Origin of the sequence: Phaeobacter sp. B1627 (assembly GCF_006265095.1) — a bacterium.
Lineage (GTDB): Bacteria > Pseudomonadota > Alphaproteobacteria > Rhodobacterales > Rhodobacteraceae > Epibacterium.
This window is the reverse complement of the sequence record NZ_VCNK01000012.1, coordinates 1-57671: the sequence shown is the minus strand read 5'-3', so window position 1 is coordinate 57671 and position 57671 is coordinate 1. Positions and strand designations below refer to the sequence as shown.

The 57671-nt window shown below is 62.1% G+C and carries 51 protein-coding genes (1 of these 51 running past the window's edge); 29 read left to right on the top strand and 22 right to left on the bottom strand.

The features are described 5' to 3' along the window. From FGE21_RS07265 to FGE21_RS07225, 9 genes are all read left to right on the top strand, one after another. On the top strand, positions 1-460 hold the 3' portion of the coding sequence (locus FGE21_RS07265) for an RNA polymerase factor sigma-32 (RefSeq protein ID WP_139662634.1). It extends 419 nt beyond the left edge of the window; 460 of the gene's 879 nt are visible here — the last part of the coding sequence; the start codon falls outside the window, past its left edge; it ends in the stop codon at positions 458-460. Continuing rightward, complete coding sequence (locus FGE21_RS07260; RefSeq protein WP_139662633.1) at positions 457-1308, top strand: ChaN family lipoprotein; 852 nt, start codon at positions 457-459, stop codon at positions 1306-1308. The genes FGE21_RS07265 and FGE21_RS07260 overlap by 4 nt, the downstream gene beginning before the upstream one ends. A 75-nt stretch (positions 1309-1383) precedes the next feature. Then, positions 1384-2580: a bifunctional phosphopantothenoylcysteine decarboxylase/phosphopantothenate--cysteine ligase CoaBC gene (gene coaBC, locus FGE21_RS07255; protein WP_139662632.1), complete on the top strand. Its 1197-nt coding sequence runs from the start codon at positions 1384-1386 to the stop codon at positions 2578-2580. A 368-nt stretch (positions 2581-2948) separates the two neighbouring features. Beyond that, positions 2949-3284, top strand: coding sequence for a hypothetical protein (locus FGE21_RS07250; protein WP_255731413.1), 336 nt, complete (start codon positions 2949-2951; stop codon positions 3282-3284). Positions 3285-3607: 323 nt separating this feature from the next. Continuing rightward, the gene (gene dut, locus FGE21_RS07245) at positions 3608-4096 is read left to right on the top strand and encodes a dUTP diphosphatase (protein WP_139662631.1); all 489 of its coding nucleotides are present in this window, start codon (positions 3608-3610) and stop codon (positions 4094-4096) included. Then, complete coding sequence (locus FGE21_RS07240) at positions 4093-5172, top strand: molybdopterin-synthase adenylyltransferase MoeB (protein ID WP_139662630.1); 1080 nt, start codon at positions 4093-4095, stop codon at positions 5170-5172. The genes dut and FGE21_RS07240 overlap by 4 nt, the downstream gene beginning before the upstream one ends. 2 nt (positions 5173-5174) lie before the next feature. Beyond that, positions 5175-5963: a transporter substrate-binding domain-containing protein gene (locus tag FGE21_RS07235; RefSeq protein WP_139662629.1), complete on the top strand. Its 789-nt coding sequence runs from the start codon at positions 5175-5177 to the stop codon at positions 5961-5963. 69 nt (positions 5964-6032) lie between these two features. Beyond that, entirely contained in the window at positions 6033-6839 is an 807-nt protein-coding gene (locus tag FGE21_RS07230; protein WP_139662628.1) for an amino acid ABC transporter permease, read from the top strand. Between the two features lie 177 nt (positions 6840-7016). Next, on the top strand, positions 7017-9032 hold the full coding sequence (locus FGE21_RS07225; protein ID WP_139662627.1) for a M3 family metallopeptidase: 2016 nt from the start codon (positions 7017-7019) through the stop codon (positions 9030-9032). A 125-nt stretch (positions 9033-9157) separates the two neighbouring features. Here the strand turns inward: FGE21_RS07225 and FGE21_RS07220 are convergent, their stop codons facing one another. The 8 genes from FGE21_RS07220 to FGE21_RS07185 form a co-directional block, all read right to left on the bottom strand. Continuing rightward, positions 9158-10084, bottom strand: coding sequence for a glyoxylate/hydroxypyruvate reductase A (locus FGE21_RS07220; RefSeq protein ID WP_139662626.1), 927 nt, complete (start codon positions 10082-10084; stop codon positions 9158-9160). Beyond that, positions 10081-10491, bottom strand: coding sequence for a VOC family protein (locus FGE21_RS07215; protein ID WP_139662625.1), 411 nt, complete (start codon positions 10489-10491; stop codon positions 10081-10083). The genes FGE21_RS07220 and FGE21_RS07215 overlap by 4 nt, the downstream gene beginning before the upstream one ends. A gap of 51 nt (positions 10492-10542) precedes the next feature. Continuing rightward, the gene (gene rodA / locus FGE21_RS07210; protein WP_139662624.1) at positions 10543-11682 is read right to left on the bottom strand and encodes a rod shape-determining protein RodA; all 1140 of its coding nucleotides are present in this window, start codon (positions 11680-11682) and stop codon (positions 10543-10545) included. Then, on the bottom strand, positions 11679-13625 hold the full coding sequence (gene mrdA, locus FGE21_RS07205; protein WP_139662623.1) for a penicillin-binding protein 2: 1947 nt from the start codon (positions 13623-13625) through the stop codon (positions 11679-11681). Before mrdA ends, rodA begins: the two co-directional genes overlap by 4 nt. Next, entirely contained in the window at positions 13622-14161 is a 540-nt protein-coding gene (locus FGE21_RS07200; protein WP_139662622.1) for a rod shape-determining protein MreD, read from the bottom strand. The genes mrdA and FGE21_RS07200 overlap by 4 nt, the downstream gene beginning before the upstream one ends. Beyond that, complete coding sequence (gene mreC / locus FGE21_RS07195; RefSeq protein WP_139662621.1) at positions 14154-15101, bottom strand: rod shape-determining protein MreC; 948 nt, start codon at positions 15099-15101, stop codon at positions 14154-14156. The genes FGE21_RS07200 and mreC overlap by 8 nt, the downstream gene beginning before the upstream one ends. Positions 15102-15160: 59 nt before the next feature. Beyond that, positions 15161-16207 (bottom strand): rod shape-determining protein, encoded by a 1047-nt coding sequence (locus tag FGE21_RS07190; protein ID WP_139662620.1) that lies wholly within the window; start codon positions 16205-16207, stop codon positions 15161-15163. A 234-nt stretch (positions 16208-16441) separates the two neighbouring features. Then, complete coding sequence (locus tag FGE21_RS07185; protein ID WP_139662619.1) at positions 16442-17263, bottom strand: hypothetical protein; 822 nt, start codon at positions 17261-17263, stop codon at positions 16442-16444. Positions 17264-17373: 110 nt separating this feature from the next. Here FGE21_RS07185 and FGE21_RS07180 point away from each other — a divergent pair, with 110 nt between their 5' ends. Then, positions 17374-18156: a 23S rRNA (adenine(2030)-N(6))-methyltransferase RlmJ gene (locus tag FGE21_RS07180; protein WP_139662618.1), complete on the top strand. Its 783-nt coding sequence runs from the start codon at positions 17374-17376 to the stop codon at positions 18154-18156. Between the two features lie 152 nt (positions 18157-18308). On the opposite strand, the gene FGE21_RS07175 is transcribed toward FGE21_RS07180, so the two are convergent. From FGE21_RS07175 to FGE21_RS07165, 3 genes are all read right to left on the bottom strand, one after another. Further along, entirely contained in the window at positions 18309-19877 is a 1569-nt protein-coding gene (locus FGE21_RS07175; protein WP_139662617.1) for a 2-isopropylmalate synthase, read from the bottom strand. A 494-nt stretch (positions 19878-20371) separates the two neighbouring features. Next, positions 20372-21409 carry a hypothetical protein gene (locus FGE21_RS07170; RefSeq protein ID WP_139662616.1) on the bottom strand — a complete coding sequence of 346 codons (1038 nt, stop codon included), beginning with the start codon at positions 21407-21409 and terminating at the stop codon, positions 20372-20374. Between the two features lie 16 nt (positions 21410-21425). Beyond that, positions 21426-22889, bottom strand: a complete 1464-nt coding sequence (locus FGE21_RS07165; RefSeq protein ID WP_139662615.1) for an MORN repeat-containing protein — start codon at positions 22887-22889, stop codon at positions 21426-21428. A 171-nt stretch (positions 22890-23060) separates the two neighbouring features. Here FGE21_RS07165 and FGE21_RS07160 point away from each other — a divergent pair, with 171 nt between their 5' ends. Both FGE21_RS07160 and FGE21_RS07155 read left to right on the top strand, forming a co-directional pair. Then, positions 23061-24719 carry an NAD+ synthase gene (locus FGE21_RS07160; RefSeq protein WP_139662614.1) on the top strand — a complete coding sequence of 553 codons (1659 nt, stop codon included), beginning with the start codon at positions 23061-23063 and terminating at the stop codon, positions 24717-24719. A gap of 133 nt (positions 24720-24852) precedes the next feature. Then, entirely contained in the window at positions 24853-26148 is a 1296-nt protein-coding gene (locus tag FGE21_RS07155; protein ID WP_139662613.1) for an FAD-binding oxidoreductase, read from the top strand. A 115-nt stretch (positions 26149-26263) separates the two neighbouring features. Here the strand turns inward: FGE21_RS07155 and FGE21_RS07150 are convergent, their stop codons facing one another. Further along, the gene (locus FGE21_RS07150; RefSeq protein WP_139662612.1) at positions 26264-27202 is read right to left on the bottom strand and encodes an MBL fold metallo-hydrolase; all 939 of its coding nucleotides are present in this window, start codon (positions 27200-27202) and stop codon (positions 26264-26266) included. Positions 27203-27418: 216 nt separating this feature from the next. Between FGE21_RS07150 and gltX the strand changes: the two genes are divergently transcribed. Next, entirely contained in the window at positions 27419-28744 is a 1326-nt protein-coding gene (gene gltX / locus FGE21_RS07145; protein WP_139662611.1) for a glutamate--tRNA ligase, read from the top strand. 114 nt (positions 28745-28858) lie between these two features. Here gltX and FGE21_RS07140 read toward each other — a convergent pair whose 3' ends face one another. Together FGE21_RS07140 and FGE21_RS07135 are read right to left on the bottom strand one after the other, a co-directional pair. Further along, positions 28859-30037 carry a DUF2254 domain-containing protein gene (locus FGE21_RS07140; protein WP_139662610.1) on the bottom strand — a complete coding sequence of 393 codons (1179 nt, stop codon included), beginning with the start codon at positions 30035-30037 and terminating at the stop codon, positions 28859-28861. After that, the gene (locus FGE21_RS07135) at positions 30034-30603 is read right to left on the bottom strand and encodes a gamma-glutamylcyclotransferase family protein (protein ID WP_139662609.1); all 570 of its coding nucleotides are present in this window, start codon (positions 30601-30603) and stop codon (positions 30034-30036) included. Before FGE21_RS07135 ends, FGE21_RS07140 begins: the two co-directional genes overlap by 4 nt. 101 nt (positions 30604-30704) lie before the next feature. Here FGE21_RS07135 and FGE21_RS07130 point away from each other — a divergent pair, with 101 nt between their 5' ends. Next, entirely contained in the window at positions 30705-31217 is a 513-nt protein-coding gene (locus FGE21_RS07130) for an Rrf2 family transcriptional regulator (RefSeq protein WP_139662608.1), read from the top strand. Here FGE21_RS07130 and FGE21_RS07125 read toward each other — a convergent pair. Beyond that, positions 31214-33757 carry an ABC transporter permease gene (locus FGE21_RS07125; protein WP_255731412.1) on the bottom strand — a complete coding sequence of 848 codons (2544 nt, stop codon included), beginning with the start codon at positions 33755-33757 and terminating at the stop codon, positions 31214-31216. The two genes, FGE21_RS07130 and FGE21_RS07125, sit on opposite strands and share 4 nt — an antisense overlap. Continuing rightward, entirely contained in the window at positions 33754-34458 is a 705-nt protein-coding gene (locus tag FGE21_RS07120; protein WP_139662607.1) for an ABC transporter ATP-binding protein, read from the bottom strand. The genes FGE21_RS07125 and FGE21_RS07120 overlap by 4 nt, the downstream gene beginning before the upstream one ends. 52 nt (positions 34459-34510) lie before the next feature. Here FGE21_RS07120 and FGE21_RS07115 point away from each other — a divergent pair, with 52 nt between their 5' ends. Next, positions 34511-35242: an arylesterase gene (locus FGE21_RS07115; RefSeq protein ID WP_139662606.1), complete on the top strand. Its 732-nt coding sequence runs from the start codon at positions 34511-34513 to the stop codon at positions 35240-35242. Positions 35243-35705: 463 nt separating this feature from the next. On the opposite strand, the gene FGE21_RS07105 is transcribed toward FGE21_RS07115, so the two are convergent. Further along, positions 35706-35918, bottom strand: coding sequence for a hypothetical protein (locus FGE21_RS07105; RefSeq protein ID WP_139662604.1), 213 nt, complete (start codon positions 35916-35918; stop codon positions 35706-35708). Between the two features lie 220 nt (positions 35919-36138). Here FGE21_RS07105 and ettA point away from each other — a divergent pair, with 220 nt between their 5' ends. From ettA to FGE21_RS07070, 7 genes are all read left to right on the top strand, one after another. Next, positions 36139-37806 (top strand): energy-dependent translational throttle protein EttA, encoded by a 1668-nt coding sequence (gene ettA, locus FGE21_RS07100; RefSeq protein ID WP_139662603.1) that lies wholly within the window; start codon positions 36139-36141, stop codon positions 37804-37806. A 179-nt stretch (positions 37807-37985) separates the two neighbouring features. Then, positions 37986-38486, top strand: coding sequence for a hypothetical protein (locus FGE21_RS07095; protein WP_139662602.1), 501 nt, complete (start codon positions 37986-37988; stop codon positions 38484-38486). Positions 38487-38583: 97 nt separating this feature from the next. Then, positions 38584-39186, top strand: coding sequence for a nicotinate-nucleotide adenylyltransferase (locus FGE21_RS07090; RefSeq protein WP_139662601.1), 603 nt, complete (start codon positions 38584-38586; stop codon positions 39184-39186). 102 nt (positions 39187-39288) lie between these two features. After that, on the top strand, positions 39289-40773 hold the full coding sequence (gene dacB, locus FGE21_RS07085) for a D-alanyl-D-alanine carboxypeptidase/D-alanyl-D-alanine-endopeptidase (RefSeq protein WP_139662665.1): 1485 nt from the start codon (positions 39289-39291) through the stop codon (positions 40771-40773). A gap of 300 nt (positions 40774-41073) precedes the next feature. Continuing rightward, positions 41074-42066, top strand: coding sequence for an ABC transporter substrate-binding protein (locus FGE21_RS07080; RefSeq protein ID WP_139662600.1), 993 nt, complete (start codon positions 41074-41076; stop codon positions 42064-42066). An 83-nt stretch (positions 42067-42149) separates the two neighbouring features. After that, complete coding sequence (locus tag FGE21_RS07075) at positions 42150-42956, top strand: ABC transporter ATP-binding protein (protein WP_139662599.1); 807 nt, start codon at positions 42150-42152, stop codon at positions 42954-42956. Then, positions 42953-44215 (top strand): ABC transporter permease, encoded by a 1263-nt coding sequence (locus FGE21_RS07070; protein ID WP_139662598.1) that lies wholly within the window; start codon positions 42953-42955, stop codon positions 44213-44215. The genes FGE21_RS07075 and FGE21_RS07070 overlap by 4 nt, the downstream gene beginning before the upstream one ends. A 235-nt stretch (positions 44216-44450) precedes the next feature. On the opposite strand, the gene FGE21_RS07065 is transcribed toward FGE21_RS07070, so the two are convergent. After that, positions 44451-44873 (bottom strand): tellurite resistance TerB family protein, encoded by a 423-nt coding sequence (locus FGE21_RS07065; protein WP_139662597.1) that lies wholly within the window; start codon positions 44871-44873, stop codon positions 44451-44453. Between the two features lie 219 nt (positions 44874-45092). Between FGE21_RS07065 and FGE21_RS07060 the strand changes: the two genes are divergently transcribed. From FGE21_RS07060 to FGE21_RS07045, 4 genes are all read left to right on the top strand, one after another. Next, entirely contained in the window at positions 45093-46748 is a 1656-nt protein-coding gene (locus FGE21_RS07060; protein WP_139662596.1) for a lysine--tRNA ligase, read from the top strand. Positions 46749-46910: 162 nt separating this feature from the next. Next, positions 46911-47213: a PAAR domain-containing protein gene (locus FGE21_RS07055; protein ID WP_139662595.1), complete on the top strand. Its 303-nt coding sequence runs from the start codon at positions 46911-46913 to the stop codon at positions 47211-47213. A gap of 11 nt (positions 47214-47224) precedes the next feature. Further along, on the top strand, positions 47225-48376 hold the full coding sequence (locus FGE21_RS07050) for a hypothetical protein (RefSeq protein ID WP_139662594.1): 1152 nt from the start codon (positions 47225-47227) through the stop codon (positions 48374-48376). Between the two features lie 191 nt (positions 48377-48567). Beyond that, on the top strand, positions 48568-50853 hold the full coding sequence (locus tag FGE21_RS07045; RefSeq protein WP_139662593.1) for a glycosyl hydrolase family 28-related protein: 2286 nt from the start codon (positions 48568-48570) through the stop codon (positions 50851-50853). Between the two features lie 130 nt (positions 50854-50983). Here the strand turns inward: FGE21_RS07045 and FGE21_RS07040 are convergent, their stop codons facing one another. Then, the gene (locus FGE21_RS07040) at positions 50984-51667 is read right to left on the bottom strand and encodes a hypothetical protein (RefSeq protein ID WP_255731410.1); all 684 of its coding nucleotides are present in this window, start codon (positions 51665-51667) and stop codon (positions 50984-50986) included. A 108-nt stretch (positions 51668-51775) separates the two neighbouring features. Here FGE21_RS07040 and FGE21_RS07035 point away from each other — a divergent pair, with 108 nt between their 5' ends. Beyond that, positions 51776-52096, top strand: a complete 321-nt coding sequence (locus FGE21_RS07035) for an antibiotic biosynthesis monooxygenase (RefSeq protein ID WP_139662592.1) — start codon at positions 51776-51778, stop codon at positions 52094-52096. 186 nt (positions 52097-52282) lie between these two features. On the opposite strand, the gene FGE21_RS07030 is transcribed toward FGE21_RS07035, so the two are convergent. The 3 genes from FGE21_RS07030 to uvrB form a co-directional block, all read right to left on the bottom strand. Next, positions 52283-52924, bottom strand: coding sequence for a hypothetical protein (locus FGE21_RS07030; RefSeq protein ID WP_139662591.1), 642 nt, complete (start codon positions 52922-52924; stop codon positions 52283-52285). 55 nt (positions 52925-52979) lie between these two features. Next, positions 52980-53372: a hypothetical protein gene (locus tag FGE21_RS07025; RefSeq protein WP_139662590.1), complete on the bottom strand. Its 393-nt coding sequence runs from the start codon at positions 53370-53372 to the stop codon at positions 52980-52982. Between the two features lie 174 nt (positions 53373-53546). After that, a complete protein-coding gene (gene uvrB, locus FGE21_RS07020) occupies positions 53547-55739 on the bottom strand; it encodes an excinuclease ABC subunit UvrB (RefSeq protein ID WP_139662589.1) in 2193 nt (730 codons plus the stop codon). A gap of 195 nt (positions 55740-55934) precedes the next feature. On the opposite strand from uvrB, the gene FGE21_RS07015 reads away from it, so the two are divergent. Further along, on the top strand, positions 55935-56246 hold the full coding sequence (locus FGE21_RS07015; RefSeq protein WP_139662588.1) for an ETC complex I subunit: 312 nt from the start codon (positions 55935-55937) through the stop codon (positions 56244-56246). 506 nt (positions 56247-56752) lie between these two features. Beyond that, positions 56753-57001, top strand: coding sequence for a hypothetical protein (locus FGE21_RS20035; protein ID WP_176695379.1), 249 nt, complete (start codon positions 56753-56755; stop codon positions 56999-57001). Positions 57002-57671: the final 670 nt, after the last annotated feature.

Here is a 57671-nt window from a genome sequence, read left to right as displayed (position 1 = left end):
CGAAGCGCAGAGCGAAGGTGTCGAGCTGGATCGTCACAAACTGCAGCAAATGATTTCCGAGGAGATCGGCGTTCCCCTGCGCGACGTGGAGATGATGGATGGCCGTTTGGCAGGGGCCGATTTTTCCTTGAATGCGGTGCAATCGGCGGATGAGGACGGCCGCGAGTGGATCGACGCGCTGGAGGATGACAGCGAGCAGGCCGCCGAGCTGGTCGAGGCAGATCACGACACGCGCCAGCTGCGGGAATGGCTGATTACCGCGCTCAATGGGTTGAACGACCGCGAACGGTTTATCGTGCGGGAACGCAAACTTCGGGAACAGCCGCGTACGTTGGAAAGCCTTGGCAGCGAGCTTGGTCTCTCCAAGGAACGCGTCCGTCAGTTGGAAGCCGCTGCATTCCAGAAAATGCGAAAATCTCTTGAAGGCCAGTCGCGTGAGGTGCAGAACTTCCTCCTATGAGGATACCATTCAGGCGCCATGCCGTTTCATTCATCGCCCGCGCCGCTGTCAGCTCTGTCGGATCTGCAATATTTGGCTTGGGTGGTGCCTACGCTCAGTCAGAAACGGTAGAACAGGCGGCAGAAATCCTATCCGCCGCAGACATCGTCATTCTGGGTGAAACCCATGACAATCCTGAGCACCATCGCATTCAGGCGCGCCTGATCTCGGAACTCGATCCCACGGCGGTCGTATGGGAGATGCTGACGCCCTCCCAAGCTGCGCTTCTGACGCCTGCGGAACTGGAAAGCCCTGAAACCCTTGGCGATTTGCTGGACTGGTCCGCCTCGGGATGGCCTGAGTTTGCCCTGTACCAACCCGTGTTTGAGGCCGCACGTGCGGCGCGCCACCTCGGGGCCATGGTCCCACGCGACAAGGCGCGGGCCTCTATGCAATCCGGGATCGTTGCGTCATTCGGAACGCGGGATGCCGAGGTCTTTGGTCTCGACCAGCCTTTGGCCGAAGCGGAGCAGATGCGCCGCGAAGCCGACCAGCTTTCGGCTCATTGTGATGCGCTGCCTCAGGATCTGTTGCCTGCGATGGTCGACATTCAACGCCTGCGGGATGCCAGTCTGGCGCGCGCGGCGTTGCAGGCCTGGAATGAGGTGGGCGGGCCGGTGGTCATCGTGACCGGAAACGGGCACGCCCGTCTGGATCGTGGCGTGCCGGTGTATCTGGCACAGGCCGCGCCGCATGTCTCGGTTCGGGTGCTTGGGCAGGCCGAAGGAAGCCGCATCGACGGGACGTTTGACGTGGTCCTTTCGGCGGATCCGGTCGACCGTCCCGATCCCTGCGCCGCCTTCCGGTAGCTTCTGCGCAAAAGCATTTCCCTCTCTCCCATGGGCACGGTAGCATTGTGAAAAGACAAGGGATGAGGGCGCATCATGCTGGCAGGTAAACACATTCTCCTGATCATCGGGGGCGGAATAGCGGCCTATAAGGCGCTGGATCTGATCCGACGCCTGCAGGATCAGGGGGGGCGGGTCACTCCGGTTCTCACCAAGGCGGGCGAAGAGTTTGTGACACCTCTTTCGGTCTCGGCCCTTGCCGGCTGTGCCGTGCATCGCGACCTGTTTGATCTGACGGCAGAAGCTGACATGGGGCATATCCAACTGTCACGCAGCGCCGATCTGGTGGTGGTTGCGCCGGCGACTGCGGATCTGATGGCCAAGATGGCGCAGGGGCTGGCGAACGATCTGGCATCAACGCTTTTGCTGGCGACGGACACGCCGGTGCTTCTCGCTCCGGCGATGAACGTCCGGATGTGGGAACACCCGGCAACGCAGCGCAATTTGGCGCGGCTCATTGACGATGGCATTGAGGTGGTCGGACCAAACCAAGGCGGCATGGCCTGCGGTGAGTTCGGTCCCGGACGGCTGTCTGAACCGGAGGAAATCGTTGCCGCAGTCGCCGCCAGATTCGAGAAGGGACCTTTGGCGGGAAAGCGCATAATCGTGACCTCCGGTCCGACGCATGAGCCAATTGATCCGGTACGTTATATCGCCAACCGGTCCTCGGGCGCGCAAGGGACGGCGGTGGCCCGTGCTCTGCGGGCATTGGGTGCGGAGGTGGTCTTCATCACGGGCCCGGCAACGGTGCGCCCGCCCGAGGGCGTAGAGGTCGTACCGGTGCAAACCGCGCGCGAAATGGAGGCCGCGGTCCTGGCGGCCCTGCCGGCGGATGCGGGCGTCTTTGCCGCAGCTGTTGCGGATTGGCGCGTTGTATCGGCCGCAAGCCAAAAAATGAAGAAAACCAAAGAGGGGCTGCCGGTTCTGGAGTTTGCCGAGAACCCGGATATTCTGAAACGCGTATCGACAATGAAGACCAATCGTCCGGCGCTGGTTGTGGGGTTTGCCGCGGAAACAAATAACGTTCTGGAATATGCGAGCGAGAAACGTCTCCGGAAAGGGTGCGACTGGATCGTTGCCAATGATGTGTCCCCGGGGACGGGCATAATGGGCGGCGGCGAAAACGCGGTGACGCTTATCAGTGAGGACGGCGCGGAAACCTGGCCTCGTATGGCAAAAGAGGCGGTTGCAGAGCGACTGGCAAAGCGTATCGCATCTGCTCTGGACTGTTAATACGGGCAGGGTTGCAGGCGGAGACGCACACAGCCAAGACCTCGGAGTCTATGTGTCAGAAGCCTGGCAGGCAGGGCCCTCTCCAAATGTTCTGCGTTCGTTTTTTTACGGACGGTAGTTGGCCGGTTAACTTTTTTGGGTCTAAATTGACGAGGGGCGCGTCGCTGTAATTTTGCGACTCGGGCTTTGTATTTCGCTATGTGTCTGTATTGAAGGAAATATTGATATCGGCGCGAGTTGGAGGTTGAGTTTTAAATGATTGATACGCTTGGAAAGAATTGGAATGGACGCATTCCCGGTGTCATCTGTGTGATCTATTTTGGCTCAATGGTGCTCGAGTGAGACATCATCAGATTGAGATCCTTGTATTGGAAGACGATGCCCTGCTCGGTCAGCTTTTGTGCAACATGATCCTGATGAACCGTATTGGGACGCCTCAATTGGCCACCAGTGAAATCGATGCCTGCCAGATGTTGCAAAGCCAGCGCTTTGATTTGTGTGTCGTGGATTTGACGGTACGGGGAAAAGATTGCCACCGTGCCGTGGCTGCGGCAAATGCGAAATCCATACCGATCTTGCTGCTGACCGAAAGGGAGAATGTGGCCGAGCTGCAATCCCGGCCGGTGCGGGGGCGGATTGTGCAAAAGCCTGCGTCCGAAGAAGATATCCAACTGGCCCTCTTGGACCTGCTGCCCACTGGCTGAGGACGGTCGCAGCGGACAAAGCCCAAAGATACATGGGAGGGCGATCCGTCGCCAAAACCGTCGTGACCCGCCGTTTTCACCAAGGTCAGACAACCCCACGGTCCCGCAGTTTTCCCGGCGCACAGGCACAACTGCCCGAAATTTGCCCGGGGGTGATCCCGCATCCCGGAACAGGAAGCATCGGATCGCGACGAGTCGCAGGGACAGGAACCGTGACCACCATTTGACCGGTGGCGTTTCTGGTGTGTTCCGGGGCATAACCGCAACATGACCACTGCCAGCCCAAGAACGGGTCGGCAGAAGAAGAGCATGAGGATGGCGAGATGCAGCACGGGGGCTTTGCGGTGGAACTGAAAATTATTGATCCGCGCATCCGGGAATGGGGGCTGCCCACCTATCAGACCACCGGAGCGGCGGCGGTCGATTTATATGCCTGCATCGACGCCGAACTTGCCCTGGAGCCGCAGGCCGCCGCCGTTTTGATCCCATCCGGTCTGGCACTGCACATGCAGGATATGCAATGCGCGGCGCTGGTTTTGCCACGGTCCGGGCTGGGCCACAAAAAAGGTCTGGTGATGGGCAATGGTGTCGGTCTGATCGACGCGGATTACACGGGACAGGTCTTTATCAGCGCGTGGAACCGAAACCCGGCCGACAATGCTCCGATTGTCATTCAGCCCGGCGAAAGGATTGCTCAGCTGATGTTTGTCCCGATCTTGCGCCCGGTTTTGGAGGTCGTGGAGGATTTTTCGCAGCAGACGGATCGTGGTGCCGGAGGGTTTGGGTCCACCGGTTCTGGAGGTGCCGCGTGATTGTTGTGCTTGGCCTGGCGGCGATGATCTGGTGGGGCGGGCGTCTCATGCAGGTGACGCGCCCTGTCCGAATTTCACTGCTGACGGTGCTTTTTTCCGCAGTCGTCATCCTGCAGCTGACGCTGCCCGACGGCGCCCCCCTGCGTGAGGCGACCGGAGGGTCGGCCAGCCTGTGGTTCATTCTGGCGGGAGCCGGGGGGCTGGTCGCGGTCTACACCATGGGGCTGCAGCACCTGCGGGCGCGGGCAGAGCGGGCGGAGGGGGCGCAGGCCGCATCCGGTGCCGAGGCGCCGCCATTTAGCGAGGTCGAACTCAATCGCTATGCCCGCCATATTGTGCTGCGAGAGGTGGGGGGGCTTGGCCAGAAACGGTTGAAGGATGCAAGTGTCCTGGTGATCGGGGCAGGGGGGCTCGGGGCGCCTGCGCTGCAATATCTGGCGGCGGCGGGGGTTGGAACAGTCGGCGTGATCGATGACGATGTCGTCGAAAATGCCAACCTCCAGCGGCAGGTGATTCACCGGGATCGCGATATTGGCACCGCCAAGGTGTTTTCTGCACAGGCCGCGATGGAGGCGCAGAACCCGTTTATCACCGTACGCCCCTATAACAGGCGGTTGAGCGATGATATCGCGGCGGATCTGTTTTCCGACTTTGACCTCATTCTCGACGGATCCGATAATTTTGCCACCCGCTATCTTGCCAATCGGGTGGCGGTTGCGCAGGAAAAACCATTGATTTCTGGTGCGTTGAGCCAATGGGAAGGTCAGATTTCCGTATTTGACCCGGCGCGAGGCGGACCTTGCTATCAGTGCATATTCCCCGAAGCACCGGCGCCGGGCCTCGCACCCAGCTGCGCCGAGGCGGGAGTGATCGGCCCCTTGCCCGGCGTTTTGGGGGCGATGATGGCGATGGAGGCCGTGAAGCAGATCTCGGGTGCCGGAGAGGTGTTGCGCGCGCAGATGTTGATCTACGATGGCCTTTATGGTGAAACCCGCCGGATCACCCTAAGTGCGCGCGCCGACTGCCCCATCTGTGGACAGTCCCGGATCGTACCGGCCTCGACAGGAGAAAACTGACCATGACCCGTATTCTTGCTTTGGCCGCTGCGGCGGCTGTTCTTGCCACTGGTGTATCTGCCGCCGATCTGCCGGATCTCGGCGGGCGCGAAGTGGTGGTGGTGACCGAAAACACATACCCGCCGCTGCAATTCGTCGATCCCGCCTCCGGTTCGGCAATCGGCTGGGAATATGACGCGGTTGCCGAAATCGCCAAGCGTATCAACATCACCGTCGTTTATGAAAACTCCAGCTGGGACGCGATGATCCCGGCCATCGGGGCGGGCCAGTACGACATGGCGATGAATGGGATTACCATTCGCGATGACCGCCGGGAAAAAGTCGACTTTTCGGACACATATCTGACCTCACAGATGCAGATGATTGTCGCGGGGGATGAGGACCGTTTCGACGATGCGGCAAGCTTTGCCGCCGATACGGATCTGCTGGCGGCGGCACAACCGGGGACGACCCCCTTTTACGTGACGGTCTATGATGTGCTCGACGGGGACGAAGCCAATCCGCGGATCAAACTGTTCGAGACATTCGGCGCGTCGCTGCAGGCGCTGCGCGCGGGCGATGTGGATCTGGCGCTTTCGGACAGCACGGCCGCCAATGGCGTTGTCGCCGCAGCGGGGGGCGCTCTCAAGATCGTGGGCGAGCCGCTGGGCACCGAGGATTTCGGTTTCATTTTTCCCAAAGGCAGCGATCTGGTCGCCCCGGTCAATGCGGCTCTGGCCGAGATGAAGGCAGACGGGACGCTGGATGCGCTCAACAAGACGTGGTTTCTTGACTACAAGATGGGCCAGTAAACCCGACGTTCTGACCTGAATTCTCACCCCGGCCACTTTGGCCGGGGTTTGTCGTAATTGGATGATGCAATGGCCGAACAGCGCAAGCGCGAAGAAAAGGATGACTTTCCCTGGTGGCTTGTCGCTGTGGCGCTCACGGCGATTTACCTCGGTGTCGAGGTCGTCCAGAGCGAGGTCTATGCCCAGATCATGTCGACGCTTTGGCGCGGCATCGGTGTCACCGTCTTTGTGACGGGCGTCAGCTTCTTCTCGGCGAGCGCTCTGGGGCTTCTGCTGGCGCTGGGTGGCAAATCCCGATGGATTGTGCTGCGTCAGATGTGCCGTTTCTATATCGAAATCGTCCGCGGCGTGCCGATCATCGTATTGCTCCTTTATGTTGCCTTCGTCTTGGCCCCCGCTCTGGTCGATCTGCGCAACTGGGTTGGCGGGCTGCTGGGAATGGAAGACGTGCGGACCCGCCATTTCCCGCTGCTGTGGCGGGCGATCCTGGCGCTCATGATCGCCTATTCCGCCTTCATCGCCGAGGTCTTTCGCGCCGGTCTGGACTCGGTGCCGGTCGGACAGATCGAGGCCGCCAAGGCGCTGGGGCTGGGCAGTTGGCATCGGTTTCGGTTTGTCATCTTTCCACAGGCGATCCGAACGGTGATGCCGCCGCTGGGCAATGATTTCGTGGCGCTGGTCAAGGACAGCTCTCTGGTGTCGGTGCTTGGGGTGTTGGACATTACCCAACTGGGCAAGGTCACGGCCGCCGGAAACTTCCGCTATTTCGAGACATATAACATGGTCGCTCTGGTCTATCTGGCGATGACGATCTCCCTGTCGCTGGCGCTGCGTGGGCTGGAACGTCGGCTGCGCAACCGTCACCAGCGCGGCTGAGGCTGCTGTCGCTCCTGCAATGCCCGGGCCGCGGCTCGCTGGCGCGTCTGGCAGGCCGTCGACCCTGACAGGTGCAGCGCAGGTCGAGCCTGGGCGCTCGGCGGCCACGCCGCCGACGGGACGCGATTGCAGCGCCTCCCAAGACCCGCTAGCGTCATCGCAAAGGAGATATGCCTCATGACAAATCCGCTGTTGTCCGACTGGAAAACACCTTTCGGAATTGCGCCCTTCGACCAGATTTCGGATCAGGACTTCGCCCCTGCGCTGGACGAAGCGCTTGCGATCCATTCCAGGCAGATCGATGCCATCGCCGCCAGCACCGAGCCTCCGGGGTTCGCAAATGTGATCGAGGCGCTGGAAACCCCATGCGCCCCGCTGGAGCAGGTTCTGTCCGTGTTCTATGCGGTGGCCGGCGCCGACAGCAACCCGCAGCGCGAGGCGCTGCAGCGGGATTTCTCGCCGAAACTGGCGGCTCATTTTTCCGCGATCACGGCAAACAAGGCGCTGTATGCCCGGGTCAAGGCCGTCTGGGACCAGCGCGACAATCTGGATCTGACAGAGGAACAGGCGCGGGTATTGATGCTGACCCACCGGGGCTTTGTCCGTGGGGGCGCGGCGCTGGAAGGGGCGGCAGATACCCGCATGCAGGAGATCAAGGCGCGGCTGGCGACCCTGGGCACGACCTTCACCCAGAACCTTCTCGCGGACGAGCGGGATTGGGTCATGCCGCTGTCCGATGACGACCTTGAGGGGCTGCCCGGATTTGTCGTCAGCGCGGCGCGCACCGCAGGCGAAGACAAGGGGGCCGATGGGCCGGTCGTCACCCTTGCGCGGTCCATCGTGACACCGTTTCTGCAGTTCTCGCCCCGTCGCGATCTGCGCGAAAAGGCGTATCGCGCCTCGGTTGCACGCGGCGCCAACGGAGCAGAGCACGACAACCGCGAGATCGCTGCCGAAATTCTGGCGCTGCGACAGGAGCGCGCGGCGCTTCTCGGTTATGAAAACTTCGCAGCCTACAAGCTGGAAACCGAGATGGCAAAAACGCCCGGTGCGGTGCGGGATCTGTTGATGGATGTCTGGGGACCTGCAAAGGCACAGGCCGACAGGGACGCCGAGGTGCTCACCCGGATGATGCATGAGGATGGGATCAACGGGGATCTGGAGCCGTGGGACTGGCACTACTACACCGAAAAGCGGCGCAAGATCGAGCATGACCTCGATGAGGCGGAATTGAAGCCATATCTGCAGCTGGACCGCATGATCGAGGCGGCCTTCGCCTGCGCCAACCGCCTGTTCGGGCTGGAGTTTGCGCCGCTGGATGTGCCGCTCTATCACAAGGACTGTCGCGCTTGGGAAGTGACCCGGGGCGGGCAGCATCTGGCGGTCTTTATCGGGGATTACTTCGCGCGTGGCTCAAAACGCTCCGGCGCCTGGTGTTCGGCCATGCGGGCACAGGCAAAGTTCCCCGAGGTGCAGACACCGATTGTCGTCAACGTCTGCAATTTCGCCAAAGGGGATCCGGCATTGTTGTCCTATGACGACGCGCGCACCCTTTTCCACGAGTTCGGCCATGCCCTGCATCAGATGCTGTCCGACGTAACCTACGAGAGCGTCTCGGGGACCTCTGTCGCACGTGATTTCGTAGAATTGCCCAGCCAACTCTACGAACATTGGCTGGAAGTGCCGGAGGTGTTGCAGGAATTTGCCACGCATGCGGAAACCGGCGCACCGATGCCGAAGGACATGCTCGACAAGGTCCTCGGGGCCGCGACCTTCAACATGGGGTTCCAGACCGTGGAATATGTTGCCTCGGCGCTTGTCGATCTGGAATTCCACGATGGTGCCGCGCCGGCCGATCCGATGGCGAAACAGGCCGACGTGCTGGCGGACCTGGGGATGCCGCACGCCATCCGGATGCGCCATGCAACGCCCCATTTCGCCCATGTGTTCTCGGGGGACGGATATTCGTCGGGCTATTACAGCTATATGTGGTCCGAAGTCATGGATGCGGACGCCTTTGCGGCCTTCGAAGAAGCCGGTGGAGCTTTTGATGCGGAACGCGCCCGGGCGCTGGAGGAAAACATCCTCTCGACCGGCGGATCCCGGGATGCCGCCGAGTTGTATAGGGCCTTCCGCGGGCGTCTGCCGGGGGTCGATGCGCTTTTGAAGGGGCGTGGCCTGGCAGCAGAGTGACACTGCGGACCCCGCCCGCAGGGTGAAACACATCTCCGCGCCGGGGCCTATGTCGGGGCCTATGTCGGGACCGGTCCTCAGCGCGGAGATGTCTGGAACGGCAGAGGTATTCTCGCCGTCCCGTTCTAATATCCGCGAGAGCGATCGACCTCATGCAGGAAAGGGGCACCCGCCTCCCCTCGGTCGATGTTTTCCGCAATCACCCGCGCCGCCGTGATCGGCCGGGTTTCCGCCGCGATATGAGGCGTGACGGTCACCTGCGGGTGCGCCCAATAGGGATGGCCCGCCGGCAGCGGCTCCACCCGAAAGACATCCAGTGTTGCCTGTGCAACCTGACCGCTGTCGAGGGCAGCGATCAAGGCGCTGTCGTCGATCAATGGCCCGCGGCCGGGGTTGATGATCCGCGCGCCGGCGGGCAGCCAGCTCAGGCTCTCGGCATTGAGGATGTTCAGGGTTTCCGGCGTGTCCGGCAGCAAAAGCACCACAATATCCGCCGTGGACAGGACCTCTCGCAGCCCCTCCGGCCCATGATGGCAGCTCACTGGGGGGATGTCTTTTGCGGTGCGCGCCCAGCCGGATACATTGAACCCGAGATGGCACAGCGTATCCGCACAGGCCTGCCCCAGCGCGCCGAGTCCGAGGATCGCCACCCTGCGCTCTTCCGCCAGGGGCGGCACAAAGGGCTCCCATCGATCCTGACAGGCGAGGCAGCGGTCGATTTGCAGATGGTAGCGCAGCACATGCCCGGCGACCCATTCCACCATGGATTGCGTCAGGCCCGGATCGACCATACGGCACAGAGGCTGAGACAGCGTCTCATTGCCGACAATCTTTTCCACCCCGGCCCAGAGGTTCAGCACCGCCTTGCAGCGTGTGTAGGGGCGAAAATCCTGCAGCGGCGAATTCGGTGCGTAGACGATATAGTCAACGTCCTGCGGCGCAAACTCCTGACGGAGATCGACGGTCAGACCACGGGCGGCAAAGGCTGTCTTCAGGGGGGCCTCATAGGTGCTCCAGCGTTCGGGCCGGGCGGCAAAAAGCACGTTGATCATGTTGCGAAGACCCCCTCCATATTGGCAAACCCCTTGATTTCTATCGGATTGCCGGCCGGATCATAGAAGAACATCGTGCTTTGTTCGCCCGGTTCTCCTTTGAACCGCGTGGTCGGCGGGATTTCGAAGTCCACCCCGGCCTCATGCAGTCGCTCTGCCAGTTCCCTCCATTGGTCGAGCGGCAGGATCACCCCGAGATGGGGCATCGGGACCAGATGCTCTCCGACGTGGCCGGTTTTGGCGGTCACAAAAGGATCTCCAAGGTGCAATGAAATCTGATGGCCGAAGAAATCGAAATCGACCCAACTGTCGGTGCTGCGTGCTGTTTTGCACCCCAGCGTGCCGCCATAAAACTCTCGGGCGGCGTCCAGGTCATCCACATTGTAGGCGAGGTGAAAAATGCTCATGCGGGGTCCTTTTCAAATCTTTGCGCCGGCGCTGATCCGGCACTGTTTGCGCTATCGGGGGCGGTGGACGTTTGCGCTTTGGACGATGCCGAATGCGGCCAGCAGAACCAGCATCGCAGATCCGCCGTAGGATACCATCGGCAACGGCACCCCGACGACGGGCGCAAGCCCCATGACCATCGACATGTTCACCGCGAAGAACAAAAAGAAATTGAGCGCAATTCCCAGCGTGACCAGGGATGAAAATCGGTCTTTTGTCGACACGGCCGTGGCCACGCAGAAGACGATGATCAGCACATAGATCGACAACAGCGTCATGCCGCCGACAAAGCCGAATTCCTCGGCCAATGTGGTGAAGATAAAATCTGTGTGTTTCTCCGGCAGAAAGTTCAGCCGGGATTGCGTGCCCTGCATGAAGCCGCGCCCTGACCATCCGCCGGAGCCAAGCGCAATTTTCGATTGGGTGATGTGGTAGCCCGCGCCCAGGGGGTCCTGCGATGGGTCGAGAAAGGTGTCGATACGGCGATACTGGTAGTCCTTGAGCAGTTGCCAATCGGTGCCACGGCTTTTGAACACAGCAGAGACCAATCCGACGGCGGCGCTGATAACGGCTGCGAAATAGGCCCAGTGGACACCGGCAAGAAACATGATCCCGCCCCCGGCCGCCAGCAACAGAATGGACGTCCCCAGGTCCGGCTGTTTCAGTACCAGAAAGGTCGGCACAATTATGATCAGAACCGGAAGCGCGACAAACAGGGGCCGGGAGGTGCGTTTGCCGGGCAGCCAGTCGTAATAGGCGGCCAGTATCATCACCAGCGTGATTTTCATCAGCTCCGACGGCTGCAGCCGCACCGGCCCCAGGTCGATCCACCGTTGCGCCCCCATGCCGATAGTGCCGAAGAACTCGACCGCCACCAACAGAAGCAGCGCCATCAGATAGGCCACCACCGAGATATTGCGCCAGAACCAGATCGGGACCATGGCGACGAAAATCATGACCCCCATTCCCAGCAGGAACCGTTTGACCTGTGGTTCGACCCAGGGGCTGAAGGAGCCGCCCGCCACCGAATAGAGCATCAGGAAACCGACGCCTGCGGCCGCAGCCAGCAACAGTGCCAGGGGCCAATTGAGATAGAGGATTTTGCGCAGCCCGGTCGGCGTGGTCTTTGAATGATACTCGAGATAACTCATGCCTGATCGCTGCCACTGCTCTCGCGGCGCTTCAGCCGCTCTCGTTCCAGCCGTTCCTGCTGGGCCTCGATCTTTTGGCGATCACTGGCCGGATAGGCCTCCAGCGGAGGGGTCCCGCCATAGAGCGCCTGCAACATGAGGTCGCGCGCAATGGGGGCCGCCGCCGTTGATCCGCCGCCGCCATGCTCGACCACAACGGAAACGGCGTATTTGGGCTTGTCGAATGGGGCGAAGCAGACAAAAAGCGCATGATCGCGGCGTTCCCACGGCAGATCCTGGTTGCGGATCACACCAGCGGCGCGCTCTGCCGCCGTGATATTGCGGACCTGGCTGGTTCCGGTCTTGCCGGCCATGCGCATCCCTTCGGCAATGATACGCGAGCGATATCCGGTGCCGCGCCGGTCGTTGCTGACCGCAAACATGGCCTTGCGGACATTGCGCAGATGAATGTCGCTGATCTCGAGCGGAGCGCCTTCGCCCGAGGCTTCCTCAACACCGTCTATGGATTTGACCAGCCGCGGCGTGACACTGCGACCGGATGCAATACGCGCCGTCATCAACGCCAGCTGCAGTGGTGATGCCAGCATGAAGCCCTGCCCGATGGAGGCGTTCACCGTGTCACCAACCAGCCATTCCTGTCCGTGCACGCGTGATTTCCAGTCCCGGTTGGGCGCGAGACCTGCAGCGACGGCCGACATGGGCAGGTCGTGACGCACGCCGAGACCCAGTTTGTTTGCCATCTCGGAAATGCGGTCTATCCCAACCTTGATGGCGAGGTCGTAATAGTAGACGTCGCAAGACCCCTTGAGCGAGTCCAGCAGGTTGACATGGCCATGGCCCGCCCGTTTCCAGCAGTGGAACCGACGGCCGGAGACCTCCAGATGCCCCGGGCACCAGGTGGTTTCCTCGGGGCTGATGAGGCCGTTTTCAAGCCCTGCCAACGCCGTGACCATCTTGAAGGTGGAGCCGGGAGGATAGGTGCCCTGAACGGTTTTGTTGGCAAGGGGGCGAAAGGGATCTTCTGTCAGCGCGCGGTAGTCCGCCACCGAAATGCCCCGCACAAAGAGGTTCGGATCAAAGCTCGGGCTGGAACAGATGGCGCGGAGATCGCCGTTCTCCACATCCATGATGACGGCTGCCGCACTCTCGCGACCGAGCCTTGCCTGCACGTAATTCTGCAATTCGGCATCGAGCGTCAACTGCGTGTCGGCCCCGGATTCCCCTTCGCGCCGGTCCAATTCACGCATCACCCGGCCCATGGCGTTCACTTCGACGCGTTTGGCCCCCGCCTTGCCCCGCAGTGAGGCCTCTCGTTTTGCTTCAAACCCGACTTTGCCAATCTGGAACCTCGGGATGCGCAGGATCGGCTCCGGATCCTCGATCCGCGACAGATCGTAGTCCGAGACCGGCCCCACATAGCCGACAACATGGGCAAAATCATCCTGCAGCGGGTAGACACGGGTCAATCCGACCTCTGGTGTGATACCGGGAAGGGCCGGGGCATTGACTGCGACCTTGGATATGTCCTTCCAGGAGATCTGATCGGCGAGGGTGATCGGCAGGAAGGGTGGCGACCGCCGCATTTCCGCCCGTGCCCGTTCCAGATCCTCATCGTCAATCGTGATCAGCCGGGACAGGTTTGCAATGACCTGCTCGACGTCGCCTGCATCCTCTGGCACCAGAACAATACGGTATGACGGCGAGTTCTGGGCAATGATCAGACCGTTGCGGTCGAAAATCTCACCCCGGCTGGGGGCGATCAGGCGAATGTTGATCCGGTTTTCTTCGGCCAGCAGCCGGAATTGATCCGCCTGATCCACCTGCAGGAACCGCATGCGCATGCCCAGGGCGCCGACAAAGCCGAGCTGCATCCCGCCCAGCAGCAGCGTGCGGCGGGTCAGCAATCTGTGGCTTCCGTCGAGATCTTTCGGGCTACGTTTCACAGCCGCGCTCCCATGGTTTCAATCTCGGCAGGCGAGAGACGCCGCACACCGAGCAGGCTCTGGCTCAGGAACACCACGACCGGATAGGCGGCGATGGTCATGATCACCTGCACCAGTATCAGTGCAATATGGGCCTGTTCCACGGCCAATATGCCAAGGATCACTCGGTTGAGCAAAGTGATGCCGACGATGATCACAGAGATTGCGAACCATTCCCCCAGAAAGGGTGTCTCCCGGCTGGCGGGGAGGCGGGATTTGACGAATTCACAAGCCAGCAATACCAGCAACGCCCAGAGGCCGGGCGGGCGTTGCAGCAACAGATCCGCCAGCAGCATGACGGATGCAATCAGCAGCGGTGGGACGAAATCCGCGCGGCGGGCTGACCAGACCAGCGCGGTTGCCAGCAACAGGTCAGGCGGGCTCCATTGCCGCGGCACGGTATCAAGGGGCAGGAGGCGAAAGAACATGATCACCAGCGCCACCGCGACAAAGACCGCGCGCATGAACCAAATTCCGGCCGGCGTCATCCTAGCCATTTTCGGCCTCTTCTGCGCGACCCTCGGGCGTGACGCCGTCAAGCAGGCTGTCGGGGCGCGGCAGCGGGATCATATCATCGGGCACCGGCGCGATCAGGGCACCGGGATCGGTGATGGGCGCGCTGCCCTGATGGCGCAGCACCCGCAGAAATTCCAGACGTTCATAATCTGCCGACAGGCGGACCCGCAGGCGCCCGGCACGGTCCTGCGCCACCTGCCCGATCAGCAGGCCCGGTGGAAACACATGCCCGTCTCCGGAGGTCACGACCCTGTCTCCGGGGCGAACCAATTCCGGGTTCTCGACAAAGTTCAGCAGCGGGGCTGCGGTATTGTCGCCGCTGACCAATGCGTTCTGTCCGGAGGGGTGCAGCGTCGCCGGAACCGCACTGGCGGCATCCGTCAGAAGGATGGCGCGGGCGGTGTCCAGGCCGGTGCCTGAAATCCGGCCCACCAGTCCGATACCGTCCATTGCGGCCCAGCCGTCCATGATCCCGTCGCGCGCGCCGACGTTCAACAGGACGGATTGGCGAAAGGGCGAGCCGCTGTCTGCCAGCACAACACCGGTCACATAGGTCAACTGCGGATCGAGGCGTACGTTGTTGAGATCAAGAAGCCGGGCGTTTTCCTGTTCCAGTTGCAAGGCGGCCTCTTTCCAGGCCCGCATCTGACGCAGCTCGGATCGCAGTTCCCGATTCTGTTCCGACAGGCGTTGGTAGCTCTGGAAATCGCGCAGCAGGTTGATGGTGCCGGTGACGGGAACCATGGCCCATTGCATGTTGGGCACCACCGCATCCACGACCTGCGCGCGAAACCGTTCAACCCGGGGGCTGTCGATCCGCCAGATCAGAAAGATGACGGCAAGCACCAACACCAAAATCCCCACAAGCAAGCGCTTGAGCGGGCCGGTGTATTCTTCGCGCTGTGACCGGTCTTTGGCCAAGGCTCTCCTTTCAACCGCAGGGGGTCACCCCGGGCACGTCCGATCGGGACGAAAGGGGGTCAGCTTTCGTAGTCGATGGCGTGACGCAGCTGCTTTTCATACTCCAGCGCCTTGCCGGTGCCGAGCGCCACGCAATTGAGGCTTTCATCCGCGATGGACACGGCAAGGCCTGTCTGTTCGCGCAATGCCAGATCCAGATCGCCCAACAAGGCGCCGCCGCCTGTCAGCATGACGCCACGGTCCACGATGTCAGCCGCCAGATCCGGGGGGGTGGTTTCCAGCGCGGTCATCACTGCCTCGCAGATCTGCTGCACCGGTTCTGCCAGCGCTTCGGCGACCTGCGCCTGGCTGATCTCGATCTCTTTCGGGACCCCGTTCAGCAGATCACGGCCGCGGATCTGCATGGACTGACCGCGCCCGTCGTCGGGCATGCGGGCGGTGCCGATGGAGGTTTTGATCCGCTCCGCCGTGGCCTCGCCGATCAGCAGGTTCTGCTGACGGCGCAGGTAGGAGATGATCGCCTCGTCCATGCGGTCCCCACCGACGCGCACGGAGCGGGCGTAGACGATATCGCCCAACGACAGAACCGCCACCTCGGTGGTGCCGCCGCCGATGTCGACAACCATGTTGCCGGTGGGGTCGGTGATCGGCATGCCGGCGCCGATTGCCGCCGCAATGGGTTCCGCGATCAGGCCGGCCCGGCGCGCGCCGGCGGCCAGAACCGAGGACCGGATTGCCCGCTTTTCAACCGGTGTGGCGCCATGGGGCACGCAGACGATGACCTTTGGCTTTGAGAAGGTGGAGCGTTTGTGCACTTTGCGGATGAAGTGCTTGATCATTTCCTCCGCAGTGTCGAAGTCGGCAATCACACCCTCGCGCATCGGGCGGATCGCCTCGATGGAGCCGGGCGTCCGGCCCAGCATCAATTTCGCATCTTCGCCAACGGCGAGGACTTTTTTTACGCCGTCCTTGACGTGGTAGGCCACCACGGACGGTTCCGACAGGATCACGCCCCGGCCTTTGACGTAAACCAGAGTGTTCGCAGTGCCGAGATCAATGGCCATGTCTGATGTGAACAGACCGCCGAGTTTTCCGAAGAGCGCCATGTAAGAGGGGTCCTGTGAGTACTGCCGATTTGTGACCGCGACTCTTTCCCCGGGCCGCAGATCTTGATCTTATAAGCAGCGGAGGCCTGCCGTAAAAGGGCGTAATCCAATCCTCTAGCGTCTTTTCGCTTGTGGATGCCCCCAAATTCGGGGATTGGCCGCGGGAATCGCGCCGCCGGTGCGCTTTCGCACATGAAACCGGCAGTGGGTGGGAAGCGTCGGGGCGGTGTCGGGTCAGCCGGAAAAAATCTGGTCCATTTGCGCTTTGAAGCTGGCCCAGGTCACCGTGGCCTTGTTGCCTGCATAATTGTGGTAATGGGACTTGCCGCTGGATGTCGGCAGCCCGGCCCAGATTTTTGCCAGGTTGTTCATGAAGGTCACCTGCTCCATCTTGCCCGCTTTGAAGGCAGAGAGGCCCGCTTCCTCGATCAGCTGGTGCGCCAGTTGATCCTGCAGGGCAGCGTTGAAACGGCGGTTGAGAGGTACGCCCTGATGCCCGGCCAGGCGTTTGAGTGTCGCAGGGATGAACTGATAGCGTCCAATCGCATGGGACTGTCCGGGCGTGTCCTTGATCCACGTATAGATCTGCTGGAGGGTCATCTGCGTGGGCGGTGCGGGCGGCTTGATCCGGGCGCCATGCTGGACCGCATCGTAGTCGGCCCGACCGGCTTCGGCCTGGGCAATCACATTCATGATTTCCGCCACATCGACGGAGGCCATGACGGGGCTGGCGAACAGGCTGCCACCGCTGCGCCCGCGAAACAGGCTTGCGGCGCTGGGATTGAGCGATACAGCGCCCCGGCCGGTTGTATCATCCGTAGCCGGACTGCGTCCCGCCCCGAGTTCCAGACTGCCGCCCAGGTTTCCCCCCAGGCTGCGGCTCCGACCGCTACCCAGACTGCGATCCCTTCCGCGTTCCGGAGCCTCCGTGGTGGATGTCCGCATGAAAAAACTGCCGTCGCCAACCAGCGAATACCCACCGGAATTGGACCAGGCGGGGGAAATCAGACTGAGCGCGAGCATCGCGCCAAAAAAAAGGCTCGTTCTGAGGGGCATCGGACCTGCTTCTGCGGGCGTCAAGTGGCCTCAGGATGACCCTATGTGATTTAGATTCGGTTTAAGGCACGGTCTTCCTCCGGCGCAGGTTTGCCGCTATGGGGGGCGATATGCTGTCATACCAACATATCTATCACGCGGGAAATCTCGCTGACGTTCAGAAACACGCGCTCTTGGCGTGGATTCTGGACTACATGACCCGCAAGGACAAGCCGGTCAGCTATCTTGAAACCCATGCCGGGCGCGCCCTTTATGACCTGGCCTCTGCGGAGGCGCAAAAGACCGGCGAAGCGGCGCGTGGCATCGACATTGCCCGCGACTGGTTCGCGCCGGATCATCCCTATGCCCGGGTGATTGACGCAGTGCACGCAAAGCACGGCCCCAACAGCTATCCGGGTTCGCCCCGCGTTGCATCAGAGCTGCTGCGGCCCGCCGACAGCCTGCATCTGGCGGAGCTGCACCCGCAGGAGGCGCAGGCGCTGCGCGAGGCGATGCGCGGCTCCGGCGCAAAGGTGCATCTGCAGGACGGGTTCGAGATGGCGCAGTCGCTCGCACCGCCGACCCCGCGCCGGGGCGTGTTGCTGATCGATCCCAGCTATGAGATCAAATCGGACTACGCGCGTATTCCGGGGATCATTTCAAAGCTGCATCGCAAATGGAACGTCGGTGTCATCATACTGTGGTATCCGATCCTGACGGATGGCCCGCATCGGAACATGCTTGCGGCGCTGGAGGCACAGGGCCTGCCGGACAGTGTGCGGCACGAGGTGCGTTTTCCGCCTGCACGGGAGGGGCATCGCATGATCGGCTCCGGCGTGTTTGTCCTCAATGCTCCATTCGGGTTCACGCAGCAGACCGCCGAGCTGACGCGCCGGTTTGCGGATCTGAACTGAGCGCGTAGGCCCGCAAATGCGAAACCGGAAATGCGAAGCCGGGGAAGCGAAACCAGGGAAGCGAAACCAGGGAAGCGAAAAAAGGCACCCGAGGGTGCCTTTTCACGAGAGTCTGTGCAGTGCGAGCCGGATGATCCGAGCGGCGGCACCGCTCAGGCGTCCTTGTAGGAAATCTCGCGCGCGTCAGCGCCATCGCCCATTTTGCTGCGCCGAACGATCAGGCGGTTGAGCGCGCTGATATAGGCCATGGCCGAGGCCACAACCGTATCGGTATTGGCGCTTTCTCCGGTTGCGATAATGCCGTCCTCGTCCAGCCGGACCGAGACGGTGGCCTGGGCGTCGGTGCCTTCGGTCACCGCATGCACCTGATAGAGCTGCAGATGCGCGGAGTTCGGATGGATCTTGCGAATTGCCTTGAAGGCGGCATCCACGGGGCCATCCCCCTCTGCGACCTCGGTCACATCGGTTCCGTCGACTTCCATCTCTACGGTGGCCTCTGCCGGTCCGCCGGTGCCGCAGACGACTTTCATGGAGACCAGTTTCAGATGGTCGCTGTCGTCGCCACCGGTGCGCATCAAGGCGACGATATCGTCGTCAAACACCTCTTTCTTGCGGTCGGCAAGTTCCTTGAACCGAACAAAGAGGTCCTTCAGTTGGTTGTCGCCAATGTCATAGCCGAGGGTGCCGAGCTTGTCGCGCAACGCGGCGCGGCCGGAGTGTTTGCCAAGCGGCAGCGACGTTCCCGACAACCCTACGTCCTCGGGACGCATGATCTCGAAGGTTTCCTTGTTCTTCAGCATGCCGTCCTGATGGATGCCACTTTCGTGGGCAAAGGCGTTCTTGCCGACGATGGCTTTGTTGAACTGCACGGCAAAGCCCGAAACCGTCGCCACCCGCCGCGAGATATGCATGATCTTGCGGGTGTCGATGCCGGTTGAAAACGGCATGATATCGTTGCGCACCTTCAGCGCCATCACCACCTCTTCGAGGGCGGTGTTGCCCGCGCGCTCTCCGAGGCCATTGATGGTGCATTCGATCTGACGCGCGCCCGCCTCGACCGCAGCGAGCGAATTCGCCGTCGCCATGCCAAGGTCGTTGTGGCAGTGGGTCGCAAACACCACATCATCCGCGCCGGGCACGGTTTCGATCAGGCGGCGGATCAGGTCAGCGCTTTCGCGGGGGGCGGTGTATCCGACGGTATCGGGGATATTGATCGTGGTCGCGCCGGCCTTGATCGCGATCTCGATCACCCGGCAGAGGTAGTCCCATTCGGTGCGGGTCGCATCCATCGGTGACCATTGCACGTTGTCTGTCAGGTTGCGCGCATGGGTGACGGTGTCGTGGATCCGCTCGGCCATTTCGTCCATGGTCAGGTTCGGAATGGCGCGGTGCAGGGGCGAGGTGCCGATGAACGTGTGAATGCGGGGCTGCGCGGCCTTGCGCACGGCTTCGGCGCAGCGGTCGATATCCTTGGTATTGGCGCGGGCAAGGCCGCAGATCACCGAGTTTCTGGATCTCTCGGCGATCTCGCTGACGGCCTTGAAATCCCCCTCGGAGGCGATCGGAAATCCGGCCTCGATGATGTCAACGCCCATGTCATCCAGCAACTCTGCGATCTCGAGCTTTTCCTCATGTGTCATGGTGGCGCCGGGGCTTTGCTCGCCGTCGCGCAAAGTGGTGTCAAAGATCAATACGCGATCCTGGTCGGTCGTGCTGGTCATGTCAGAATTCTTTCTAGCTCTGGTCCCCGAGCGTCGTTCATTCGTGTCGGGGGAAGGGTCCAATCCGTGGCGCGCGTGCACATCCTCTGAGCGGGCGCGCCGGATGGCACGCTCAGAGGCGGATTAGGAGCAGTAGGCCACGCGACAGCGCGCTGCGATGGGCAGCGTCGGCAATCTGGATATCGGCATACGTGGTCATGAGGGGAGTTATACAGCTGCCGAAGCGAATGGGAAGGGGCAAAGTTCTCTGCATTGCAGCAGGAGCACGGTCCGCGCTCGGGTGGCCGTAAGCGGGACATCAGCGGGGGCTCCGCAGCCTGCGCCCTGCCCAAAGGCCTGCGCCTAGCACAATGGAAGCGGGCAGAGGCGTTGCGCATCGATGCAGGTCAGCGCTTTCGGGACACACGACTGGAAAAACACGGCTGAAAACACGGCGCGCGTCGATACAGGTGCGATGCCGGGGCTGCTAGGGACGGCTGGAACGGCGGCTTGGATCAGGTGCCGCGTGCGGCCCAGAAGTGGCGCCATCGGGCGAGGGTCGCGGGCCTCAGCCCGGCATCGTCAATAGCTCCCGGTGCCAGTCGCGGCAGGTGCTGCGCGATCTGCGCGGCGGAGCGGCTGGACCTCATCATCATGTCGAGCGCGATATTCGCCCAGACATCCCGTCCCTCTGCAGTGGGGGCCGCAAAGGCGCAGAGATAGGCCAGATAGCCAAATTCCGTCGCCCGCCCCATGCGATGACGAAGCGCGAAGACCTTGGCCCGCAGTTTCAGAGGCAGCGGCTTCGGAGGCTCCGTTATCGCCGGGAGACGGTGGGCCAGAGCCGTGTTGACGGGGGCGCCGGGGGGAAACATCGCATCAAACCTGCCGTGATACACATGGCGCATGTAGCCGTCATAATGGATCACGTGGTCGCGTGCATAAACCACGTCGCGCGCCTCCAACTCGATTGCGGCGGAAAACGCGAATTGTTCGATTTCTGATGGCTGATCCTTAATTTCAGCAGATTTCGCCAGCTCTTCGACATGAAAGAGTAAATTCACGTCCTGCGGGGTCAGGCCCAGAACCCCGATGTCAAACATCGCAGCCCCCGCATGAACCTGTGGCTCCAGCTGCGTGCCCCGGCACGCGTCAATGACCTGATCCCAGTCGGAGCGCCCGGCCAGCCAGCCGTCGTGATCCTGAACCAGGATCCCCCCGGCGGTGATGAGGTCGAACAGCTGGCGGGGCGGAGCCTTGAAGGCGGTGTCTGTGGCCATCAGGCAGATGTTGCCTCCGGTCACCTCAAGGCCGAGTTGGGCGGCCCGTAGCCGCTTCAATGGCGTATTGTTCTGATCTGCCCATGCCGCAGTGGTCTCTGCGGATAGGATATGATGGCGCACCGGCAGATCCGGCCTCTGGTTGGGCGCATCGCAGATCAGCAGGATTTCGATCCCCTCCAGCCCGTGCCGGAGCGCGGACAGGATGCTGTAGGACAGTTGCTGCTGGGCACGCGGTGCATCCCCGTGAACCAGATAAACGAGCGTGGCCATTGTTGTTCAGGCGGTCTTATTCTGTGTCGGCTGCATCGCTGGCGGCGGCCGCATTCCCGGCATCGGCGTCCTCATTGCTTGTGAGCGCGCCATTGTCCCACGTTCCTGCGGCTTCTTGGCCGGAGGCGTAGCGCATGGTTCCGGGGCCCTGGCGCTTGGAATTGACAAAGCTGCCCTCATAGACATCGCCATTGGCATAGGTGGCCACGCCCTGACCGCTGATCTTGCCCTCGGCCCAATCGCCCTCGTAGCTGAAGCCGTCGGGCATGGTGATCTTGCCGGCACCATGACGCTGGCCGCTTTCGAACTGACCTTCGTAGATGGACCCATCCGCATAGGTCACCTTGGCCTCTCCGTGACGCAATCCGTCCTTCCAGCTGCCGTCATAGCGATAGCCGTCAGGATAGGTCATCACCCCCTGACCATCGTTTTTGGCGTTCTTGAAGGACCCCTCATAGGTCACGCCGTTGGGATAACTCGCGGCGCCAGTGCCCTCGATCACCCCGGCAATCCAGTCGCCGTCATAGGTAGAGCCGTCCGGATAGGTGATCTTGCCGGTGCCATGGGCGAGATCATCGCGAAACTCCCCCTCATAGACGGAGCCATCCGGGTAGGTCACATGGCCCTGGCCCTCGATCTGGCCAGCCTGCCACTGGCCTGTGTAGATGTAGCCGTCGGTGCCGGTAAAGGTGCCCTGACCCTGACGCAGGTCGTCCTCGAACATGCCTTCGTAGATGTCGCCGTTGGCATAGGTCAGCTTGCCTTCACCGTGGCGGCGACCATTGACCAGCGGTCCCTCGTAGACGTCGCCATTTGGCTGGGTCAATGTGCCCATGCCGTTCATCTGGTCAGCGGCCCATTCGCCTTCGTATTTCAGCCCGTCGGGCATCACCAGCGTTCCCAGCCCGTCCAGCTTGCCGTCCGAGATGCCGCCCTGATAGGTGGCGCCGTTGGGGTATGTGATCTTGCCCAGCCCCTCTTTGCGCCCGGCGACCCAATCGCCGTCGTATTCATAGCCACCGGGGTTTTGCATCACGCCGCTGCCTTCGTGTTTGGCGTCGACAAAATCGCCCTCGTAGCGCACGCCATTGGCGTAGACCGCAATGCCCTGACCGTTGATCACCCCGTTGTGCCACTCGCCCTCATAGGTGCCGCCATCGGAAAAGGTAATCTTGCCGATGCCTTCGGGTTTGCCCTTGACGAACTCTCCCTCATAGACTGATCCGTTCGGGAAGCGGGCGACGCCTTGACCACGGATTTCCCCTTCGACCCAGGTGCCGGAGTATTCATACCCGTTGGGCAGTTTGTAGCTGCCCTGACCATGTTGCAGCCCGCCCTTGAATTCGCCTTCGTAGACGCCGCCGATTTCGTCCTGTGTGGTCAGGACCTGCGCCTCCTGGGCCAGAGCGGGGGGGAACCCGGCTGCCGCAGTCAGGGCCAGCAGGGAGGTCAGAGCGAGAGTGGAGCCGATGCGGGTCATGGAAACCTCAGTTGCCTCAGAAATTACGAGAGCTGCCTGTACTATGGGGTGCTTTCCCCAGAACCTATGCGAGCCGTCGCTTTGTCGCAACGGTTTTGCCTTGCCGGTCTTTTCCTTCAGCGGAGATCTGTTACACGGCTGTTGACGATACAGTTTTGGGGACCCCGGACGATGGCCGATAGATTTCGCGTAACTCTGGCGCAGCTGAACCCGACAGTGGGGGATCTGGCTGGCAATGCAGCCAAGGCCCTCGCCGCATGGGAGCAAGGCCGAGATGCCGGGGCCGATCTGGTCGCTCTGCCGGAAATGTTCATCACCGGCTACAACGCGCAGGATCTGGTGATGAAGCCCGCCTTTCACGCAGCCGCCATGGCGGAGGTCGAAGCGCTGGCGCAGGCCACTGCGGACGGCCCCGCGCTGGCGATTGGCGGCCCCTGGGCCGAGGACGGCAAGCTGTACAACGCCTATCTGATACTGAAGGACGGTCGTGTGGCGTCCAAGTGCCTGAAGCACCACCTGCCGAACGAGACGGTTTTCGACGAGGTCCGGATTTTTGATGCGGGGCCGTTGGGCGGGCCCTATGCGGTCGGCAATACCCGCATCGGCAGTCCGATCTGCGAGGATGGCTGGCACGAGGATGTGGCGGAAACCCTCGAAGAAACCGGGGCGGAGTTTCTTTTGATCCCGAACGGCTCGCCCTATTATCGCGGCAAGATGGAGACACGGGTGAACCACATGGTCGCCCGCTCGGTCGAGACGGGCCTGCCGGTGATCTACCTCAATATGGTCGGGGGGCAGGACGATCAGGTGTTTGATGGCGGCAGTTTTGCCTTGAACCCCGGCGGCGGGCTGGCCGTTCAGATGCCGGTCTTTGACGAGGCGGTGACGCAGCTCGATCTGGAACGCAGACCCGAGGGCTGGCGCATCGTCGAAGGCGACAAGGCGTCGCTCCCCGATGCATGGGAGCAGGACTATCACGTAATGGTTCAGAGCCTGCGCGACTATCTGGCCAAGACGGGGTTTCACAAGGTGCTGCTCGGCCTGTCCGGCGGCGTCGATTCCGCTATTGTGGCGGCCATCGCGGTGGACGCGGTGGGGGCAGGGAATGTGCGCTGCGTGATGCTGCCGTCGGAATACACCTCGCAGGACTCTCTGGACGATGCGGAGGCGGTGGCAAAAGCGCTGGGCGTTCACTACGACTATGTGCCGATCTCCGAAGGGCGCAGCGCGATCACCAACACGCTGGCGCCTCTGTTTGCTGGGCGCGAGGCCGATGTGACCGAAGAAAACATCCAGTCGCGCCTGCGCGGTTTGCTGTTGATGGCCATGTCGAACAAATTCGGCGAGATGCTGTTGACCACGGGTAACAAGTCCGAGGTCGCAGTCGGATATGCCACGATCTACGGCGATATGAATGGCGGCTATAATCCGATCAAGGATCTCTACAAGACGCGGGTGTTCGAAACCTGCCGCTGGCGCAATGCCAATCACCGTTCCTGGATGATGGGACCCGAAGGCGAGGTCATCCGCCCGAGCGTGATCGACAAACCCCCAAGCGCCGAGTTGCGCGAAGATCAGAAAGACAGCGACAGCCTGCCGGATTATCCGGAGCTGGACGCGATTCTGGATATACTTGTGGATCAGGACGGGTCGATCGCCGACTGTGTCGCTGCCGGGTTCGACCGCGATGTGGCCAAACGGGTGGAGCATCTGATCTACATCAGCGAATACAAACGGTTTCAGTCGGCGCCCGGGGCGCGGCTGACAAAACGGGCCTTCTGGCTGGACCGGCGCTATCCCATTGTGAACCGGTGGCGCGATCCGTCCTGATCGCGGGGCTTGAACGCCCAAACCAAGACCGATCCGGCCCTGATTGAGGCCCTGAGAGCACAGAGCGGGGGAACCGTCCCCTTGTTTCCATTGACGTGTAGACCCGTCAAATCCACGCGGAATAGAAGAAGCCATGCTTGGACCACAGCTGCCTCAGTTCAACGGTGACCGTGCCCTGCCGCACACGGTTGACGTCGTCGTCATCGGCGGCGGCATCATCGGTGCGTCGACCGCGCTGGAGCTGACCGAACGCGGTCACTCTGTGTTGCTTTGCGAAAAGGGCATGATTGCCGGCGAACAGAGCTCGCGCAATTGGGGCTGGGTGCGGATGTCTCAGCGGGATCCGCGCGAAATGGAGCTGATGGCGCATGCGCTGCGATTGTGGGAGGGGCTCGACGAGCGGACCGGCCACAAGACAGGCTATACGCGATCGGGCATTGTTTTCACGGCACGTACGCGGCGCCGTGAAGCAGAACTCGCCAAATGGGCCGAGCATCTCAAGGATTTCGATGTCGAAGGAAAGATGCTGCGGTCTGCCGGTCTTGAGGCACTGGCGCCGGGCTATGGCAACCGGCTGCGCGCAGGCTATCACACGCCACAGGACGGCCGGGCGGAGCCGCAGGCAGCAACGCATGCCATTGCCTCCGCTGCGCGCGACAAGGGGGCCGTGATCGTGACGGGCTGTGCCGTGCGGGCTCTGGATGTCGAGGCCGGGCGTATTCGGGGTGTCTTCACCGAAAAGGGGCGCGTCAACGCAACGGCAGTTGTGCTTGCGGGCGGGGCCTGGTCGCGGCTGTTTTTGCGCAACGAAGGAGTTTTCCTGCCGCAACTCAAGGTGCTGAACTCTGTCATGCGCCTGTCGCCTGTGGCAGGTGTGACGGAGACGGCGCTCTGGACCAGGGGCTTTTCCATACGCAAACGCGCCGATGGTGGATTTACCGTCGCCACAGCGGGCGAGAATACGTTTGATATCGTGCCGGATACGTTCCGCATCGGTCACCGCTTCCTGCCGGCCTTTCTGAAGGATATCAGCGCGGTCCGCTTCCGCGTCTCCGGGCGATGGGGGATCGAGGCCGCGCAGGACCGTCCTTGGGGCGCGCAGGACCGGACCCCGTTTGAAGAGACACGCGTCCTCGACCCACAGCCCTCGCAAAAAGCCCTGCGCCGCGCGCTGGCAGCAGCGCGCGATGCATTCCCGGCGCTGGCGCAGGCGGATGTCACCCAGAGCTGGGGCGGGCTGATCGACGTGACGCCTGATGAAATTCCGGTGATCTCCGAAGTGCAGGCCCGTCCGGGTCTGTTCCTGTCGACGGGATACAGCGGCCACGGTTTTGGCATCGGCCCGGCGGCTGGCCGTCTGACGGCGGATCTGGTCACCGGCGACACCCCGATCGTGGATCCGCGACCCTTCCGCCTCAGCCGCTTCTGATCCCCAAGGCCCCGACCACCAGATCGGGGCCCAGGTCCGGGTCTGCAGGCACGGCCGACACTGTCAACTACGACACTGCCGGCCGAGCACGCCTCTCCGTCGGCCGGAGCGGGCCTCAGCCCATCATCTGATAGCTCACAGGCACGAACCGAAATCCCTCGCCACGTTTTTCCACAAAACCTGCGGCAGGAAACGGCATGTGGTAGCCGATCATCGGAACCCGGCTGTCGGCCAGCATCTCCAGCACCCGACGCCGGGAGGCCGAGGCCGCGTCCTTGTCGGTGTCAAAACTGGTCTGCCATTCAGGATGGGCAAAGGGGAATACATAGTGATTGGCCAGATCCGCCGTCAGCAGCAATTGCTGGCCGCCGCTCTCGATCATGTAGACCATATGGCCCGGCGTGTGCCCGAATGCGGCCATCCCGGTCACGCCCGAGGCCACAGTGCCGCCATCCTCGATAAACGTCATCTTCTCGGCCTGCGGAGAAACAGAGGCCCGCACGCGGTCGCCGCCACCATTGCCCTCGGGCAGGCCGGTCCAGTGATCATACTCGCGCGCGGCGGTCACATACCGGGCATTGGCAAATGTCACAGCGCCGTCATCCGCGGTCATGCCACCGATATGGTCACCATGCATATGTGTCAGGACAACCACGTCGATCTCCTCCGGCACCACACCCGCATCCGCCAGCGCCGCAGTAATGCCACCGGCATTCAGACCGGTGTCGAACAGGATCTTCTGGCTGCCGGTATCCACGAGGGTCGGGGTGAAATAAAACTGCGCAGTGTCGGGCGGGATGAAATTCTCTGCCGCGACCCCGGCAAAGGCCTCATCCGTGGCGCCGCCGCCGAAAATGTCCTGAACCCCGTCGCGTGCTGTCGTGCCCGCCAACAGGCTGTGCACCGTATAATCTCCCACTTTGAACGCGCGGGCATGCAAGGGTTTCGGCGCATCGCCGTGGCCTGCAGCGCGCAGGGGCGAGGCCACCGAGGCGGCAAAAGGGGCCGCTGTCACACCGGCGAGTGCGGCGCGGCGGGTCAGGTTCAAAGTCATGCTAAATTCTCCCTGATGGAACTGATGCTTCGACACTAGCGCATCCCATGACCAAATCAGCCGTTGCATGTTCACGAATGCGTGGGGGGCCACGGCTTCATCTTTTTCCAAATACCTCCGCCGGAGGCCACGCCCCGTCAGGGGCGTCATGATACGCCTGCAAAACTGGACAATTGCGCGCTCCTGTGACACAGCAAGGCCAACAGGAGAATTGCGATGACCACCACCCGTTTCGCGCCGTCACCCACCGGCTATATCCACGTGGGCAACCTGCGCACTGCGCTGATGAACTATATGATCGCCCGCAAGGCCGGCGGCAGCTTCATCCTGCGTATCGATGATACCGATCCGGAGCGCTCAAAGCAGGAATATGTCGACGCGATCCAACATGATCTGGAATGGCTCGGCTTGACCTGGGACCGGATGGAGCGCCAGTCCGAGCGGCTCGACCGATATGCCGAGGCGGCCGACAAGCTGCGTGCAATCGGCCGCTTCTACGAAGCCTTCGAGACCCCCACCGAACTGGATCTCAAGCGCAAGAAGCAGCTCAATATGGGCAAGCCACCGGTCTATGACCGGGCGGCATTGAGCCTCAGCGCCGACGAACAGGCCGCATTGCGGGCCGAGCGCGGCAATGGCGTCTGGCGTTTCAAACTCGATCACGAGCGGATCGAATGGAGCGATGGCATTCTCGGCGATATCTCCATCGATGCGGCGTCCGTGTCCGATCCGGTGCTGATCCGCGGTGATGGCCAGGTGCTCTACACCATCGCCTCGGTGGTCGATGATACCGAGATGGGCGTGACCCATGTGGTGCGGGGCTCAGACCATGTGACCAACACGGCGACCCAGATCCAGATCATCAAGGCGCTGGGCGGCACCTGCCCGGAGTTTGCCCACCATTCCCTGCTGACCGGCCCCCAGGGCGAGGCGTTGTCGAAACGTCTCGGCACGCTTGCTCTGCGTGACCTGCGCGAGGCGGGGGTGCAACCGATGGCCCTGCTGTCGCTGCTGGCCCGTCTGGGGTCCTCGGATCCGATCGAATTGCGCACTGATATGGCCGAGTTGATCGATGGGTTCGACCTCGGCCGCTTTGGCTCCGCACCGACCAAACTCGACAGCCAGGATCTCTATCCTCTGACGGCCCGCTACCTGCAAACCCTGCCGCACACGGCGGTGAAAGCGGACCTCGATGCTGCCGGGGTGCCCGAGGACAAACAGCAGGATTTCTGGGCGGTGGCCAAGGAAAACATCACCACCCTCAAGGATCTTGAAGGCTGGTGGGCGCTTTGCCGGGACGGGGCGGAGCCTCTGATCGCCGAGGAAGACGCCGACTTCATTGCCGAAGCCATGGCGCTTTTGCCCGAAGGCCCCTACGACAGCGAGACCTGGGGCAAATGGACTGCCGAGGTGAAAGAGAAGACCGGGCGCAAGGGCAAGGGGCTGTTCATGCCGCTGCGCAAGGCCGTCACCGGTATGGAGCGGGGTCCAGACATGTCGGCGCTGCTGGCGCTGATGCAGGTGGTGCGTGCGCGCGGCTAGGCGCGGATCATCGCCGGTCTGAAAACACAGCGAAGAACACAGCGAAGAACAGAGTGAAAAATGGCGGGCAGTCCGGAGCGGGCTGCCCGTTTTTCCGCGCGCGCCCGGCGGCGCTCAGCCGAACAGGGAGCCGCGCATCTCGCGCGCTGCGGTGCTCATGGGGGCGTTCGGGTGGTCTTCCAGCGCGGTCAGGGCTTTTTCCAGCCATTCCATGACTTCTGGCGTGTCGCCCCCGTTGCGGAAAATGGGGGGGAAGCTGGCTTTCAGCAACTCTTTTGCCGTGACCGGCGCCAGATGCACCCGCGGAAACCGGATGTCGTCACGGCCCGCCTCTGTGTCTTTTGGCAGGTTCTCCCACAACAGGCGCTCGATACGGCCGAGCACCTCGATCGCAGTGCCGGGATCGTTGACACCGGGGGACAGGGCGCGCTGCGCTGTTTCCGCCAAAAGGGTCAGGCCAAAGGACGGATCCTGTTCGAAACTCCGCACGTCGCCGATGTCGATCAGGCCGGACGCCGCCTTGCAGAATGTCTGATCCGCCCCCTCTGCCACGGCAACCGGGCGATCCTGCAACACATATTCACCGGGCAGCCGGATCAGATGCACCTCCACGTCGGCTTTTTCGGCGAGCGTGTTCAGCGCGGCCATATCGGCAAAGCGGACAAACCCGCTGCGGGCCGCGGGGATCGCGGTGGCGTCCTGCGGGGGCGGGGCTTCGCCACAGTTCCCGCCGAGACAGGGGGTGTCCTTGCGTGCCAGCAAACTGTCGCGGCACCGGGTCTCGATCAGGCGCAGCGTGTGATCCATGCTGCCGAGATCCGACAGGTGGTCGATCCAACGCAGGATGGCGACCACGATCAGGATCACGACCAGAACCGTGATGCCAAACACGACAATCGCCGCCTGCGGCGTATAGATCTGCGCCCGAAACAGGATAATCGCACTCAGAGAATAGACAAACCCGCCGGTAAAGGTGGCGAGCACACTCTGCGTCACCGTATCTTCCAGCAGCAGACGGTAGACGCGGGGCGTCGCCATGGACGATGCCGTGCGGTAGGCGCTGACCATGACGTTCAGGGAAAACGTCGTCACCGCCAGCATCCCCGACGCGAGGATCGTCAGGACCGGCAGCACGGCCTCGCGGCCAAAGCGGTCGGACAGATCTTCCGGCAGGACCGGTGTCAGCAGCGGCGCGACGGCCAGCGCCAGCAGCGAAAACAGCGAAAGTGCGACCACCCTGAACCACAGCTGACGGGTGATCCGCCGCAACAACAGGAGGCTGCGCGAAATCATGTGTCGGCCGCCAGCACGGAGGCACCCACATCGGCAATCAGCCTGTCGTGGAAGTCACGCTCTGATGGGGTGATCTCCTGATGGCGGGGATATTGCGGCGCTGCCCGATCATCGAGGATCGGCGTGTCCCACCCATCGGTACTCGTCATGAAGGCCTCGGCGCCCGCCGCGCCAAACACCTGGGTGTAGCCCCGAAGGACCACATCAAGATAGCTCAGCAGGATCGGATGGGCCACGGAGCCCGCCGCCTGATCTGCCTGCGGCACCTGATACAACGAGATCTGCGGCGGCGGGGTCATATCGTGGCCGACCTGTGCGGTGACATCGACGCGCACATAGGCGAACTCCCGTTCGTCAAGCGCCGCCCAATCGCCGCCCGGCACCGCAGCCAGCAACCCGTCGATTGCGTGCCCATCAGCGGGAGTGGCGCTCAGGAAGGCGAGGCGGAGCGCAGGCGTGTGGACCCAGGCCCGCCGCCAGCCCTGCAGCCGGGCCGGGCGGGTGTTTCCGTAGACATGGGTGGCGGTATTCACCAGGCTGCCGAAGCCGAAAAAATACGGGGTCATGGGTCCTCTGGGAATTTCTCTGGTTGCATTGATGTATGTCAAACCGGGTTTTTGCGGGATTTGCAACTCTGTGACATCGTCGCCACCGGGAGATCGCCCCCATGCGGATCACCAAGAGAACCAATATCGCTGTCCGGCTGCTGATGTATTGCGCGGTGAATTCCGGACGGCTTGTCACCAAGGCAGAGATCGCACAGCGCTGCAATATCTCGGAAAATCATCTCGGGCAGGTGGTGAACCAGCTCGCCCAGCTTGGGTTCCTGTCGACCCGACGCGGCCGCCACGGCGGGTTGTGCCTCGGTCGTTCGGCGCGTGAGATCTGTATCGGGGATGTGTTTCGCCAGATCGAAAGCGGTCTGCCGATGGTGGAGTGTTTTGCCGATGTGGACAACACCTGCCCGCTTGTCGCCGCCTGCCGTCTGCGTCACGCGCTCGCCGATGCCTGCGCGGCATTCTATGGGGCGCTCGATGGGGTGACGCTCGACGACCTGACCTGCGACAATATCGATCTGCACCGCATTCTCGGGCCGGTCTCCTGTCCCGGCCCGCCACCGTCCCCGGCAGTGGCGGCACCGGCAGAGACCGGAAGGTCAGCGGTCGTTGCGGGGGCCTAGTCCCGGCTGCGCAGCACCTGCGCCGGACGCGCCGCCAGCGGGCGCAGGGCATAGGCCAGACCTGCAATCAGGGTCACGAGGATGCCGCCGCCGATCACTGCGAAGGCGTTGGACCAGATCACCGCGTAGCTGGTTTCGAACACGTAGCGGCTCACGGACCATGCGGCCAGGATCCCCGCCAGTAGTGCCACGCTGCCGGCTGCGGCACCAAGCAGCGCCGAGCGCAGGGCAAAGCTGCGCAGGATCTGACCGCGCGGCGCCCCGAGTGTTTTCAGCAGAGCCGCCTCGTAGCGCCGCGCCGGTTCAGCCGCCGCCGCGGTGCCCAGCAGGACCAGGAACCCGGTAAACAACGTGGCCGCCGCACCATAGGCGGTCGCCGTCGCCAGTTGACCGAGGATTTCCGACACCCGGTCGATGGCATCCCGGACCCGGATCGCGGTGACGTTGGGCATGGCGCGGGCAACATCGCGCAGGATTGCCGCTTCGGCCTCCGGTTGGGCATAGACGCTGGCGATATAGCTGTGCGGCGCGCCCCGCAGCGCGGCCTCGTTCATGGTCAGGATGAAGCCCATACCGGCGTTGGAGAAATCGACCTCGCGAAAGCTGGTGATGGTGCCGGTGATGTCGCGACCCAGCACGTTGAGTGTCATGCTGTCGCCGAGGTTCAGCCCCATTTCTGCGGCTTCTTCGGCGGCAAAGGAGATCTGCGGCGCGCCGCTATAGTCGTCGGGCCACCATTGCCCGGCGGTGAGTGTGGTGCTGGCAGGTTTCGCGGCTGCGTAGGTCACGCCCCGGTCGCCCCGGATGACCCAATGCTCGCCTGCGACCTCTTTCGCCGGACGGTCATTAATACGTGTGATGACGCCGCGCAGCATCGGGGCTCTGTCGACCTTGCTGACGGCGGGGTCGCCTTCGACGCGGTCCAGGAACGCGGGGACTTGATCGCGCTGGATATCGACAAAGAAATAGGACGGCGCCACGTCCGGAAGGTTCCCCGCTATGGCGCGGCGCATGTTGCCGTCGATCTGACCGATCGCGGCCAGCACGGTGAGGCCGAGCCCCAGCGCCAGGACCGCCGGCATCGCGCCTTCCCGGGTGGCCCCGATCGACGCAAGCGCCCAGCGCAGGGCCGGGCGGCCTCGCGCGGCGCGATTGCCCCGCCGGGCGAGCCAGCCGATGCCGGCCCCGGCGGCCAGCAGCACCAGCAGGGCGCCGATCAGGCCTCCTGCCGTCCACAGGGCCAGGCCCGGCGCGCCGCTGAAGACTGCCGCCGCGCCGACCAACACCGCCAGCGTCATGGCCGTGGCAACGATGTAGCGCGGCGCGGGCCATTGCAGACCGCCGCCCTGCGCATCCCGATAGAGCGCGGCGGCGCGGATACGCTCGGCCCGGGCCAAGGGCCACAGGGTGAACAACACCGCAGTCAATACCCCATAGAGCGCGGCCTCCGACAGGGCGCCGGGGTAGACTGAGAACACCGCCGGAAAGGGCAATTGCGCCGCAATCAACGGGCCGAGCAGCACCGGTCCCAGCCCGCCGAGGATCAATCCGAGGGCGATGCCACATGCGGATAGAACACCGATCTGCAAAAAATAGGTCAGAAAGATCACCCGCCGCTCCGCGCCCAGGGTGCGCAGGGTCGCGATGGTTTCTGTCTTGGTGGCGAGGTAGGCCCGGACGGCGGTCGAGACGCCGACTCCCCCCACCGCAAGACCCGATAGTCCGACCAGCACCAGAAACGCGCCGAGACGTTCGACGAAACGGGCAATGCCCGGCGCGCCGTTGCGGGCATCCCGCCACCGCATGCCGTTGTCGGAAAACAAGGCCCGCGCCTCTTGTTCGAGCGCCTTCAGATCGACCTCTGCAGGCAAGCTGAGGCGGTATTTGGTCGAATAGAGTGTCCCCGGCGCCAAAAGGCCGGACTGCGCCAGCGCCTCGGTGCGGACCAAAGTACGCGGTCCGATGGAAAAACCGGAGCCTGCTGCATCCGGCTCCCAGGCGAGGATGCCGCTCAGGCTGAAATCCTGGGTGCCGAGGCGGAAAAGATCGCCCTCGACCAGCCCCAACCGGTCGGCCAGCACCCGCTCCATCACGGCGCCGGGCACGTCGCCGGAGCCGGTCAGCGCCTCGTGCAGGGGGCGCCCCGAGGTCAGCCGGACGTCGCCGCGCAGGGGGTAGGCCGCGTCCACCGATTTCACCTGCGTCAGGGCGCGCTCGTCGCCGACCACGGCCATGGAACGGAATTCCACCACTTCGGAGCGGGCCTCGGACGTCGCAGCCATCCAGTCCTGTTCGGCGTCGTTCGCGGCGCGATAGGTGAAGGTCAATTCCGCATCACCTCCCAGCAGGCTCGACCCCTCACGCGCCAGGCCCGCCTCGATCGACGCCCGAATGGAGCCGATGGCCGCAATGACCCCGACCCCGAGGGCAAGACAGGCCAGGAACAGACGAAATCCGCGCAACCCGCCGCGCAGTTCGCGAAGGGTGAACCGCCAGGCCAGCTGGAGTTGCGCACGGCTGCTCATTGAGACTGCGCTCATTCGGCAGCCTCCCGGGTGTCCTCGGGTTGAATGAAACCATCCCGCAGACGGATGGTGCGATCGCAGCGTGCGGCGAGGTCCGGGGCATGGGTCACCATCACCAGCGTGGAGGCATGGCGGTCCCGCAGGTCAAACAGAAGATCCATCACCTGAGCGCCATTGGCCTGATCCAGGTTGCCTGTGGGCTCGTCCGCCAACAGGATATCGGGGCGTGACACCACCGCCCGCGCCAGCGCCACGCGCTGTTGTTCGCCGCCGGACATCTGCGCGGGCATGTGGTCGCAGCGATGACCGAGCCCGACCGCATCGAGTTCCGCCCGAGCACGCTCAAAGGCGTCGCGTTCGCCCGCCAACTCCAGCGGCGTGGCGACATTTTCCAGGGCAGTCATGGTCGGGATCAGGTGGAAGCTCTGGAACACCACGCCCATGTGGTTGCGCCGGAACCGGGCGAGCGCGTCCTCGTCCAGCCGGGTCAGATCCTCTCCCATCGCGGTCACGCGCCCGCCGGTGGCCTGTTCAAGCCCCCCCATCACCATCAGCAGGGAGGATTTCCCGGACCCGGACGGCCCGATCAGCGCCAGTGTCTCGCCCCGCCGGACGTCGAGGGAAATCTGCTGAAGAATCCTCACAGGGCCGGTATTGCCATTCAGTGACAAATGCACATCTTGAAGCGAAAGGACGGGGCGGGCATCAGTGCTCATAGGGGGCAACCTGTCTGTTTGGATCTCATTTGGATATGGAGTGTCGCAGGCTATGCGCAAGTTACTGAAGCAAATTGCAGCTACTTTGTCGGTGCTTGCGGCCTCTGCGACATTGGCCAGTGGCGGCACGATCAGGCTGGTGGCCTTCGGGGATAGTCTTGTGCAGGGGTATGGTCTTGCGCAGGCAGAGGGGCTGGTGCCCCAGCTTCAGGGCTGGTTGCGGGCGCAGGGCGCCGACGTGGAAGTGGGAAACGCCGGGGTCTCGGGCGATACCAGTGCCGGGGGGGCGGCCCGCATCGATTGGACCTTGTCCGATCAGCCCGACGGACTGATTGTGGTCTTGGGGGGGAATGACCTGCTGCGCGGGTTGCCGCCCGAGGCCCTGCGCGCCAATCTCACTCATATCATCGCAGCCGCGCAATCGGCAGGCGTCGAAGTGATGCTGGTGGGCATTGATGCGCCGCTGAACTACGGCGCGGACTACAAACAGGGGTTCGACGCCGTGTATACGGATCTGGCGCGGTCACATGATGTGCTGTTGCACCCTTCTGTCTTTGCGGGGATCGCGGAGAAGGCCGGAGAGGATCCGGCGGCGTATGGGCGTTTCATGCAGAATGACGGTATTCACCCGAACGCCTTGGGAGTGGCCGCCAACGTAGAGGCCCTGGGGCCGGTGGTGCTGCAGCTTCTGGAGCGGATCAAAGTCGCAGAGCCCGCGGCGGAGGAGGAGGGGCGCTCGGCAGCAGAAGTCGATGGCGACGCACCAAGCGCATCCAACCGATAGTGGCCGGTCGGGTCAATTCGTGGCTGGACAGGGCTGGTCAGGGCTGGATAGGGCAATTCCTGACCGGGCGGGTTAGCCGGTGACGGGTGGCTTGCCAGCCGAAGACGGCCAGTCGCAGTCGGTCGCCTGCAGAAAATAGGCGGTGAGTATCACGCTGAACGCGCTGACCACGCCGACCACGACGTATATTGCCAAACAAACCCATACGGGCAGTCCAAAAGCTGAAAGGCCTATGGCGGCAGTTATCAGGCCTGCCACAACTCCAAGTAGTACTCCTGCGAGTGCCATTTTCCTGCGATCCTCCCAAATCGGCGTCCGGGTACTGGCTTGGACATCGATTCAATTAAACTTCGAAACCGCCGACGATGCAACGTTTCTTGGGCTGACAGCGTAGCGATCAACTTCTTTAAGAAAGGTTAACGCGCGCGTTGCGGCGACCAGAAACAACGGCGGACACTGACCTCTATGCGTGTATCTGCCTGTCTTCCGCAGGATGAGGATCTGAGAGAAACGACTGGCAGAGCGCTGAAACACAAGCGACGGAGACGACCGTGAGACTGCCGCAGAGCACATATACAATGACGCACACCACAAAGGATGCGCCAAAGGCGGCACCCGCCATCAGTGCGGAAAACCCGCCGGTGAAAATCGCGAGAATAAGGGCCGCCAGAATCATAAACTGTCTCCTGCTGTCCTCTGCCGAAGAGGGGGATCATCAAGCATGGTTCACTTTTGCGGACAAATGTGGTCTGAATAAGGAGCAAACGGCGTCTGAGAACCAGGAAACCGGCACGGATTTCGCACAGTTTGACACAATTGCACCAGCGATTGCCCCTGCCGGTCGCACGCGCTATCACACCAGCCAACCAGTTTCCCTTTATGACGGAGCAACGAGAATGGCTGCCTACCAGTACGTCTACCATATGCAGGGTGTCTCCAAAGCCTATCCCGGTGGCAAGAAATGCTTTGAAAACATCCACCTGTCCTTTTTGCCTGGCGTAAAAATCGGTGTTGTCGGCGTCAACGGGTCGGGTAAATCCACCCTGATGCGGATCATGGCGGGGCTCGACAGCGACTTCACCGGCGAGGCCTGGTCCGCCGAAGGGGCCAAAGTCGGCTATCTCCCGCAGGAACCGCAGCTGGACGAAAGCCTCACCGTGCGCGAAAACGTCATGCTGGGCGTGGCGGAGAAAAAGGCCAAGGTCGACCGCTTCAACCAGATCGCCGTTGAAATGGCGGAGAATTATACAGACGAGTTGATGGAGGAGATGACTGTCCTGCAGGATGCCATCGATTCTGAAAACCTCTGGGATCTGGACAGCCAGGTCGATGTCTCGATGGAGGCGCTGCGCTGTCCGCCGGACGATGCTCCGATCAAGGACCTCTCAGGTGGTGAGCGCCGCCGGGTCGCATTGTGCAAGCTGCTGCTTGAAGCGCCAGACATGCTGCTGCTGGACGAACCGACCAACCACCTGGATGCGGAAACTATTGCCTGGCTGCAACAGCACCTGATTGACTACAAGGGCACCATCCTCTGCGTTACGCACGACCGGTATTTCCTGGATGACATCACCGGCTGGATCCTCGAACTCGACCGTGGGCGGGGCATCCCCTACGAGGGCAACTATTCCAGCTGGCTGGAACAGAAGGCCAAGCGCCTGCAGCAGGAAGCGCGCGAAGACAAGGCCAAGCAAAAGACGCTCGAGCGCGAACTGGAGTGGATGCAGCAGGGCCAGAAGGCGCGGCAAGCCAAATCGAAGGCCCGGATTTCCGCCTATAACGAGATGGCCAATACGTCCGAACGCGAGAAAGTCGGGCGCGCGCAGATCGTCATCCCCAATGGCCCGCGTCTGGGCTCCAAGGTGATCGAGGTCAACGGGCTGAAGAAGGGCTTTGGCGACACGCTTTTGATCGACGGGCTGGACTTCTCCCTGCCGCCGGGCGGGATCGTGGGGGTGATCGGCCCCAACGGTGCCGGTAAATCGACGCTGTTTCGGATGCTGACAGGGCAGGAACAGCCCGACGAGGGGACTGTTGAATACGGCGATACGGTCAAACTGTCCTATGTGGACCAGTCCCGCGACGATCTGAACGACGGCGACACCGTCTGGGAGGCGATCTCGGGCGGGGCTGAGATCATCGAACTGGGCGATGCGCAGGTCAATTCCCGCGCCTATTGCTCCTCGTTCAACTTCAAGGGCGGCGATCAGCAGAAGAAACTGTCTCTCTTGTCCGGTGGTGAGCGCAACCGGGTCCATATGGCGCGACTGCTGAAGGAAGGCGGCAACGTCCTGCTGCTCGATGAACCGACCAACGATCTGGACGTTGAAACCCTGCGTGCGCTCGAAGACGCGCTGGTGGATTTCGCAGGCTGCGCCGTGGTCATCTCGCACGACCGCTTCTTCCTCGACCGGATCTGCACCCATATTCTGGCCTTTGAGGGCGATGCCCATGCGGAGTGGTTCGAGGGGAACTTCGAGGACTATGAGGAAGACAAGAAACGCCGCCTCGGTCCCGACGCGCTGGAGCCCAAGCGTTTGAAGCACAAAAAATTCGTACGCTAAGCGGCCCGTTCTGCAAGCGCGCGACAGACCCGGCAGGATTTCGGCCGGGTCTGTTTTTTTTACCGGTCGTGAAGGTTCCTGATAGACTGTGAGACCAAGTGCGGCGCATGTGTGTCGTACTGATCCAGTCGGAATAAACCGAAATCTGTGTACCCATTTTCCGGAGTTGATTTGACGTCATGAAATATACTCAGTTTTTAAGCGCCGCCGTGGTCTCCGCGGTCTTCGCCACCTCTGCAATCGCCGAAATTTCGGTGCAACTCGGCGGCGGCTGGAACGGCAAAAAGGTTCCCAGCGGGCAGCAATGCCACCTGTTCGGCGGCAAAGGCTCGACCCCACCGATGAAAGTCTCGCAACTGCCGGATGGGACGGCTTGGGTCTACGTCGAATATAACGATCAGGACTATCGCCCGTTGTCCAAAAACGGCGGGCACGGGGTGATTGGCTATCCTGTCAAGGGCTCCACCGCTGATCTGTATCCGGTTCCGGGAATCGTCAAGAAACTGCCCGGACAGGCGCGGGTGATTTCCGCGTCACGCGGGACAGGCGAGTATAAAAGCAACGGGTATATGCCGCCATGTTCGGGCGGGAACGGGCACCGGTATTTCGCCATCGTCAAGGCGATTTCGGCAAGCGGCAAGGTGCTGGAACAGACCCGGGTAAATATCGGCCGCTACTGAACTTCACCACGCGATCCGCCGTGCGGATTGATTTCCCGGACGGGCGCAACGCATCCGTCGTTGCCATCCCATGGCAAATATGGTCATCGTCCTGCCGATGAGAAACGCGTACCCTTTTTTGCGGCCGGGCATGACCGTGGGCCTGCTGGGCGGATCCTTTGATCCGCCCCATCAGGGGCATGTTCAGATTAGCCGCGCCGCGCTGAAACGGTTTGGCCTCGATCAGCTCTGGTGGCTGGTCACCCCCGGCAATCCGCTGAAGGAAAACCCGCCCGCCTCGATGGCGCGGCGGCTGGAGGCGGCGGCCCGGATCATGGACCATCCCCGGGTGCGGATCTCTGACATCGAGGCGCAGCTGGGGACGAGGTATACGGCCCAGACCCTTCGACATTTGCGCCATGCCTATCCGCATGTGCGATTCGTCTGGTTGATGGGCGCCGATAATCTGGCCCATTTCCACCACTGGAAGGACTGGCGCGATATCCTCAACACGGTGCCGGTCGGCGTCTTGGCCCGCCCGGGCGAGCGGATCTCGGCGCGGTTGTCCCCTGCGGCGCGGGCCTATGGGGGCTACCGGATCTCCGCCGGTGAGAGCCAGCGCCTGGCGCGCGCGCCCGCGCCTGCGTGGTGTTTCTTGAATGTGCCGATGGTGAATGCATCGTCGACCGAGATCCGCAATCGCGGGGATTGGGACGGCTGATTGCGCGAATTGCGTGTGGTTTGCCCCGGCAGATAATTTTTTTGTCCCATTGCGCGCAAAGCATTTGCCGAATTGAAGGGAATTTGATTCAAAATGGGCAACATGATTTCACGCCGCGCTTTTATCTCCTCTGCTCTTGCTGTGCTTGGCTCCGGTCCTGCATTGGCCGATGCTCCTGCATATACGCCGCGTCCGAAAATGCGCGGCCTCAATCCGCTCAGCCCCGGAGGCGACGGGCTCAAAGCGGTCCTGCAGGCTGCCGACCTCACGGGGGAGGTGGTCTGTGCGGTGGCGGATGCCGGAACCGGCCAGCTGCTGGAGGAGGCGCAAGGCGACAGGGCGCTGCCGCCGGCCAGCGTGGCCAAGGTGCTGACGGCGCTCTATGCACTGAACACCCTGGGCGAAGGCTACCGGTTCCGCACCCGCCTGATCGGAACCGGGCCGCTGCGCAATGGGGTTCTGAATGGCGATCTTGTGCTGGCCGGAGGCGGCGACCCCACACTCAGTACCGATGGGCTGGCAGAGCTTGCGTCCCGGCTGAAGGCGGCGGGCCTGCGCGAGGTCAAGGGGCGGTTTCTGGTCTGGGACGGGGCGTTGCCTTCCGTGACCTCCATTGACCCCGACCAACCTGATCATGTGGGCTATAGCCCGGCGGTCTCCGGGATCGCGCTGAATTTCAACCGGGTGCATTTCGAATGGAAGCGCGCAGGCAGCAGCTGGGCCGTGACGATGGATGCGCGCACGAAGAAATATCGCCCCGATGTGTTTACCTCGAAAATGGCCGTCGTGCGCCGGGATGTGCCCGTCTACACCTATCAGGACAAATCCGGTGTCGACCACTGGACGGTCGCGAGCGGCGCATTGGGCAATGGCGGTGCACGCTGGTTGCCGGTTCGAAATCCCGCACTTTATGCGGGCGATGTGTTTCAGACGCTGGCCCGGTCCCATGGCATCGCGCTGCCGAATCCGAAACCGATCGGCCGTCTTCCGGCCGGGACCGAACTGGCAGAGTATCAGAGCGCGCCTTTGCCCGTGCTCCTGAAGGGGATGCTGAAATATTCCAACAATCTGATGGCGGAAATGATCGGGATGACCGCCAGCGTGCAGCGCGGGGGGCGGCCATCGTCGCTGCAACAGTCGGCGCTCCGCATGTCCGGCTGGGCCGCCCAGACCTACGGCATGGAGCAAACGCGCCTGGTAGACCATTCCGGCCTCGGCGAGGAATCGCGCCTGACCGCGAATGATCTGGTGCGGGCGCTGGTGGTGGCCAGGAAAGACGGCGCGCTGAAGCCTCTTTTGAAACAGATATACCTGCAGGACACCAAGGGGCGACCGATCAAGACGCATCCGGTCAAGATCGCGGCCAAGACCGGGACCCTGAATTTCGTGTCCGGTCTGGGCGGCTTTGTCACTGCGGCTGATGGCACTGAACTGGCTTTTGCCATCTTTTCCGCCGATATGAGGGCCCGGGCCGGGATTCGCCGGGCCGAGCGGGAACGCCCGCCGGGTGCCCGCAGATGGAACAGCCGCGCCAAACGTCTGCAGCAATCGCTGCTGCGGCGCTGGGGCCAAGTATACGGCAGCTGACCGCTCCTGCCAGATCTCGCCAGGCACCGACAGATCTCGCCAGATCTCGCCAGACCTCGGCGGGCGCCGATTCCGCGGCCAAACGTCACCCAATAAGACCAGTTTGCCCCCTGCGAGGCAAAATGCGGTTCTGGATAAGCCCAGAATCCAGTTTCCGTGGGGCCAGTGGGGTCGTGACAGTTGTCAGGTGGGGTCCGGATCGCGACGATTTGGCAAGGTCGGCAAAAATAACCTAAAATGGAACGACCTGAGAAAAACAAGCGATTGATCGCGACACCGGTTCAACACGGAGGAACCCCCATGTCTTTCAAGACCACACTCTGCGCAACGTCTGCTGCACTGGCCCTCATGACGGGCACTGCGGCTGTGGCCGAAGACCTCACAGTTGGCTATTTCCTCGAATGGCCCATGCCGTTCCAATATGCCAAGGCAATGGAAACCTATGAAGAGGCGATGGGCGTCGACATCAACTGGGTGGCCTTTGATACCGGCACCGCGATGTCCGCTGCCATGGCCTCGGGCGATGTGCAGATTTCGGTGAGCCAGGGTCTGCCGCCCTTCGTCGTCGCAGCTTCGGCCGGTCAGGATCTGGTGATCGCTGATATCGCGGTCAGCTATTCCGAGAACGACAACTGTGTTGTCGCCGAAACGCTGGAAATTGATGCCTCCTCCGCCAAGGAGCTGGAGGGCAAACGCGTCGGCGTGCCGATCGGGACCGCGGCGCATTTCGGATTCCTCAAACAGATGGCGCATTTCGACGTCGATATCTCGACGATGGAAATCGTTGACATGGCGCCGCCTGAGGGGGCCGCAGCCTTTGCACAGGGCTCGCTCGACATGGTCTGCGGATGGGGTGGTGCGCTGCGCCGCATGAAGGAGCACGGCAACGTCTTGATGAATGGCGCCGAGAAGGAAGCCGCGGGCATCCTCGTCTTTGACGTAATTTCAGCTCCCTCCGCCTTTGCCGCCGAAGAGGGCGAGATGCTGTCGCAGTTCCTGAAGATCACAGCCGAGGCCAACGCGATGTGGAACGCGGGCACGGACAAGGCGAAGATGATCGAAGTCATCGCCAAGGATGCAGGGATGGAAATCGCCGATACCGAAGCAACCATGGCGACCTTCTCCTTCCCCTCCACCGAGGAGGCCCTGAGCGAAAAATGGCTCGGCGGTGGCGTGCAGGACTTCATGGTCGGTGTCGCGGGCGTCTTCGCCACTGCGGGATCCATCCCGCAGGCGTTGGACAGCTATGACGCATCGGTTGACGCAAGCTACCTGTCCGCTGTGGCGGACTGATCTGCAAATTCGGGTCCGTGGGGTGGCGCTCGTGCTGAGCGCCACCCCCTCCGTTCATTCCTCAAAAAGAGCAGGAGCTGCCCATGGATGGCCTCCATATCGACCGCCTGTCGATGCGATTTGACTTGCCCAATGGCTCGCACATCCAGGCGCTGCAAGATGTTTCAATTGAAATCGGCAAAGGTGAAATAATGTCTGTCCTCGGCCCGTCCGGCTGCGGCAAGACCACGCTTTTGAACATATGCGCCGGGTTTCTGGCCCCAACGGACGGGGCGGTGCACATGAATGGCCATGTGGTCAAGGGACCGGCGCCGGAGCGCGGCATGGTGTTCCAGAAAGGAGCCCTGTTCGAATGGATGAGCGTGCGCGACAACGTCGAGTTCGGCCCCCGCATGAAGGGCATGCCGGTGGCGCAGCGGCGCGAAATCAGCGAGCAGTTGCTGGATACGGTCGGTCTGCAGGATTTCGGCGAAAAGGCGGTCTATGAACTGTCCGGCGGCATGCAGCAACGCGTGGCCCTGGCCCGCTGTCTCGCCAATGACCCGGATGTGATCTTGATGGATGAACCGCTCGGCGCGCTCGATGCGCTGACGCGGGAAAAGATGCAGGCGCTGGTGCTCAAACTCTGGAAAGAGAGCGGCAAGACCGTGATCCTGATCACCCACTCCGTCGAGGAGGCTCTGCTGCTCGGCGAGCGGCTCCTGGTCATGGCACCACGCCCGGGACGCATTCACAAGGAATACAGGCTGCCCTTTGCGGAACAGGGCGTGAATATGGATCTGCGCGAGGTCAAGAAACTCGACGGTTTCGCCCAGACCCGGGATGAAATCCTGTCGATGATCTGGGAGATGGAAGAGGAAATCATGGGCCGGACGGAGTCGGCAGCATGACGGGGCTCCTCATCCTTCTGGCCTATGTGGCCCTGTTCACCATCGCCTATTTCATCGTCGATGCGATCCAGCAAAGGCGCCGGACGGGCGTGAATTTCACCAGCCTGAAGACAGTCACTTTCGGCGACGAAAGCGCGATCACACCGAACCGCGCCGCCTCGGTCATCTCCATTCTGGTGATTTTCCTGATCTGGGGCGCCTTTACCGGGTCAAGGCTGGTGCCTGTTCATGTGCCGGGGCCGTTCCGGGGCGACACCAGCTTTACCTATACCGCGACGGCACCTGGGGGCGAAACAGCGCAGGCCCGGGTCCATGTGCGCGTGCATGCCTTCGGCGAAAGCGCGGACGCACCCGAGACCGGAGCTTCGGAAGGCTTCGCTCAGGATGACGCCGAAAAGGTCGCAGCCTGGCGCTCGGTTCTGATCAAGGCGGCCGGGAATGATGGCGATGATGTCACGGTCACGGCCGTCGAAGGTCAGCCCATTGCCCCGGGCGAGACGGTCAGGGTGCCCGATGGTACGGTCACCATGTCCCGCCGCGGCGCGTTGAATTTCGAACCCGACAAGGGCTTTCAGATGGAGCCGATCTGGATGCCGAGCCCCGAGGCCGTGGTGGCACGTTTTGTCGAAATCGCGTCAGAAGGCTATCAGAACTTCACCCTGTGGGAGCATCTGGGCTGGTCGCTGCTGCGCGTCCTGGCCGGGTTTGTGTTCGGATCTCTGATCGGCATTCCCCTGGGCTACGCCATGGGGCTCAGCTCCTGGGTGCGGGGCTGGTTCGACCCGATCGTCGAATTCATGCGCCCGGTGCCGCCGCTGGCCCTGATCCCGCTGGTGATCATCTGGTTTGGCATCTGGGAGACGGGCAAGATCGTGCTGCTGTTCCTCGCCGCCCTGTGGATCATGACCATCGCGGCGCGGGCAGGGGTCTCGGGCGTCAATATCTCCAAGGTCCACGCGGCCTATTCGCTTGGCGCCTCGAAGGCGCAGATCCTGCGGCACGTGATCGTGCCGAACTCGCTGCCGGAGATCTTCACCGGTGCGCGTGTGGCGATGGGGGTGTGCTGGGGCACGGTGGTCGCGGCTGAACTTGTCGCCGCCCAGAAGGGCGCAGGCATGATGATCATCGCGGCCTCCAAATTCCAGCTCACGGATATCGTTATCATGGGGATCATACTGATCGGGGTGATCGGCTACGGCATCGATATTCTGATGCGCAAGGCCGAAGATATTCTGGTCCCCTGGAAAGGCCGCAGCTAGGCCCCCTCCCGGACCTTCGGATCAAACAAAGGGCGACCCGCTGCGGCCGCCCTTTCATCTTTGTCAAAATACCTCGGAGCGCGAGGCAGAGCCTCGCATAGGGGGAGCACAAGGCAGAACCTCGTATAGGGGGAGCGCGAGACACAGCCACCCATCCCATCCGTGGCAACGAAGGAGGCGGCGGCGCCACCTGCCCATACGCCTGGCAAACACCTGCGCCAGGCTGGGGTATGCTTCAGACCATATGCCGAGCGCGCGACCCGCGTTCGATGGCGGCCGCATGCAGCCGTTCCACATTCAGTTCGTAGCGGATTTCTTCCAGAAGGCGCAGCTCATTGTCGTTGAGCGAGCCGTCGGCCGCTGCCACATCACAGGCCAGCGCATAGCAGGTCTCGTGCAGGCGCACCGGCAGAATGTCCCTGACCAGACCAAAGAGCGCATCCAGCCCGTCCTCCTGTTCAAAAAGATCAAACACCGTCCGCGACACCGCCGCGATCCGGTCGGCGTCATAATCGGCAAAGACCGGCAGCATGTTGACGGCATTCTGGATCTTGACCAGTTCGGCAGTGCGCATGTCTTCGTCGGAGGCCGACACGGCCACCATCACGGCCACCAGGCAGTCCTGCGGCGTCAGCAGGGGGAGGGTCTCTTCTGTCATATGTCCGGCGTCCTTTGTGCCCGAGGGGTCATGTGTTCACGCTGCAGGATAGGCCCCGCAGTGGCCCCATTCAACGAAGAAGCGCGGTAAAAACCAGTTTTGCGCCGGTTCCCGCTGTGCGGTCCGTGTTGACTCATGCTGCGTCGGCACAATACAGGGGAGCGTCGGTTTGCATGCTGCTGCCGATGATCCCGAAAAAGACGCTGACTGGAGAACATCATGTCTGATCTGCGCGAAGAAGCTCTGAAGAGCAAAGCCTGGCCGTTTGAAGAGGCACGTCGTGTTCTCAAACGTTACGCCAAGGGCGCGCCGGAGAAGGGCTACGTGCTGTTCGAGACCGGCTACGGCCCCTCCGGTCTGCCCCATATCGGCACCTTCGGCGAGGTGGCCCGCACCACGATGATCAGGACCGCCTTCGAGGTTATCTCCGACATCCCGACCAAACTCATCTGTTTCTCGGATGATCTCGACGGCATGCGCAAGATCCCCGGCAATGTCCCCAATGCGGGCAGCCTCGCAGATCACCTGCAAAAGCCCCTGACCAGCGTGCCGGATCCCTTTGGCGAGTTCGAGAGCTTCGGTCACCATAACAACGCGATGCTGCGCCGGTTCCTTGATACCTTCGGGTTCGAATATGAATTCTATTCCTCGACAGAGTTCTACCGCTCCGGTCAGTTTGACGAGGTGCTGAAACGCTGCGTCGAACGCTACGACGCGATCATGGAGATCATGCTGAAAAGCCTGCGCGAGGAACGTCGCCAGACCTATTCGATCTTCCTGCCGATCCATCCCGAAACCGGCCGTGTTCTCTATGTTCCGATGAAAAAGGTCGATGTGGAGACCTATTCGGTCACCTTCGATGACGAAGATGGCCGCGAATGGACGCTGCCGGTCACCGGTGGCAACGTCAAACTGCAGTGGAAACCGGATTTTGGTGCCCGCTGGGCCGCGCTTGAGGTGGATTTCGAGATGTACGGCAAGGACCATTCCACCAATACGCCGATCTACGACGGTATCTGCCGGGCCCTGGGTCAGCGCGCGCCGGAGCATTTCACCTATGAGCTGTTCCTCGACGAGAACGGCCAGAAGATCTCGAAAACCTCCGGCAACGGTGTCTCGATCGACGAGTGGCTGACCTATGCCTCCGCCGAGAGCCTGTCCTATTTCATGTATCAAAAGCCCAAAACCGCCAAGCGGATGCATTTTGACGTGATCCCGAAGGCGGTCGATGAATACCACCAGCAGCTGCGGGCCTATCACGGGCAGGATCTGAAGGGGCAGCTCAACAATCCGGTCTGGCACATCCACGGCGGCGAGGTGCCGCAATCGGACATGGTTGTGTCCTTCTCCATGCTGTTGAACCTCGCATCGGCCTCCAGCGCCGAGGACAAGGACACCATGTGGGGCTTCATCAACAAATATGCCCCCGAAGCGACGGCTGCGACCCATCCCGGCATGGATCAGGCGGCGGGTTTTGCCGTGCGCTATTTCCAGGATTTCGTCAAACCGGCAAAGGTCTATCGCCTGCCCAGCGATCAGGAACGGGCGGCGCTTGCCGATCTGGCGGTGGCTTTGTCCGCGCCGGAGGCCGCGCTGGACGCGATCACGAAGAAAAACCAGATGGTCGGAAACGACGATCCGCTGCCCACGGCAGATTTCACCGATGAGGAGTTCCTGCAATCCGTCGTTTTTGCCATTGGCAAGGTGCATGGTTTTGAGCCGCTTCGGGGCTGGTTCTCGGCGATCTATGAGGTGCTGCTGGGGGCCAGCCAGGGGCCGCGTTTCGGAGGGTTCATCCAGCTCTATGGGGTCGAGGAAACGGTCGCGCTGATTGAGGCTGCGCTGGCGGGGGAGTTGCTGGCCCCCCCGGCCTGAGACCAAAGCCTTCTGTGTTTGAAACCGATAGAACGGGCGCCCGTAACGGCGCCCGTTTCCACGTCTGACAGCTTATTTTCAGAAACTTCTGCCGGGACTCACTTCTTTTTGGCCGCTGAGGTGTTTATCTTTTGAACCAAGGATATTTTGGAGGACTTTATTATGATGCCAGCGGCGCGACTGACGGATATGCATGTCTGCCCCATGGTGACGCCCGGCGTCCCCCCCATTCCCCATGTTGGCGGCCCTGTGTCCGGCCCCTGCGTCCCGACCGTGCTGACCTGTGGCATGCCGCAGGCGGTGCTGGGCGATATGGCCGTCTGTGTCGGCCCTCCCGATACGCTGGCGAAAGGGTCCGCCACCGTGATGGTTGGCGGGAAACCTGCGGTGCGCATTGTCATGGACACCTGCGCCCATGGCGGCATGGTGGTTGTCGGCGCGCCGACCGTCATCATCGGCGGCTGAGCGGGCACCCTATGGTTTGCTTTTGCAAAGACCTTGATCTGGCCTCGGCGCTGCCCTCCGCGCAGCGGGACAGCCTGCGTGTGGACGCCCCGCCACCGCAGCTTGCCAATATGCTCAAGCTGATGAAACTGAATGCAAATCTCAGCGCGCGGGCCGACCTCAACCTGGCGGAGCTGCTGCCGGTCGATCAGAACTGGCTGACGGCCAATATTGCGGCGCAGGCCCCGAACGGGACGTTGCCGTCGGTGTTGCCTCCGCGCGGCGGACCGGTACTGTCGCTGGCGATGCGCCTTGCGGTGCCAGCGGCGCTCTTCCCGCTCGACGATCTTGCGGCCCTGAAGGACGAGCTGACCCAGGCCATCCTCAGCCTCGAAGAACACGTGATGGCGCAAACCCACTCGATTTCGCAAATGCCGTCACCCAGCTTCCGCAATCTCGCGCTCGGCGCCCATATGACACTCGCGCTGCGCACGCAGGGGCTCTGTCCGTTCGAGGTCATGGAGATGGAGCTGGGCGAGGCGATGACCATGGGCGACGCCGGCACCAGCATGGCCCGGCAGGATGCGACGCTGCAATTTTCCCGGCGCCTGCCCGGCATGCGGCTGCCGGCCTTTGGCCTGCCGTTGCCTCAATTGGCGCTGGCAACCCAATTGGCCGATCTGGCCTCTACCACTGCGGCCCTGAACAAGCCGCCGCTGACGCCCGAATTCATCGATCAGCTGAAACGCCAGTTCGCGGCCCTGCAGAATTTTCCCGTGCCGCGGATGAAAACCCCGCTGGCGCTGTTGATGGCCATGGCCGCTGAAATGGCGGATCTGGACGCGATCCATGAGGCCTTTGGCGAGGACGCGCTGACCCCCTCCGGCCAGTCCCGGATCAACGCCATGTTCACCCATTGGGCGAAAAAGCGCATCCCGCTGCCGTTGCCCGCCGCCGACCTGCAGAGCCAGTTCGAGCTGCTGCCGGAGCTTCAGGATGTGATCGATGGGGGGCAGACGGCCAATATGGCGGGGCCCGCCCTGATGTCATCAATGTCGGCGCAGATGCCGCCGCCGCCGATCACGCCCTTCCTCGAGGTGATCGCAGCATTGGGATCAGTGATGACGAAACTGATGGGGCAAAAGCCCTTTGGCGCATGTTCAGCCTGCGAAATGGCCTTCTGATCGATCAGAGTGCGAGGGAAGCGGCACCCGACGGGCGGTGGCGGCGTTCTGCGCGTTCTGGCCGGGGAAAGAGCCGTGTTTTCCGCTGCGCCGTTGCGCAGGCAGCGCACGCCCTGCTGAGCCGGACTTAAATCCGGACCGATATATCCTTTCCTGATCCCGGCGTGCTGGAACAGGAAAGGGTACTTCTCATGAACAAGGTCATTACCGACGGACTGCAATTGATGCCACCTGCATTTGGGGATGGGCTGGATGTCTGGTCCAGCGGCGATGGGGTGCCCGGCTCTGATACCTATGACGGGGCCGCCAATGCCGCGCTGGTCGCCGGGGACGCGGATTTTGGCGGCTGTCTGGAGATGCAGAAAACCGACAGCACCCAGCGCCTGCGATTCATGGGGGAAACACCGATTTTGCCGGGCTGCTACCTGCGGGTCACTGCGCGGGTCAAGGCGATGAGCGGGGCACTGCCCACGGTGCGCATCGCGGGCTGGGCAGGCGCCAGCAACGACAGCCACGTCTCTGGCGTGATTGAGGCCGGGCCCGGAGTCACCCTGTCGTCCTATGGCGAGGTGGTCGAGGTGCAGGCCATTGTCGGCACCGGCAGTCGCAATGGGGTCGATATGCCCTGGGGGCGCGACGCGGCCTACGGGCATCTGGGCCTCAACCTGACCGGACCGAACGGCGGTGTGGTCCGCATCGACGACATCATCATCGAAGACATCACCCAGGTGTTTTTGCGCGACATGCTGAGCATCGTCGATGTGGTCGATTTCGGTGCCATCGGTGACGGCACCACCGATTGTCACGCGGCCTTCGAGGCAGCGGATGACGCGGCCGACGGGCGGCGCATTCTGGTGCCCGAGGGGGTGTTTCGGATCAACAGCACCCTGTCCCTGAACCATGACGTGGTGTTTGAAGGGACGCTGACGATGCCGGATGCGGCCATGCTGCTTCTCACCAAGAGCTATTCCTATCCGACCTATGCCGCGGCCTTCGGAACTGAGGAACTGGCCTTCAAGAAGGCGTTTCAGGCGCTTTTGAACAGTGTCGATCACGAGAGCCTGGATCTGGGCGGGCGCCATATTTCGGTGTCAGAGCCCATCGACATGCAGGCGGCGGTGCCGAACCGCACCAGCTATGCCACCCGGCGTTACATCCGCAATGGCCAGTTCTCCGCGCAGGCCGGCTCGGCCTGGGATCATGACGTGGTCACGTCGCAGGCGACCTACAGCAGTTCCGACAACAGAAAGCTCACCAATGTTGCCAATATCTCAGCGATTGAGGTCGGGTCGCTGGTCGAGGGGACCGGGGTCGGGCGCGAGGTCTACGTCAACGCCAAGAATGTCGGTGCCAATGAGCTGACGCTCAGCCAGCCGCTGTTCGATGCGGAAGGCACCCAGAGCTTCAGCTTCACCCAATTCAAATACATGCTGGATTTTTCCGGCTTCTCTGCACTGAAGAAATTCGGCATCTCCGGGGTGGATTTTCAGTGCAACGGTGCCGCAAGCGGCCTGCGGTTGGCGCCGGCAGGCACGGTGTTTGCACTGCACGATTGCCATGTCACCAGACCGAAGGCGCGCGGCATTACCTCGATCGGGACCGGCTGTCAGGGGATGTTGGTGGACAATTGCCAGTTCCTGTCGAACGAGGATGCGGAGGACGTGTCGGACCGGACCAGCATCGCACTCAACGTCAATTCCAACGATGTAAAACTACGCCACAACCGGGCCACCCGCTTTCTGCACTGGGCGGTCATGGCCGGGTCCAACCATACCATCACCGGAAACCATTTTTTCCAGGGAGACAGTGTCGCGGGGGGCGTCCGGACCGCGGGGATCGTGGTGACGGATACCTATGCCTCGCATACGATTTCCGAGAACTACATCGACAATTGTTCGATCGAATGGACCAATGAATATGACGCCACTCCCGATTTCTCCACCGGGTTTTCGTTTTCCGCCATGTCGATCACCGACAATGTCTTCCTCAGCGGGGATGTGGCGAGCTGGTTCAGCTACATTGTGATCAAACCCTTTGGCACCGGGCATTTTCTGAACGGCGTCTCGGTCACAGGGAACAAATTCCGCTCGATCAACGGCACCATCGACCGGGCTGAACGGGTGGACACCAGTTTTGCCAATCTGGACTTTACCCGCACCAAGGATGTGTTCTTTGACGGCAATACGTTTCACAACGTCAACACCCACTCCCGCAACCCGCTTCGGGTGGACCGCGACCTCGCCAGTGTGGCCAGCACCTGGACAGTGGCGACAGATGGCAGGTTGCCGTTCAATGGCCACAGCCGTGGCGTCGACGGCGTGGTGATCGAAGGCGCGTTGCGCAATTCCGGGGGGGCTGTGGTCTACCCCTCTCACTATGTGCGCACCAATGAGGGCAGCAATCGCAACGAGGTCGATCTCGTCTGGCCGGAAGCCGTGCGCGGGGCAGTGCGGGTCCTTGTCCGTATGGACCGGTGAGCGTCGGGACGGCAGCAAGGGCACAGGCCGCAAGGGGCAGTCGGCATCTCGGGTCGAGGGGATGAGGCACAGGTGGCCGCGCAGGTTCAGCGCGGCCACCTGTCGGCGGTGCGGGCCGGTTCTGGTGCTGTCAGAACCTGTGCCACAATTCCATGCGCAGGCCATATCGCGCATCGCCAAAGGACCGTATCTCCAGCCCGGTGACCAGTTCCCGCTGCGGGGTCAGCCGAAACCGCAGGCCGGGCAGCAGCTTCCACAGCAGGTCTCCGCCCCGGGGTTGGTACAGTTCCACCTGCAGCAGCGGTGCCGGGCCCGAGGGGGCATTCAACCCCAGCGTGCCGTCCAGTTTCCAGGCTTGGGTCAGCCCTGCGTTCTGCCATTCAGCAGAGAGGTCAAAGGCGGCCCAGCCATCGCGCCCGGCGATGCGCAGCCCACGGCCTGCGGAGAGGGTGACCCGCTGCATCGCCGACCACTGCGCCGCCGGGCTGGTGTCACGGTTGGCACCGACAGCGACTTCGAGGGCGAGGCGCCAGCCGGTGTCATGTTGGCGCAGGGGCAGCCGGGCAAAGATCAGGGCATGGGCGGATCGGCTGCCGCTGTCCTCCGCTTGATTGATGTCGAGGCCGAGGGTCAGCCGCGGGCCGATACCATAGCTGCCATAGGTGCTGAGCTCCTGACCGGAGGGACGCAGGCGAAAGCCTGACGACAGGAAACCCGCACCTTCCTGTTCCATCCAGGCGCCGGCCATCGCGGGCCTGACGCCAATCAGCAATACGATGCAGATGAGAAGAAACTGGGCCACGGGTTTCGGCAACCGCTGACCTCCCGATGCCCTGCTGGTTTTCTCCTTGGTAATTCAGAACAGCATCGACTTTCAAGCGGGACCGGATACTCTCTGGATCAGGATGAGAAGGAGGATCTGATGCCGACAATTACTCAATCCAGCGATGTGCAGACCGTCATAACCACATTCGAGGTGACTCCGGGCACCTGTCAGGATCTGATGGATGCACTGCAAGAGGCGTATGCCGGCTTTATTTCGCGGCAACCGGGCTTTGTGGCGGCGGGGCTGCATGTGAACGACGCGCAGACCCGGATTGCGAATTATTCGCAATGGCAGCGTCGAGAGGATTTCATGGTGATGCTGCGAACAGACGAAATGCGACGCCGCAATCGGGAGCTGAACGCGCTGTGCCGCAGTTTCGAACCGGTCATGTATGATGTCGTGGCGACCTACAGCTAGGCTCTGACAGTCAGACCCTCAGAAGGCGGTCAGGAGCGGGCCGCGTCGACCACGCCGGTGTTCCGCACTTGGCTGCAGTGTCCCTGCGGGCCTCAGTTCGGCCCCTGCCATGGCTCATATCCTGGCCTATGCGGTGACCGTTGCGCAGGGGTCCGGCGTCGCGTCGGCCCCGGACGCCGCCGGGTCTCATCCGTGGCGAGGGGCTGGAACAAGGTCTGACACAAGGTCTGACACAAGGTCTGACACACGGGCGGGCACAAGGGCTGAGGCGAAGCGGATCGCGGCTTGGGGCAGAGACAGAAGAGCCGAGCGCAACAGTACCTTGTTGGACTGAATAACTGCGGCAATTTGTTGAAAGTGTTTCTTCTTTTTGTTGTCCGGGGTGCGCAGCAATATGGTTGTGGCTTCTTCCATCGCGGCAATCGTCGCCTCTTTGATCAGCGGAACCGCTGCCGGTTTCACCGCGCGGTGCTGCACAAAGATATTCTCGCGCAGATTGGGCTGGGCCGGGTCCAGGTTGGCCTCCACTGCGGCCCCGATCCGTTTCTCGATCAACTCCAGTGCCTGGGCGATCGGGGCATAGTCCCGGCTGCCGTTCAGGGCCTGCGCCCCGGTGCGATAGCTGCGGCGGTAGCAATCATAGCGGTAGATCTTTGGCGCGGCCTGACACTGGCGAAAGTCGGTTTTCAGCTGATCCACGATAGATTGGGTGGTGCCGTCGTTCAGCTGCACATTCCAGCCGCTGCGGCCACTGAAGCCGCGGTCAGCCATGGCCAGGGTGGAACTCAGAAGCAGCGCAAGCGTCGTGGCAAGGGCCAAACGGGTCATGACGGAATCCTCGGTGATCTGCGTGTCACGGGACCGGACGAGCGGTCGCGGGGCACTATTCGGGGAATTGAAGGCGGCACTGGGCGGCGGCCTCTGCGGCGCGATTTTGGGCGCCGGGCAGAGCGTCCTGCAGCCCGCGCAGCTTCCTGCGTTCTTCGGCGACATCAATGGGGACGGGGGTTTCAATGGTTCGATAGATCGTTTCAGGACAAGGGTAGTAACCGACGACCTTGCCATCATGAATCCGACGGCACCGGTAGAAGACCGTTTCCGGCAGGGTCTGGCGATGGATGGCATAGCCGCGCGCGATATTGCCTTCGGTTTCCTTGATTTCGGACACCAGCCGGGTCTGCTCTCCGGCGCCCTGGCGGATGCAGCGTTCCTGTGGTGTGGCACAGGCCGCAAGAAGGGCCAGCGCGGGAAGGAGGGGCAGGATGAAGCGGGACATGTGCGGCGTCCTTTGGGTCAGGGCTACAGAAATTGCGGATATAGGAATAACACGTCAAAATCCCATGTTATTCGATATCAGCGGCGTTTGCCTATAGGGTGGGGCGACCCCTGTCGTCTGAAACCGCAGGGCCTTCGGCCGGGCCGCCCCTTTTCCGCTTGCGTTCCCGCCGCCCTATCGCCCGCGCCGTTTGACATTGCCGCCGCGTTGTCCGGCGCGTCCGGCGGTGGAGCGGCCCCGCGACTTTGTTGCCTGTTCGGCTGCCGCCTCGACCGCTGATTGCCGGGCCAGCGGGTCGTCGGAGATTGCGAGATCCACCGCCTCCAGCCGTTTGACTTCATCGCGCAACCGGGCCGCTTCCTCAAACTCGAGGTTCTCTGCGGCCTTGCGCATCTCGTCCCGAAGCCCCGCCAGATGGGCCTCCAGATTGGCACCATGCATGGGTTTGTCGATCGTGGCCGTCACGCGCGACATGTCGGTGTCGCCCTGATAGAGGCCCGCCAGCACATCATCGACGTTCTTGCGCACGGTTGCGGGGGTGATGCCGTGTTCCTCGTTGTAGGCGATCTGTTTTTCCCGCCGGCGGTTGGTCTCGCCAATGGCGCGCTCCATCGACCCTGTGACCTTGTCCGCATACATGATGACCCGGCCATCGGCATTCCGCGCGGCGCGGCCGATGGTCTGGATCAGCGATGTTTCCGACCGCAGAAAGCCCTCTTTGTCGGCATCAAGAATGGCAACGAGGCCGCATTCCGGAATATCGAGCCCCTCGCGCAGCAGGTTGATCCCGACCAGCACGTCAAACGCCCCCAGCCGCAGATCTCGCAGGATCTCGATCCGCTCCAGCGTGTCGATGTCGCTGTGCATGTAGCGGATCTTGATCCCCTGTTCATGCAGGTATTCGGTCAGATCCTCCGCCATCCTCTTGGTCAGGACGGTGGCCAGAGTGCGGTAGCCCTGGGCGGTCACGCGGCGGATTTCGTCCAGCAGATCATCCACTTGCATCTCGACCGGTCGGATCTCGACCTGCGGGTCCAGCAGGCCGGTGGGGCGGATCACCTGTTCCGCGAACACACCGCCGGCCTGTTCCAGCTCCCAGGCCGAGGGGGTGGCGGAAACAAACACCGATTGCGGCCGCATGGCGTCCCATTCCTCGAACTTCAGCGGGCGGTTGTCCATGCAGGAGGGCAGGCGGAAGCCATGTTCCGCCAGCGTCATCTTGCGCCTGTGGTCACCCCGGTACATGCCGCCGATCTGCGGCACCGAAACATGGCTTTCATCGGCAAAGACGATGGCATTGTCGGGAATGAATTCGAACAGGGTCGGGGGCGGCTCGCCGGGGGCGCGGCCGGTCAGATAGCGTGAGTAATTCTCGATCCCGTTGCAATGACCCGTGGCCTCCAGCATTTCGATGTCGAAATTGGTTCGTTGCTCCAGCCGCTGCGCTTCCAGCAGCTTGCCCTCGCCGACCAGCTGGTCCAGCCGCAGGCGCAGCTCGGCCTTGATCGAGATCACCGCCTGGTTGAGCGTCGGTTTCGGCGTCACGTAGTGGGAATTCGCATAGATGCGGATTTTCTCAAAGCTGCCGGTGCGTTCGCCGGTCAACGGATCGAACTCGGTGATCGCCTCCAGTTCCTCGCCAAAGAAAGACAGCTTCCAGGCGCGGTCTTCAAGGTGCGCGGGAAAGACCTCCAGCGTGTCGCCACGAACCCGGAAGGACCCACGTTGAAACGCCTGATCATTGCGTTTGTATTGCTGTGCCACCAGGTCGGCCATGATCTGGCGCTGGTCGTAGTCCTGCCCGACCAGCAGATCCTGGGTCATCGCGGAATAGGTTTCCACGCTCCCGATGCCATAGATACAGGAGACCGAGGCAATGATGATGACGTCATCACGTTCCAGCAGGGACCGGGTCGCCGAGTGGCGCATGCGGTCGATCTGCTCGTTGATCTGGCTTTCCTTCTCGATATAGGTGTCGGATCGCGGCACATAGGCCTCGGGCTGGTAGTAATCGTAGAAAGACACGAAATACTCGACCGAGTTTTCGGGGAAGAAACCTTTGAATTCGCCATAAAGCTGCGCCGCCAGCGTCTTGTTCGGGGCGAGGATGATCGCAGGGCGCTGGGTTTCTTCGATGATCTTGGCCATGGTGAATGTCTTGCCGGTCCCCGTGGCGCCCAGCAGAACCTGATCGCGCTCGCCGTCCTTCACCCCCTGAGCGAGTTCCGCAATCGCTTTGGGCTGGTCCCCGGCCGGGGAGAATTCTGTTTGCATGACAAAGCGTTTGCCGCCTTCGAGCTTTGCACGTCGCTCTGGCGGCCGCTCCGCCATCATCGGCAGGGACTTGTCTGAATTGGCATATGGCATCTGCGACTCCTTGTCGGCACGCACAGAGAGTTTGGTCCGTTTTTGTTCTACTTCAAGGGGCCTGTCAAACTTTGCGGCCGGGCAGGGGCGGGTTGCAGGGCTGCAACCTCTGTCGGATGCGTGATATTTGCGATCTTGCCGATAGCGCCCATCCGGCGCATATAGGACGTCAGGAATCTACTTGAGGAGACAGCCATGCGCGCGCGGATTTACCGGCCAGCACGAAACGCCATGACCTCTGGCATGGCCAAGACGAAAAAATGGGTGCTGGATTTCGCACCTGAATCTGCCCGTGAAGTGGACCCCCTGATGGGCTGGACCTCTTCCTCTGACACGCAGAGCCAGGTTCGTCTGCGTTTCGACAGCAAGGAAGAGGCGCTGGAATACGCCCGCGATCACGGGATTGACGCCGAGGTGCAGGATCCCAAGACCCGCAAACCCAACCTGCGCGCAGGCGGTTACGGCGAGAATTTCGCCACCAATCGCCGAGGCCCCTGGACGCATTAATCCTGTGTAAATCGGGATCAAGTTGCGGCCGAATAGGCCACATGATCCGGCCGAGGTCTATTTTGAAGGGCGTGGATGTACCCGCTTTCAGTCGGCTTCGCGGTTATTGCTTTCGGCATCTGGTCCAGTGAGACGCTTCGACTGACCATCGACTCTCGCATGGACTGGCTTGGGCAGTGCGCATGTTGCTCCTGTTGAAGCCACTGAACTGAGAGGCCGATCGCTTCAGCGAGGCATCAGAGAGATGCAGATGAATGCGCATACGGCAGCGTAAGTCTGCGCAAGGGGTGTCAGGGGCGAAACGTACCGCCTGGTGTCCCTGGGCTGCTCTCTGAAAGACGGTGATAGAGGCGCTGGCGCTGATGCTCCGGCGCCTTTCGCGTATGGAGAGGATCCGGCGGAGGGCCGTTGTGCCCTCCCTGTATGAGCCTGAGCATGGCACAGTGGGGATGGCTTGGGTGGTGAGACCCTGGACACGAGGTCGCTTAGAAGCGGTGGGAACTCCGATGAAGACCATTAAGCCGACGCAAGCTGTCGCTGCGATCCTAGCCCGATATCAGCGTCGGAGAAATTGTCAGGTGCCCGTCACGGCAACAGATGTCTACGCCGACACCCTTGCTCGCGTCTGTGGAGACGACGTTGACCTCGAACCGGTCGAACGGGGCCTCATCCGCCTCAAGCGCCAGATGGTGATTTCCGGCCGAAGACTGGTCACGCTTCTTGCTCGCCATCTGCGCGAGATCAGACCTGAGTGACTCCTCCCGAGGCCTTCCTGGGGTACTGGGCTCAACACCAGATACGAATACACGAAGCGTCATCGCTCTTGGGAGCGCATGGTTTGCTTCAAGGGGCCATAGTCACCGCTCACGCCCGGCGCTGCAAGATGATCTGCCCTGGCTCGAACGGCGAAAAGATGTCGTTCGCTTCGCGTGCGAACGCACCCGTATCAGGACGTGGAAGCTGACATTCCCAGGGGGTCACGCCGCCAAGCCCGGCACGACCCGCATAGAGGGCGGGGAGTCGACATTCGCTGCGTAGTAGATGAGCGTCAGCTGTACGCAATCTGCGTCCGCTGCCAAGTTGCACCACCGAACCTAACCCAAGTTGTGAGGCCGTACTGAGCATCGCGGGGATCTGACCACCTTGGTGCGACCTGAGCAACGCAGCGGATGCTCACTTCCATCCAAATCGCTTTAATGGTGCGGAGGCCTCGAAGCGTCGGCATTATCTCCTTGCGAGACGCAAGCAAATGAAGAAAACTCGCTTCCATTTAGTCCTCAAGTTGCTACCGTCGGGATGAATTAGAGAGGCGGCGCTATATGTACCTTAAGAAGATTGTCATACGAAACTTTCGACGTTTGAAAGACGTCAAGATAGATTTCGAAGGAAACGAAACCGTCTTTGGGTAATCCCCCCTAAAAATAG

Coding starts and splice junctions, on each gene's coding strand:
- FGE21_RS07260 (WP_139662633.1), top strand. CDS start 457: ATGAGGATACCATTCAGGCGCCATGCCGTTTCATTCATCGCCCGCGCC.
- coaBC (WP_139662632.1), top strand. CDS start 1,384: ATGCTGGCAGGTAAACACATTCTCCTGATCATCGGGGGCGGAATAGCG.
- dut (WP_139662631.1), top strand. CDS start 3,608: ATGCAGCACGGGGGCTTTGCGGTGGAACTGAAAATTATTGATCCGCGC.
- FGE21_RS07235 (WP_139662629.1), top strand. CDS start 5,175: ATGACCCGTATTCTTGCTTTGGCCGCTGCGGCGGCTGTTCTTGCCACT.
- FGE21_RS07230 (WP_139662628.1), top strand. CDS start 6,033: ATGGCCGAACAGCGCAAGCGCGAAGAAAAGGATGACTTTCCCTGGTGG.
- FGE21_RS07225 (WP_139662627.1), top strand. CDS start 7,017: ATGACAAATCCGCTGTTGTCCGACTGGAAAACACCTTTCGGAATTGCG.
- FGE21_RS07220 (WP_139662626.1), bottom strand. CDS start 10,084: ATGATCAACGTGCTTTTTGCCGCCCGGCCCGAACGCTGGAGCACCTAT.
- FGE21_RS07215 (WP_139662625.1), bottom strand. CDS start 10,491: ATGAGCATTTTTCACCTCGCCTACAATGTGGATGACCTGGACGCCGCC.
- rodA (WP_139662624.1), bottom strand. CDS start 11,682: ATGAGTTATCTCGAGTATCATTCAAAGACCACGCCGACCGGGCTGCGC.
- FGE21_RS07200 (WP_139662622.1), bottom strand. CDS start 14,161: ATGGCTAGGATGACGCCGGCCGGAATTTGGTTCATGCGCGCGGTCTTT.
- FGE21_RS07190 (WP_139662620.1), bottom strand. CDS start 16,207: ATGGCGCTCTTCGGAAAACTCGGCGGTCTGTTCACATCAGACATGGCC.
- FGE21_RS07185 (WP_139662619.1), bottom strand. CDS start 17,263: ATGCCCCTCAGAACGAGCCTTTTTTTTGGCGCGATGCTCGCGCTCAGT.
- FGE21_RS07180 (WP_139662618.1), top strand. CDS start 17,374: ATGCTGTCATACCAACATATCTATCACGCGGGAAATCTCGCTGACGTT.
- FGE21_RS07175 (WP_139662617.1), bottom strand. CDS start 19,877: ATGACCAGCACGACCGACCAGGATCGCGTATTGATCTTTGACACCACT.
- FGE21_RS07170 (WP_139662616.1), bottom strand. CDS start 21,409: ATGGCCACGCTCGTTTATCTGGTTCACGGGGATGCACCGCGTGCCCAG.
- FGE21_RS07165 (WP_139662615.1), bottom strand. CDS start 22,889: ATGACCCGCATCGGCTCCACTCTCGCTCTGACCTCCCTGCTGGCCCTG.
- FGE21_RS07160 (WP_139662614.1), top strand. CDS start 23,061: ATGGCCGATAGATTTCGCGTAACTCTGGCGCAGCTGAACCCGACAGTG.
- FGE21_RS07155 (WP_139662613.1), top strand. CDS start 24,853: ATGCTTGGACCACAGCTGCCTCAGTTCAACGGTGACCGTGCCCTGCCG.
- FGE21_RS07150 (WP_139662612.1), bottom strand. CDS start 27,202: ATGACTTTGAACCTGACCCGCCGCGCCGCACTCGCCGGTGTGACAGCG.
- gltX (WP_139662611.1), top strand. CDS start 27,419: ATGACCACCACCCGTTTCGCGCCGTCACCCACCGGCTATATCCACGTG.
- FGE21_RS07140 (WP_139662610.1), bottom strand. CDS start 30,037: ATGATTTCGCGCAGCCTCCTGTTGTTGCGGCGGATCACCCGTCAGCTG.
- FGE21_RS07135 (WP_139662609.1), bottom strand. CDS start 30,603: ATGACCCCGTATTTTTTCGGCTTCGGCAGCCTGGTGAATACCGCCACC.
- FGE21_RS07130 (WP_139662608.1), top strand. CDS start 30,705: ATGCGGATCACCAAGAGAACCAATATCGCTGTCCGGCTGCTGATGTAT.
- FGE21_RS07125 (WP_255731412.1), bottom strand. CDS start 33,757: ATGAGCGCAGTCTCAATGAGCAGCCGTGCGCAACTCCAGCTGGCCTGG.
- FGE21_RS07120 (WP_139662607.1), bottom strand. CDS start 34,458: ATGAGCACTGATGCCCGCCCCGTCCTTTCGCTTCAAGATGTGCATTTG.
- FGE21_RS07115 (WP_139662606.1), top strand. CDS start 34,511: ATGCGCAAGTTACTGAAGCAAATTGCAGCTACTTTGTCGGTGCTTGCG.
- FGE21_RS07105 (WP_139662604.1), bottom strand. CDS start 35,918: ATGATTCTGGCGGCCCTTATTCTCGCGATTTTCACCGGCGGGTTTTCC.
- ettA (WP_139662603.1), top strand. CDS start 36,139: ATGGCTGCCTACCAGTACGTCTACCATATGCAGGGTGTCTCCAAAGCC.
- FGE21_RS07095 (WP_139662602.1), top strand. CDS start 37,986: ATGAAATATACTCAGTTTTTAAGCGCCGCCGTGGTCTCCGCGGTCTTC.
- FGE21_RS07090 (WP_139662601.1), top strand. CDS start 38,584: ATGAGAAACGCGTACCCTTTTTTGCGGCCGGGCATGACCGTGGGCCTG.
- dacB (WP_139662665.1), top strand. CDS start 39,289: ATGATTTCACGCCGCGCTTTTATCTCCTCTGCTCTTGCTGTGCTTGGC.
- FGE21_RS07080 (WP_139662600.1), top strand. CDS start 41,074: ATGTCTTTCAAGACCACACTCTGCGCAACGTCTGCTGCACTGGCCCTC.
- FGE21_RS07075 (WP_139662599.1), top strand. CDS start 42,150: ATGGATGGCCTCCATATCGACCGCCTGTCGATGCGATTTGACTTGCCC.
- FGE21_RS07070 (WP_139662598.1), top strand. CDS start 42,953: ATGACGGGGCTCCTCATCCTTCTGGCCTATGTGGCCCTGTTCACCATC.
- FGE21_RS07065 (WP_139662597.1), bottom strand. CDS start 44,873: ATGACAGAAGAGACCCTCCCCCTGCTGACGCCGCAGGACTGCCTGGTG.
- FGE21_RS07060 (WP_139662596.1), top strand. CDS start 45,093: ATGTCTGATCTGCGCGAAGAAGCTCTGAAGAGCAAAGCCTGGCCGTTT.
- FGE21_RS07055 (WP_139662595.1), top strand. CDS start 46,911: ATGATGCCAGCGGCGCGACTGACGGATATGCATGTCTGCCCCATGGTG.
- FGE21_RS07050 (WP_139662594.1), top strand. CDS start 47,225: ATGGTTTGCTTTTGCAAAGACCTTGATCTGGCCTCGGCGCTGCCCTCC.
- FGE21_RS07045 (WP_139662593.1), top strand. CDS start 48,568: ATGAACAAGGTCATTACCGACGGACTGCAATTGATGCCACCTGCATTT.
- FGE21_RS07035 (WP_139662592.1), top strand. CDS start 51,776: ATGCCGACAATTACTCAATCCAGCGATGTGCAGACCGTCATAACCACA.
- FGE21_RS07030 (WP_139662591.1), bottom strand. CDS start 52,924: ATGACCCGTTTGGCCCTTGCCACGACGCTTGCGCTGCTTCTGAGTTCC.
- FGE21_RS07025 (WP_139662590.1), bottom strand. CDS start 53,372: ATGTCCCGCTTCATCCTGCCCCTCCTTCCCGCGCTGGCCCTTCTTGCG.
- uvrB (WP_139662589.1), bottom strand. CDS start 55,739: ATGCCATATGCCAATTCAGACAAGTCCCTGCCGATGATGGCGGAGCGG.
- FGE21_RS07015 (WP_139662588.1), top strand. CDS start 55,935: ATGCGCGCGCGGATTTACCGGCCAGCACGAAACGCCATGACCTCTGGC.
- FGE21_RS20035 (WP_176695379.1), top strand. CDS start 56,753: ATGAAGACCATTAAGCCGACGCAAGCTGTCGCTGCGATCCTAGCCCGA.